Origin of the sequence: Plesiomonas sp. PI-19 (assembly GCF_021368255.1) — a bacterium.
GTDB classification, from domain to species: domain Bacteria; phylum Pseudomonadota; class Gammaproteobacteria; order Enterobacterales; family CAMTGL01; genus Plesiomonas; species Plesiomonas shigelloides.
The window spans coordinates 841,372-899,042 of record NZ_JAJNMQ010000001.1 but is presented as its reverse complement, the minus strand read 5'-3'; the positions used below and the strand labels follow the sequence as shown (position 1 = coordinate 899,042).

49 protein-coding genes (2 of these 49 only partly in view) are annotated in these 57,671 nt (G+C 51.8%); 22 read left to right on the top strand and 27 right to left on the bottom strand.

Annotation, left to right across the window (positions count from 1 at the left end):
- Positions 1-870, bottom strand: the 5' portion of a protein-coding gene (locus LQ901_RS04095; protein WP_064977967.1) for a LysR family transcriptional regulator. 9 nt of this gene lie to the left of the window's left edge; only the first 870 of its 879 coding nucleotides appear in the window; its start codon is at positions 868-870; its stop codon lies off the left edge, out of view.
- A 127-nt stretch (positions 871-997) separates the two neighbouring features.
- Between LQ901_RS04095 and LQ901_RS04090 the strand changes: the two genes are divergently transcribed.
- Positions 998-1,978, top strand: coding sequence for an MBL fold metallo-hydrolase (locus tag LQ901_RS04090; RefSeq protein ID WP_064977968.1), 981 nt, complete (start codon positions 998-1,000; stop codon positions 1,976-1,978).
- A 71-nt stretch (positions 1,979-2,049) separates the two neighbouring features.
- Here the strand turns inward: LQ901_RS04090 and LQ901_RS04085 are convergent, their stop codons facing one another.
- On the bottom strand, positions 2,050-2,517 hold the full coding sequence (locus LQ901_RS04085) for a GNAT family N-acetyltransferase (protein WP_197665194.1): 468 nt from the start codon (positions 2,515-2,517) through the stop codon (positions 2,050-2,052).
- A 96-nt stretch (positions 2,518-2,613) separates the two neighbouring features.
- Complete coding sequence (locus LQ901_RS04080; RefSeq protein WP_152136341.1) at positions 2,614-2,991, bottom strand: hypothetical protein; 378 nt, start codon at positions 2,989-2,991, stop codon at positions 2,614-2,616.
- A gap of 524 nt (positions 2,992-3,515) precedes the next feature.
- Between LQ901_RS04080 and LQ901_RS04075 the strand changes: the two genes are divergently transcribed.
- A complete protein-coding gene (locus LQ901_RS04075; protein ID WP_039045670.1) occupies positions 3,516-4,049 on the top strand; it encodes a cytochrome b in 534 nt (177 codons plus the stop codon).
- Between the two features lie 174 nt (positions 4,050-4,223).
- Here LQ901_RS04075 and yciH read toward each other — a convergent pair whose 3' ends face one another.
- The 9 genes from yciH to hisC form a co-directional block, all read right to left on the bottom strand.
- Entirely contained in the window at positions 4,224-4,547 is a 324-nt protein-coding gene (yciH, locus tag LQ901_RS04070) for a stress response translation initiation inhibitor YciH (protein ID WP_010864026.1), read from the bottom strand.
- Positions 4,548-4,588: 41 nt separating this feature from the next.
- Complete coding sequence (pyrF, locus tag LQ901_RS04065) at positions 4,589-5,296, bottom strand: orotidine-5'-phosphate decarboxylase (RefSeq protein WP_039045669.1); 708 nt, start codon at positions 5,294-5,296, stop codon at positions 4,589-4,591.
- A 154-nt stretch (positions 5,297-5,450) separates the two neighbouring features.
- A complete protein-coding gene (gene lapB / locus LQ901_RS04060) occupies positions 5,451-6,620 on the bottom strand; it encodes a lipopolysaccharide assembly protein LapB (RefSeq protein ID WP_233671983.1) in 1,170 nt (389 codons plus the stop codon).
- Positions 6,620-6,934, bottom strand: a complete 315-nt coding sequence (locus LQ901_RS04055; protein WP_010864029.1) for a LapA family protein — start codon at positions 6,932-6,934, stop codon at positions 6,620-6,622. Before LQ901_RS04055 ends, lapB begins: the two co-directional genes overlap by 1 nt.
- Positions 6,935-7,095: 161 nt before the next feature.
- Positions 7,096-7,383, bottom strand: a complete 288-nt coding sequence (gene ihfB / locus LQ901_RS04050; RefSeq protein ID WP_010864030.1) for an integration host factor subunit beta — start codon at positions 7,381-7,383, stop codon at positions 7,096-7,098.
- 67 nt (positions 7,384-7,450) lie between these two features.
- Positions 7,451-9,121 (bottom strand): 30S ribosomal protein S1, encoded by a 1,671-nt coding sequence (gene rpsA / locus LQ901_RS04045; protein ID WP_010864031.1) that lies wholly within the window; start codon positions 9,119-9,121, stop codon positions 7,451-7,453.
- A gap of 150 nt (positions 9,122-9,271) precedes the next feature.
- Positions 9,272-9,952 (bottom strand): (d)CMP kinase, encoded by a 681-nt coding sequence (gene cmk, locus LQ901_RS04040; RefSeq protein WP_039045667.1) that lies wholly within the window; start codon positions 9,950-9,952, stop codon positions 9,272-9,274.
- Between the two features lie 308 nt (positions 9,953-10,260).
- A complete protein-coding gene (gene aroA / locus LQ901_RS04035; RefSeq protein WP_152136342.1) occupies positions 10,261-11,562 on the bottom strand; it encodes a 3-phosphoshikimate 1-carboxyvinyltransferase in 1,302 nt (433 codons plus the stop codon).
- A 76-nt stretch (positions 11,563-11,638) separates the two neighbouring features.
- Positions 11,639-12,742: a histidinol-phosphate transaminase gene (gene hisC / locus LQ901_RS04030; RefSeq protein ID WP_152136343.1), complete on the bottom strand. Its 1,104-nt coding sequence runs from the start codon at positions 12,740-12,742 to the stop codon at positions 11,639-11,641.
- A gap of 350 nt (positions 12,743-13,092) precedes the next feature.
- On the opposite strand from hisC, the gene gndA reads away from it, so the two are divergent.
- Complete coding sequence (gene gndA, locus LQ901_RS04025; RefSeq protein ID WP_064977973.1) at positions 13,093-14,517, top strand: NADP-dependent phosphogluconate dehydrogenase; 1,425 nt, start codon at positions 13,093-13,095, stop codon at positions 14,515-14,517.
- 109 nt (positions 14,518-14,626) lie between these two features.
- Here gndA and serC read toward each other — a convergent pair whose 3' ends face one another.
- On the bottom strand, positions 14,627-15,715 hold the full coding sequence (gene serC, locus LQ901_RS04020) for a 3-phosphoserine/phosphohydroxythreonine transaminase (protein WP_064977974.1): 1,089 nt from the start codon (positions 15,713-15,715) through the stop codon (positions 14,627-14,629).
- A 290-nt stretch (positions 15,716-16,005) separates the two neighbouring features.
- Here serC and hdeA point away from each other — a divergent pair, with 290 nt between their 5' ends.
- On the top strand, positions 16,006-16,425 hold the full coding sequence (hdeA, locus tag LQ901_RS04015) for an acid-activated periplasmic chaperone HdeA (protein ID WP_010864037.1): 420 nt from the start codon (positions 16,006-16,008) through the stop codon (positions 16,423-16,425).
- A 154-nt stretch (positions 16,426-16,579) separates the two neighbouring features.
- Here hdeA and gyrA read toward each other — a convergent pair whose 3' ends face one another.
- On the bottom strand, positions 16,580-19,207 hold the full coding sequence (gene gyrA / locus LQ901_RS04010) for a DNA topoisomerase (ATP-hydrolyzing) subunit A (protein ID WP_064977975.1): 2,628 nt from the start codon (positions 19,205-19,207) through the stop codon (positions 16,580-16,582).
- A 262-nt stretch (positions 19,208-19,469) separates the two neighbouring features.
- Between gyrA and ubiG the strand changes: the two genes are divergently transcribed.
- The 5 genes from ubiG (at position 19,470) to yfaE (ending at position 25,234) form a co-directional block, all read left to right on the top strand.
- The gene (gene ubiG / locus LQ901_RS04005; protein WP_047707845.1) at positions 19,470-20,183 is read left to right on the top strand and encodes a bifunctional 2-polyprenyl-6-hydroxyphenol methylase/3-demethylubiquinol 3-O-methyltransferase UbiG; all 714 of its coding nucleotides are present in this window, start codon (positions 19,470-19,472) and stop codon (positions 20,181-20,183) included.
- Positions 20,183-20,845: a phosphoglycolate phosphatase gene (gene gph / locus LQ901_RS04000; protein WP_233671982.1), complete on the top strand. Its 663-nt coding sequence runs from the start codon at positions 20,183-20,185 to the stop codon at positions 20,843-20,845. Before ubiG ends, gph begins: the two co-directional genes overlap by 1 nt.
- Positions 20,846-21,352: 507 nt before the next feature.
- On the top strand, positions 21,353-23,638 hold the full coding sequence (nrdA, locus tag LQ901_RS03995; RefSeq protein WP_084976969.1) for a class 1a ribonucleoside-diphosphate reductase subunit alpha: 2,286 nt from the start codon (positions 21,353-21,355) through the stop codon (positions 23,636-23,638).
- Positions 23,639-23,706: 68 nt separating this feature from the next.
- The gene (gene nrdB, locus LQ901_RS03990) at positions 23,707-24,837 is read left to right on the top strand and encodes a class Ia ribonucleoside-diphosphate reductase subunit beta (protein WP_010864042.1); all 1,131 of its coding nucleotides are present in this window, start codon (positions 23,707-23,709) and stop codon (positions 24,835-24,837) included.
- 4 nt (positions 24,838-24,841) lie between these two features.
- The gene (gene yfaE / locus LQ901_RS03985) at positions 24,842-25,234 is read left to right on the top strand and encodes a class I ribonucleotide reductase maintenance protein YfaE (RefSeq protein WP_225624423.1); all 393 of its coding nucleotides are present in this window, start codon (positions 24,842-24,844) and stop codon (positions 25,232-25,234) included.
- A 59-nt stretch (positions 25,235-25,293) separates the two neighbouring features.
- On the opposite strand, the gene LQ901_RS03980 is transcribed toward yfaE, so the two are convergent.
- Positions 25,294-26,556, bottom strand: coding sequence for a CinA family nicotinamide mononucleotide deamidase-related protein (locus tag LQ901_RS03980; RefSeq protein WP_082935540.1), 1,263 nt, complete (start codon positions 26,554-26,556; stop codon positions 25,294-25,296).
- A 457-nt stretch (positions 26,557-27,013) separates the two neighbouring features.
- Between LQ901_RS03980 and tyrP (LQ901_RS03975) the strand changes: the two genes are divergently transcribed.
- Positions 27,014-28,225: a tyrosine transporter TyrP gene (tyrP, locus tag LQ901_RS03975; protein WP_039045657.1), complete on the top strand. Its 1,212-nt coding sequence runs from the start codon at positions 27,014-27,016 to the stop codon at positions 28,223-28,225.
- Positions 28,226-28,259: 34 nt separating this feature from the next.
- Positions 28,260-29,471 (top strand): tyrosine transporter TyrP, encoded by a 1,212-nt coding sequence (gene tyrP / locus LQ901_RS03970; protein WP_233671981.1) that lies wholly within the window; start codon positions 28,260-28,262, stop codon positions 29,469-29,471.
- 507 nt (positions 29,472-29,978) lie between these two features.
- Here the strand turns inward: tyrP (LQ901_RS03970) and LQ901_RS03965 are convergent.
- Entirely contained in the window at positions 29,979-31,274 is a 1,296-nt protein-coding gene (locus LQ901_RS03965) for a serine/threonine transporter (RefSeq protein WP_010864047.1), read from the bottom strand.
- Positions 31,275-31,945: 671 nt separating this feature from the next.
- Positions 31,946-32,437 carry a GNAT family N-acetyltransferase gene (locus tag LQ901_RS03960; protein ID WP_172534103.1) on the bottom strand — a complete coding sequence of 164 codons (492 nt, stop codon included), beginning with the start codon at positions 32,435-32,437 and terminating at the stop codon, positions 31,946-31,948.
- A gap of 322 nt (positions 32,438-32,759) precedes the next feature.
- On the opposite strand from LQ901_RS03960, the gene LQ901_RS03955 reads away from it, so the two are divergent.
- Positions 32,760-33,197 (top strand): GNAT family N-acetyltransferase, encoded by a 438-nt coding sequence (locus LQ901_RS03955; RefSeq protein ID WP_010864049.1) that lies wholly within the window; start codon positions 32,760-32,762, stop codon positions 33,195-33,197.
- A 115-nt stretch (positions 33,198-33,312) separates the two neighbouring features.
- On the opposite strand, the gene menE is transcribed toward LQ901_RS03955, so the two are convergent.
- The 6 genes from menE to menF form a co-directional block, all read right to left on the bottom strand.
- Positions 33,313-34,824 (bottom strand): o-succinylbenzoate--CoA ligase, encoded by a 1,512-nt coding sequence (gene menE, locus LQ901_RS03950; protein WP_233672384.1) that lies wholly within the window; start codon positions 34,822-34,824, stop codon positions 33,313-33,315.
- Between the two features lie 14 nt (positions 34,825-34,838).
- Positions 34,839-35,810 carry an o-succinylbenzoate synthase gene (gene menC / locus LQ901_RS03945; RefSeq protein WP_064977983.1) on the bottom strand — a complete coding sequence of 324 codons (972 nt, stop codon included), beginning with the start codon at positions 35,808-35,810 and terminating at the stop codon, positions 34,839-34,841.
- A 21-nt stretch (positions 35,811-35,831) separates the two neighbouring features.
- Positions 35,832-36,689 carry a 1,4-dihydroxy-2-naphthoyl-CoA synthase gene (gene menB, locus LQ901_RS03940; RefSeq protein ID WP_010864053.1) on the bottom strand — a complete coding sequence of 286 codons (858 nt, stop codon included), beginning with the start codon at positions 36,687-36,689 and terminating at the stop codon, positions 35,832-35,834.
- A 106-nt stretch (positions 36,690-36,795) separates the two neighbouring features.
- Positions 36,796-37,695 carry a 2-succinyl-6-hydroxy-2,4-cyclohexadiene-1-carboxylate synthase gene (menH, locus tag LQ901_RS03935; protein ID WP_064977984.1) on the bottom strand — a complete coding sequence of 300 codons (900 nt, stop codon included), beginning with the start codon at positions 37,693-37,695 and terminating at the stop codon, positions 36,796-36,798.
- A complete protein-coding gene (gene menD, locus LQ901_RS03930; protein WP_064977985.1) occupies positions 37,679-39,373 on the bottom strand; it encodes a 2-succinyl-5-enolpyruvyl-6-hydroxy-3-cyclohexene-1-carboxylic-acid synthase in 1,695 nt (564 codons plus the stop codon). Before menD ends, menH begins: the two co-directional genes overlap by 17 nt.
- Positions 39,354-40,715 (bottom strand): isochorismate synthase MenF, encoded by a 1,362-nt coding sequence (gene menF / locus LQ901_RS03925; protein WP_082935594.1) that lies wholly within the window; start codon positions 40,713-40,715, stop codon positions 39,354-39,356. The genes menD and menF overlap by 20 nt, the downstream gene beginning before the upstream one ends.
- 371 nt (positions 40,716-41,086) lie before the next feature.
- On the opposite strand from menF, the gene LQ901_RS03920 reads away from it, so the two are divergent.
- The 3 genes from LQ901_RS03920 (at position 41,087) to LQ901_RS03910 (ending at position 43,583) form a co-directional block, all read left to right on the top strand.
- Complete coding sequence (locus LQ901_RS03920) at positions 41,087-42,301, top strand: pyridoxal phosphate-dependent aminotransferase (RefSeq protein WP_010864057.1); 1,215 nt, start codon at positions 41,087-41,089, stop codon at positions 42,299-42,301.
- Between the two features lie 192 nt (positions 42,302-42,493).
- Positions 42,494-43,099 carry a 5'-deoxynucleotidase gene (yfbR, locus tag LQ901_RS03915; protein WP_010864058.1) on the top strand — a complete coding sequence of 202 codons (606 nt, stop codon included), beginning with the start codon at positions 42,494-42,496 and terminating at the stop codon, positions 43,097-43,099.
- A 46-nt stretch (positions 43,100-43,145) separates the two neighbouring features.
- Positions 43,146-43,583: a hypothetical protein gene (locus LQ901_RS03910; RefSeq protein WP_039045654.1), complete on the top strand. Its 438-nt coding sequence runs from the start codon at positions 43,146-43,148 to the stop codon at positions 43,581-43,583.
- A 79-nt stretch (positions 43,584-43,662) separates the two neighbouring features.
- Here LQ901_RS03910 and ansB read toward each other — a convergent pair whose 3' ends face one another.
- Complete coding sequence (ansB, locus tag LQ901_RS03905) at positions 43,663-44,739, bottom strand: L-asparaginase 2 (protein ID WP_197665196.1); 1,077 nt, start codon at positions 44,737-44,739, stop codon at positions 43,663-43,665.
- Positions 44,740-44,923: 184 nt separating this feature from the next.
- On the opposite strand from ansB, the gene LQ901_RS03900 reads away from it, so the two are divergent.
- The 5 genes from LQ901_RS03900 to pflA all read left to right on the top strand — a co-directional run bounded on the left by LQ901_RS03900 (position 44,924) and on the right by pflA (position 52,549).
- Positions 44,924-45,505, top strand: a complete 582-nt coding sequence (locus tag LQ901_RS03900) for a hypothetical protein (RefSeq protein ID WP_233671980.1) — start codon at positions 44,924-44,926, stop codon at positions 45,503-45,505.
- Positions 45,506-45,613: 108 nt separating this feature from the next.
- A complete protein-coding gene (gene ycaO / locus LQ901_RS03895; RefSeq protein ID WP_010864062.1) occupies positions 45,614-47,368 on the top strand; it encodes a 30S ribosomal protein S12 methylthiotransferase accessory factor YcaO in 1,755 nt (584 codons plus the stop codon).
- Positions 47,369-48,037: 669 nt separating this feature from the next.
- Positions 48,038-48,946: a formate transporter FocA gene (gene focA, locus LQ901_RS03890; protein WP_265847144.1), complete on the top strand. Its 909-nt coding sequence runs from the start codon at positions 48,038-48,040 to the stop codon at positions 48,944-48,946.
- A gap of 12 nt (positions 48,947-48,958) precedes the next feature.
- Positions 48,959-51,241, top strand: coding sequence for a formate C-acetyltransferase (gene pflB / locus LQ901_RS03885; RefSeq protein ID WP_010864064.1), 2,283 nt, complete (start codon positions 48,959-48,961; stop codon positions 51,239-51,241).
- A 567-nt stretch (positions 51,242-51,808) separates the two neighbouring features.
- Positions 51,809-52,549 (top strand): pyruvate formate lyase 1-activating protein, encoded by a 741-nt coding sequence (gene pflA / locus LQ901_RS03880; protein ID WP_010864065.1) that lies wholly within the window; start codon positions 51,809-51,811, stop codon positions 52,547-52,549.
- Positions 52,550-52,684: 135 nt separating this feature from the next.
- Here pflA and LQ901_RS03875 read toward each other — a convergent pair whose 3' ends face one another.
- The 3 genes from LQ901_RS03875 to yfbV form a co-directional block, all read right to left on the bottom strand.
- Entirely contained in the window at positions 52,685-53,179 is a 495-nt protein-coding gene (locus tag LQ901_RS03875; RefSeq protein WP_010864066.1) for a YfbU family protein, read from the bottom strand.
- Between the two features lie 386 nt (positions 53,180-53,565).
- Positions 53,566-53,808 (bottom strand): hypothetical protein, encoded by a 243-nt coding sequence (locus LQ901_RS03870; RefSeq protein WP_152136351.1) that lies wholly within the window; start codon positions 53,806-53,808, stop codon positions 53,566-53,568.
- 127 nt (positions 53,809-53,935) lie between these two features.
- Positions 53,936-54,391 (bottom strand): terminus macrodomain insulation protein YfbV, encoded by a 456-nt coding sequence (gene yfbV / locus LQ901_RS03865; RefSeq protein ID WP_010864067.1) that lies wholly within the window; start codon positions 54,389-54,391, stop codon positions 53,936-53,938.
- 318 nt (positions 54,392-54,709) lie between these two features.
- Here yfbV and ackA point away from each other — a divergent pair, with 318 nt between their 5' ends.
- Positions 54,710-55,912 (top strand): acetate kinase, encoded by a 1,203-nt coding sequence (gene ackA / locus LQ901_RS03860; RefSeq protein ID WP_010864068.1) that lies wholly within the window; start codon positions 54,710-54,712, stop codon positions 55,910-55,912.
- Between the two features lie 90 nt (positions 55,913-56,002).
- Positions 56,003-57,671 carry the 5' portion of a phosphate acetyltransferase gene (pta, locus tag LQ901_RS03855; RefSeq protein WP_201765072.1) on the top strand. It continues 455 nt past the right edge of the window, so only the first 1,669 of its 2,124 coding nucleotides appear in the window; the start codon lies at positions 56,003-56,005; its stop codon lies beyond the right edge, outside the window.

The window sequence follows — 57,671 nt, the reverse complement described above, 5'->3', positions numbered from 1 at the left end:
ACACGTTTGTAGATATTCACCAAGTGCGCGAACTTTAGGCACACCACGTCGCTCGACAGGATAAAGAAAGCACAATGTCTTCGACGGAATAACAAACTCTGACAGCAAACAACGCAGCGTTCCTCTCGCCAAATCTTGCTTTACCGATGATAGTGGCTGCAAACTGATCCCCGCCCCATGTAGTGTAGCTTCTTTTAATGCAGGCCAGCTATTTACCGTCAGACGGCTACGCGGATAATGCTGAAACTGTGCAGTCCCTTTTTGAAAATGCCAGCACTCAATACCAGACCAATTGCCATGCAAACACGCATGGGCTTTAAGATTATCAGGATGAAGCGGCGTGCCATAGTGGTCAAGATAAGACGGTGCAGCACACAAGCAAAACTGCTGCTCCACAAGAGGAAGAGAAATCAGGTGCGAGTCTGATTCAGTCGGAACACGAATAACAACGTCAAAACCTTCTTCCACCGCATCAATCTGACGATTAGACAAATATAGCTCTACACTGATATCGCGATATTGCTCTAAAAATGCGGTAAGCAAAGGCATTAACTGGTGCTGACCAAAACTCAACGGCGCGGCCAAGCGCAATTTTCCTCTCGGGGTTGCCATCAATGCCTGAGTCAGATTTTTAGTGCCTTCCACTTCCGCTAATAGCACCTTGCATCGCTCATAAAAAATCAGTCCCGCTTCGGTCATACTCTGCTGGCGCGTCGTCTTGCTCACTAAACGCGCCCCAATCCACGCCTCTAGCATACGAATATGGCGACCAACCATCTGCGCACTCATACCGAGTCTGTCCGCCGCTGCCGCATAAGAGCCTTCATCCATGGCCAAAAGAAAAACTTCCATACTCCGTAATTTATCCATCTCTCCGCTCAATCCAATTCGAAACCATAAGGTTTTAATATACAAACCAAAGACACATTTATCACATTATATTTTTGAGTGACACTTCAGCTTTCTATTGCGGAGAGAGAAATAGCAGGAACACGTCATGAAGAAATATTGGTGCAAAATCGTCGTCGGAACCGCCTTATCCTGTATAGCGACGATGGCTTGGGCAGAGCAACCACAGCCATCGGCAGACTCAACTTTCCGTGTTACCCTACTCGGTACAGGAACGCCGCAACCACAGGCTTACCGAGGCGGATATAGCACACTGGTTGAAGCCGGACAGCAAAAGCTCGTTTTCGATTTTGGACGCGATGCGGCGACACGACTGTGGCAAATGCATATCCCACTTGGTCAGGTGAATGCATTTTTTCTGACTCATTTTCATTCTGATCACACCGTTGGCCTTGCCGACTTGTGGTTAACCGGCTGGCTACAGCCCCCTTATGGTAGACGGACACAACCCATGGCGCTGTATGGTCCAAAGGGGATAGCGACTCTCGCCAGTGGGCTACAGCAGGCTTATGCCACAGACATCGGTATTCGTCATAAAGATGAAGGCACATCTTTAGACGGAGTGAAAATCGATGCCATAACCATTCAACCGGGTAAGGTATACGATAAAGATGGCGTTCAGGTGATCGCGTTTAATAATGACCATGGTGTGAATATCAAGCCGTCTTTTGGCTATAAGATCATCTATAAAGGCCATACGGTGGTCCTTTCTGGCGATACTCGGTATAGCCCTGAAGTCGTCAAACAAGCGCAGCATGCTGACCTGCTTGTCCATTGTGTGTCGCTCACATCCGCAGAAGCACTGCGTGAGCATCCCGCCTATAAAGCGGTTGCAGGCCATCTGTCATCACCACAAGATGCTGCGCGCGTATTTGCGGAGTCAAAGCCCAAATTGGCCGTCTTTAGTCATATTGGGCTCAACGGCAATGTCTCAGAAAAGGATATCGCCAATATTGTTGAGCAGCGCTATTCAGGCCCATTTGTAATTGGTGAAGACCTCATGCATTTTGATATTCCAACACAGTCCTCCAACGGATCCATTGCTATTTGGAAAACGGCAGCACATTAATAGGCTCAATATGGCAGCGTCTATTGCTGCCATATTCGGCAAGTCGTAATGACATGGCGTTGAGCACGCAATTACTCAACAGTGCGCTTTTCCATCAGAAAGTTGGTAAGCACTTGTCCGTTAATGGCGACCTGCTGCTCTTTGACGACGCGAAATCCAAAACGCTCAAAAAATAGCTTGGCTGTAATGCTGACATGCGAGTAAAAGCGAGTAATACCTCGCTGATGGCCAACTGCCAAAATATGTGCCATCAATGCCCGGCCAACACCTTGCCGTTGGTGCTGAGAATGGCAAAAGAAATGATCAATGTACCCATCGTCCTGTAGATCAGCAAAACCGACTGCTTTTCCCTCTAGCTCCACGATAAAAGGGTGCATTGCATCAATACGTGTTTGCCAAACCTCCCGATCCAAACTGGCCGGAGCCCACGCACACAGTTGAGCTTGTGTATAGTCGGCGCTATTTACCGCATTAATAGTGTCATACTTCAGTTGCCACAAACTCTCCGCATCACTTGGCGTATACATACGTATTTTCATGACGCTCACCGCTCTCAATAATTTCAGCGACATAAGCCTTGCGGCGTTGATTTACTCTGAACACTACCATTATCAAATTTTGATTATAAACTGATGCTAGCGGCACGTTGCGTTCCCTAACACCATCTCTACATGATGATGCCCATTGTACGCTGAAGTAAGTTCACCCACACAGGTCAGTGTTTTGCCCATCGATTGCTGTCTTAGCTTTTCATCATCGGAAAATTCAGCCAAGCTCAACTGAATACGTTGGATACCGTCAGCATCCGGTTGGTATTCCATCTCTTCATCCCCGCCAGAGACACACACCGCCTGCGGTAATTTAAGCAGCAATACCGTCTCACTCGACTCAGCATCTTCCAGCGCAAATGTTTGACTATATAGAGTACCGCTAAACTCTGGGTTCGCATAAGAGATGCACTGACTGGCCCAACATCCCTGAGAAAATGCCATTAACAATGCAATACGCTTCATGTACGCCCTTGTTGAATTTTATACTTTCATTGACTGCATGCCATGATTAAACCGCAGTCATTGCCCAAAGCAAATAACTCACTTTAGCTAACATACTAAAGACAACGACATCAGACTTAACGTCATAGCCAACAATTACTGCTCAGCGCCGAATTCCATGCCGTATTTATTATTATGCTGATTTATTATTGAGTCAGCCTAAATAAGTTGATGTTGGGATAATTTCAGCTCATCTCACCATCACGGAGCATCACATTTATTTACAATCTAGCGGGGTAAATCATTACATTGCTTAGTGAGTAACGCCCTGCTCTTCCGCTATAGTCTTAGAGCTATCGACATTTCTGTTGTATTTACTCTTCCTTTACTCCGCCAGCCTTTGGGCTGGTCTTTTTTTCGCACCAAGCATGCAGCAGAAAATGCGCAGAGTATAAACAGCAGCATTCATAGTCTTAATTCATATCAGCCGCTAGGTTACGATATGTTAATCTCAAAAATATCTTGGATAACACCGAACTGCCATTATGACTCGTTTTAGTAAATCTCAAATTGCGCTGCACTGGCTGACCTTACTGCTGATCTTACTTGCTTATCTCTCAATTGAGTTTCGTGGGGTGTTTGTAAAAAACTCACCGGCCTATTTACTGATGCGCGAAATCCACTATAACTGCGGCGTGCTAGTCTGGGCGCTAATGCTAGTACGCGTCGTATTGCGCCATTTACTGCCCGATCCTGCTATCATCCCCACCCCACCACGCTGGCAACATCTGGCTGCGAAGTTGATGTATCTGGCCCTTTACCTATGGTTTATCGCCCTGCCGGTCCTTGGTGTATTGCTGATGGCCTATGGGGATAAGAGCTGGTCTTTCCTCGGCTTTCCGATTACGCCGTGGGTCACGCCTGATCCGGCCACAAAATCATTGCTCAAGGAATGGCATGAAACATTGGCCAATATTGGCTATGCACTCATCGCGCTGCATGCTACGGCTGCGCTCTATCATCATTACATCATCAAAGATAATGCCTTACTGCTCATGATGCCGAAAAAGAAATCATAAGGTAGGGAAATGGCGGAGGGCTGCAATACACTCTGCGCACAATACCAGTCGACATACGCTAAAAACCTAAAACAAAGCCCGCCGATTGGCGGGCTTTACTCTTATTACTGCAATACACACTGAAATCGCGTTTCAGCCTCTTATCGCTGCATCACAATGGCATGCGGTTAAGCATCAGCCACCGGCCAATTTCACCTTCATGCCTTTGGCTTCCAGCAGCTGTTTGATCAGATCCCGCTTATCGCCTTGGATTTCAATCACTCCGTCTTTCAACGTACCGCCACAGCCGCACTTTTTCTTTAACTCAGCAACCAGTTTGGACAGCTCGGCATCCGGCAAATCAACTCCCGTAATCACGCATACGCCTTTACCTTTACGGCCACTGGTTTGGCGCTGAATACGTACCACCCCATCCCCTTTCGGGCGGCTAACCACGGGAGCCTCTTCTTTAATTCGCCCCGTTTCGGTCGAATACACCAGACGAGAATTATCATTCATACTTCAGTTGCTCCTGTCCGGATAGCAAAAACAAAGCGCTATTATGCCAGAGACAGACGGATATTCCGCAATGTCTGTGCCGGATCTGCAGATTGAGTAACCGGACGACCAATCACCATATAATCTACGCCAGCAGCCACCGCCTGTTTCGGAGTCATGATCCGGCGCTGATCGCCAACGTCACTGCCTTCCGGGCGGATCCCTGGGGTGATCAGTTTAAACTCTTGGCCACATGTGGCTTTAAGCAGACTGGCTTCATGTGCCGAGCACACCACCCCATCAAGACCGGCGCGCGCCGTCAATTGTGCCAAACGCTGCACGTGCTCTGCAGGCGACACTGAAATCCCAATACCCGCCAGATCCGAGGCTTCCATGCTCGTCAATACCGTGACAGCAATCAGCAGTGGCGCATCTTTGCCATAAGGCTGCAACGCTTCGCGCGCCGCCACCATCATGCGCTCGCCACCACTGGCGTGCACATTGACCATCCACACCCCCAGCTCTGCTGCCGCGGCAACGGCATGTGCACAGGTGTTCGGAATGTCATGAAACTTCAGGTCCAAGAACACATCAAAGCCACGCTGCTGCAGCGCACGCACGAAGTCCGGACCAAACAAGGTAAACATCTCTTTACCGACTTTCAGGCGGCAATCGTTCGGATCGATACGGTCGACAAATGCCAACGCTGCATTTTGATCCGCATAATCCAGAGCCACAATAATGTTTTTTTCAGTCACATCGGAGAGCATGTCTTATCCTTTTTCCCATCAATCACACTAGCAAGCCCTGCGTATACCGTGCTCAGTAGACGCAGATAAAAAAACAGCAGCCCATACAGGCTGCTGTAAATAAAAATAACGACCGGCCAGCATATGACCGGACATGCGATAAGCGTGAACGCACTTACTCACCATCCAACCCTCGGATTGGTTTCACAGTCGCCCAACTGCGACAAGATGGACAGTGCCAATACAGTGCATGCGAGGTAAAACCACACTTACGGCAACGGTAGCGCGGTTTAGTGCTAATTTGTTCGGCCACCATCCGCTGCAACGACGACAAGCTCTCTTTAGCTCGGCCATCTTCAGCCTCAGCCAAGTGATACTGCATCAGACGATGGAATAAACGCATCGTTGGATGGCGCATCAACTCACGGTTGATATAGGTTTGAGCAACCTCAAGGCCTTCTTTTTGCTCTAGCATGTCGGCCAACATCAACTCGGCCATCGCACCGGCATTGGCATCAGTACAGCACATTAAGAAACTTTGCAGCAGATCTGGTCGGTCAATGGCCTGATAACACTCTTTCAGCATGGGCAGCGCTTCGGGGATAAAATCGATATCCTGCTCCAAAATGCGCTCTAGCTCATTGGCTGCTTTTTGCCATTGCTCGCTCGACATCCACAACCGCCCCAGCATCAAAGAGACGCGGGCACAATTACGATCGGCTTGGCCGGCTTTTTTCAGCAGCGCAAAGGCTTTATCGCAATCATTGTCGGCCATCGCCTGCAGCGTCAGCTCACAATAAAAATGGGCAATATCGGTATTAAGGCGCGTTTTACCCAGCTTAATCAGTTTTTCGGCTACGGTAATGGCTTTCGCCCATTCACGGGTAGCCTGATAGATAGTCAGCAGCTGCTGCAGCGCTGACTCACGAAAATCCGGTTCGTCCACCAACTGACTGAACATATCTTCAGCGCGGTCATATAAGCCAGCCGCCAGATAGTCCTTACCCAACTGCTGCATCGCCAGCAAACGTTGGTCGAAAGTCAACGTGGCATTTTCCACCAAGGCTTGGTGAATACGAATAGCTCGGTCAACTTCACCGCGCGAGCGAAACAGATTACCGAGTGTGAGGTGTGCTTCTACCGTACCACTGTCTTCCTTGAGCATATCAAGAAACAGATCAACGGCTTTATCCTGCTGATTGGAAAGCAGGAAGTTAACGCCGGCAACATACTCGCGCGAAAGACGGTTAACTTCCTGTTGTTCATCTTGCCGAGCACTTCTGCGCCCCATATACCAGCCATAGGCAGCGGCTATTGGCAGCAACAGAAACAACAGCTCAAGCATTACTTGTCCTTATGTTCTGGCTCGGTCGTCGCCACAGTGGTGGAAGCAGCTTGCTGATCCAACTGTTGTTGCTGACGTTTAATCTGACGATGAGCACGGCTGAGGTTAAAACGTACACGGATATAAAACAGGCCGCAAATGATCCAGCCCAGAACAAAACCGGTGCCAAATAGCATAGCCAATAAGGAAGAAAGGCGGAACTGTCCTTCAGCCAATAAATAGTTAAAAGTCACCAGTTCTTCATTTTGGGCACCCAGTGTGACCCCTATGATGAAGACAACCAGCGCAGCTAAAAAACCTAAGAGATATTTCACATCAGTATCCTCTGTGCGGTCACAAATTCATGTGAATTATGCCAAAAAATAGGGTATCACAGCCACTGCGCGATATCGCGCATGATCTCAAAAATACACCTTTCGCACAAAAGAAAACGGCATCCCGAAGGATGCCGTTTATTATTTATCCGTATTGCGCCTTACTGAGCGTAAATATTAACCCGCTCACGTAATTCTTTGCCGGGTTTAAAGTGCGGAACCTGTTTACCTTCGAGTTCAACTTTCTCTCCGGTTTTCGGGTTACGCCCGACACGCGGCGCGCGATAGTGCAGCGAGAAACTGCCAAAGCCACGGATTTCGATACGTTCGCCGTTAGCGAGTGTATCACCCATATGATCCAACATCTCTTTGATCGCATCCTCAACCACTTTGGCAGAAAGATGAGATTGCTGAGTAGTAAGTCTTTCAATTAATTCAGACTTCGTCATAGGCCCTCCGAGGGTGGCTTATTCGCTTTACCATCAGGCGGTCAGCTGACCGCCTGAGTACGGTTAATTATTCGCCTTTAGCTGCTTTGAATGCTTCAGCCATAGCGTTACCGAACGCAGCATCATCTTGCTTGTTCAGAGTAGCCATTGCTTCGCTTTCTTCAGCCTGGTCTTTAGCGCGAACAGACAGGTTTACAACGCGGTTCTTACGGTCAACACCGGTGAACTTCGCTTCAACTTCGTCGCCAACGCTCAGAACCAGAGTAGCGTCTTCTACGCGGTCACGAGATGCTTCAGAAGCACGCAGGTAGCCTTCAACGCCGTCAGTCAGTTCAACAGTAGCGCCTTTTGCATCAACTGCAGTTACTTTACCAGTAACGATAGCACCTTTCTTGTAAACAGACATGAAGTTGTTGAACGGATCTTCTTCCAGTTGCTTAACGCCCAGAGAGATACGCTCGCGCTCTGCATCAACTTGCAGAACTACTGCTGCGATTTCGTCGCCTTTCTTGAATTCACGAACTGCTTCTTCGCCTGCTACGTTCCAGGAGATGTCAGACAGGTGAACCAGGCCGTCGATGCCGCCTTCCAGACCGATGAAGATACCGAAGTCAGTGATTGACTTGATCTTACCTTCTACGCGATCGCCCTTAGCGTGGGTTTCTGCGAACAGCTGCCATGGGTTAGATTTGCACTGCTTCAGACCCAGGGAGATACGACGACGCTCTTCGTCGATGTCCAGAACCATAACTTCAACAACATCACCCACGTTAACAACTTTAGATGGGTGGATGTTCTTGTTGGTCCAATCCATTTCGGATACGTGTACCAGACCTTCAACGCCTTCTTCGATTTCTACGAAGCAGCCGTAATCAGTCAGGTTGGTCACACGACCAGTCAGGCGAGTACCTTCTGGGTAACGCTTAGCGATAGCTACCCATGGATCTTCACCCAGCTGCTTCAGGCCCAGAGAAACACGAGTACGCTCGCGGTCGAACTTCAGCACTTTAACAGTGATTTCGTCGCCAACGTTCACGATTTCGCTTGGATGCTTAACGCGCTTCCACGCCATATCAGTGATGTGCAGCAGGCCGTCAACACCGCCCAGATCAACGAATGCACCGTAGTCAGTCAGGTTCTTAACGATACCCTTAACTTCCATGCCTTCTTGCAGGTTTTCCAGCAGCTGATCGCGCTCTTGGCTGTTTTCAGATTCGATAACGGCACGGCGAGAAACAACAACGTTGTTACGCTTCTGGTCCAGCTTGATTACTTTGAACTCAAGCTCTTTGTATTCCAGGTGAGTAGTGTCACGAACTGGACGAACGTCTACCAGAGAACCTGGCAGGAACGCACGGATACCGTTCAGTTCTACAGTGAAACCACCTTTCACCTTGCCGTTGATCACACCGATAACGGTAGCAGCTTCTTCGTATGCTTTTTCCAGCATCAGCCAAGCTTCGTGGCGCTTAGCTTTCTCACGAGACAGCTGAGTTTCACCGAAGCCGTCTTCTACTGCGTCCAGTGCTACGTCAACTTCGTCACCGACGTTGATTTCCAGCTCACCCTGGGCGTTCTTGAACTGTTCTGCTGGAATAGCAGATTCTGACTTCAGGCCAGCATCAACCAGAACGATGCCGTTCTGAATAGCGATAACAGTACCACGAACGATAGAACCTGGACGAGTTTCCAGTTCTTTCAGGGACTCTTCAAAGAGTTGAGCAAAAGATTCAGTCATGTTTATTAATCTTCACTAATGAAAGATAACTACCATCTAGCATCCGGCTAAATGGGGTTGCTTCAAAATAGCTCGCCGCATCCATGCAGTTTGCTTCTGTATCTAGCCAATAATAACAAAAAAATGCGGCGCGATGCCAAAGATTCTGCCTTAAAAGTGCAAGGTTTCTTTGATATGGTGCATCGCGGCGGCAATCACTTGCTCAATTGGCATTTCAGTCGAATCCAGTACCAGTGCGTCTGGTGCCGCTTTCAGCGGTGCGACAGCGCGGTTGCGATCACGATAGTCACGTTCGCGGATCTCGGCCAAAAGGTGTTCAAAGTTAACATCAAACCCTTTGCCCTGCAACTGCAACATACGGCGGTTAGCACGCTCTTCAGCACTGGCGTCAAGAAATATTTTCACCGGCGCATCTGGGAAGACCACGGTTCCCATGTCACGACCATCGGCAATCAGGCCTGGCGCGGCGCGAAACGCACGCTGACGGCGCAGTAACGCTTCGCGCACACGTGGAAAGGCCGCAGCACGGGAGGCGGTATTGCCCACAGTTTCAGTGCGGATATCGTTCGAGACATCCTCACCTTCTAAGATCACGCGGATCTGGCCATCAACCGATTTGAACTGCACATCTAAGTGCGCCGCCAATGGAACTAGCGCCTCTTCAGACTCAATATCCACATGATGATGCAGTGCGGCCATCGCCAGCACGCGATAAATTGCGCCGGAATCGAGCAGATGCCAGCCCAGTTGCTCAGCCAGTGCCTTACACAGCGTGCCTTTACCTGCACCGCTTGGCCCGTCGACTGTGATCACCGGGGTTGTGTCTGACATAGCATCCTCCGTTAAGTATAAGTGGGGTAGCACAGAGCAGGAAGTTCTGCTCTGTCTGACTCTGCGCGCAATTATACGGGAAAAGCGCCGTCAACCGAATGCTTTCTCTGTACCGAATGTAAATAACACGCCATGCCACATTACAGGACGCGGTTGCCCCTATGGCAACAAAACATCAAACCCTACAAACGACCACAGAAAAAAGAAAACCGCGTCAGTGCGCTGCCTAAGTCAGTAGGCAAGCACCAGCGCGGTCAGTGGTAGGCTCGTGATGTTACAGCGCTGAATAAGCCACTGGCGAAATGCAATTAATCCGCTTGCACCAACGTTTGTAGCCGAGTGAAGTAGTCAGGGAAGGTTTTCGAGGTACAACCTGGGTCTAAAATCGTGACTGGTGTATCCGACAACGCCACCAGCGAAAAACACATCGCCATACGGTGATCGTTATAAGTTGCAATCTCGGCATGCTGCAAATGCGCCGGAGGAACAATACGAATGTAGTCGTGCCCCTCTTCCACTTCGGCCCCCACTTTACGCAGCTCTGCGGCCATCGCAGCCAGTCGATCGGTTTCTTTTACCCGCCAGTTGTAAACATTACGGATACAGGTTTCCCCATCGGCAAACAGCGCCGCGGTGGCAATAGTCATCGCCGCATCCGGAATATGGTTCAAATCCAGATCCACGCCGTTTAAGCTGCCACGCTCACATTCGACATAATCATCGGCCCAGCGAATATGTGCGCCCATTTTTTCCAGCACATCGGCAAAACGCACATCGCCTTGCACGCTGCGTCGGCCAATACCGGTCACCCGCACAGTGCCGCCGCGAATGGCTGCCGCCGCCAGAAAATAGGAAGCCGACGAGGCATCACCTTCGACCAGATAATCCCCCGGCGATACATACTGCTGCTGACCACGGATATGGAATACTTGATAATTTTCGTGGCGCACCTGCACACCGAAAACCGCCATGATATGCAGCGTGATATCGATATACGGCTTAGACACCAGCTCACCGCGAATATGCAGTTCGGTATCACCGCTAAAAAGTGGTGCAGCCATTAAAAAGGCGGTCAGGAACTGACTAGAGACCGAGCCATCAATCTCTACGCGTCCACCTTGCAAGGTATTGCCTTGGATCAGTAGCGGTGGATAGTGCTCTTGCTCCAGATAAGTGATGTTAGCGCCAGCTTGGCGCAGCGCATCCACCAGATGGCCAATAGGGCGCTCTTTCATGCGTGGCTCACCGGTTAGGATCACTTCACCGCGCCCAGCGCACAGGGCTGCGGTCAACGGGCGCATAGCGGTGCCTGCGTTACCCAAAAACAGTGTCAGTGGGCTGTTATCTGGCGATGTAGGAACAGTAAACGCCTGCCCTAATCCATCCACTTCACACACAGTGCGATCAGCGGAGAGACGATAAGAAACACCCAGCGCGCTGAGGGCATTGAGCATATGCCGCACATCATCGCTATCGAGCAAATTGGTCAATCGGGTGGTGCCGCGAGCCAGTGCGGCTAGTAATAAGGCGCGGTTAGATACGCTTTTTGAACCGGGCAAATTGACCGTGCCGTTTACACGTTGAATCGGTTGTAACGTCAGCGATTCCATAGCAATTACTCTGCTCTCCTGCGGTTATTTTTCTGGCTACGTAGGCCTAATACATAGTAAGCCGGATACATGAAAATTAGCGAAATAAGACTTCATCTAAGGCATCCATAAAACGCTGGTTTTCCTGCGCCAGACCGATGCTGACCCGCAGGTGATCAGGCATACCGTAACCAGCAATTGGACGGACAATCACGCCGCGTGCTAGCAATTGCTGGTATACCGGCCCAGCCGGACGCCCCATATCAATGGTGAGGAAGTTACCGGAAGACGGAATGTACGCCAAGCCGCGCGCCTGACAGTACTCCGTTAGCTGCGCCATACCTCGGCGATTAGTCTCAACGGCTGCGGCCAGATACTCGGCATCATCCAATACCGTTTGTGCGGCCAACAAGGCTAAGGTATTGCAGTTAAACGGCTGACGCAGGCGATTCATTAAACCAGCCACCCGTGGATCGGACACCGAATACCCAACGCGCAACCCAGCCAAGCCGTACGCCTTAGAGAAGGTGCGGCAAACGACCAGATTCGGGAAGCGGTTCACCCATGCAAAAGAGGGTGAGCGCAGGCTCGGCTCAACATACTCGGTATAGGCCTCATCCAGCACCACCATGACATGCGCAGGCACTTGCTGTAAGAAGGCGTCTAACGCTTCAGCGCTTAAAAACGTACCGGTTGGATTATTGGGGTTGGCAATAAAAATAAGCTTAGTACGCTCAGTGATTGCCGCAGCCATCGCGGTTAAATCGTGTCCCCACTCGGAGGCTGGAACCACCACGGCTTTGGCATTCAGTGCCTGCACCACGAGAGGATAAACGATAAAGGCATGCTCGGCATAAATGACTTCGTCTTGCTCGCTGACAAACACGCGCGCAATCAACTCCAGCAAATCATTGGAGCCATTACCCAGTGTCAGCTGCGCTTCATCCACGTCAAAACGCTCCGCCAGTGCTTGCTTGAGATAAAAACCGTTAGCATCGGGATAGCGGGTCAGTCCGGACAATTCGGCGGTTAATGCCTGCTGTACGCTGGCGGCTAATCCGAGCGGGTTTTCATTCGAGGCCAGCTTCACGATGTTGCTGATCCCAAGCTCCCGCTCCAGCTCTTCCACCGGCTTGCCCGCCTGATACGGCGACAATGCGCGAATCCCAAGATTTGCCAGTGCGGTAAAATCACATCCCATTACGTCTCTCCTTGTGTCCGGACTCTCAATCCTGCCTGTGCTTATCACTTTGTTATATCGGGTTCTCCGCAAGCTGGCGAGCATAATTGTGTCTATCCAGTTACACGTCCGGCCACTGCCTGCTGTTGCTGACGCTGCGTCTTAGTTGCTGGTGACTAGTCATACAAGAGGATTGATAGGTTATCTATATGATTGTTATAGGCAAAACCGATTTGTCTCATTTATTAACTTATTGAGAATAGATAGCAATTACATTTTGTGATATTGATCAATTATCGACGGTTGCGTGTGCATAGGCATGCAGACCTGTTAGGTACAGGATAGGTACGGAATACGAGGCAAACGATAAAATGAATCAACAACAAGTAGGCGTGATCGGCATGGCCGTCATGGGCAGTAATCTGGCACGTAATCTGGCCAGCCGCGGCTTTTCCGTCGCCGTGTTCAATCGCTCTTATCAGAAAACCCAAGAAGTCGTCACCTCACATCCGGAAGCGGGGCTGGTGCCTTATGCTTCACTGGCCGACTTTGTCGCGGCGCTAGAGCGCCCACGCAAAATCATTTTGATGGTAAAAGCAGGCGAAGCGACCGATGACACCATCGCCGGTTTGCTGCCTTTACTGACCGCTGGCGATATCCTGATTGACGGCGGTAATACCTATTTTAAAGATACCGAACGCCGTGCGGCGGAGCTCGCTGAGCACGGGATCAATTTCATTGGTACCGGCATTTCCGGCGGTGAAGAAGGCGCGCTGCGCGGCCCATCTATCATGCCAAGTGGCGATAAAGAGGCCTACCAGCACGTTGCGCCAATCTTAGGCAAAATTGCCGCCCAATATGAAGACGAGCCATGCGTGACATACATCGGCACCGGTGGCTCAGGGCACTATGTGAAGATGGTGCATAATGGCATCGAATACGGCGACATGCAGCTGATCGCCGAAGCTTACGCGCTGCTCAAATACGGCGTGGGGCTTAATAATGAGCAGATGGCCGATATTTTCACTGAGTGGAATAAGGGTGAGCTTAACAGCTATCTGATTGAGATCACGGCGGATATTCTACGCAAGAAAGACAGCCTGACCGGCGAGTATCTGATTGATGTCATTTTGGATGCGGCAGGCAACAAAGGCACCGGTAAGTGGACCAGCCAAAGTGCGCTGGATTTAGGTACGCCGCTGAGCCTGATCACCGAATCGGTTTTTGCCCGTTATATTTCTGCGCTGAAAGAAGAGCGCGTGAAAGCCAGCCGCATTCTGACCGGTCCTGTCGCGCCACAGTTAAGCGGGAAAACTGACGATCTGATTGAGCAAATCCGTCAAGGTTTGTATCTGAGTAAGATCATCTCCTACGCACAAGGCTTTGCGCAGTTGGATGCTGCTTCCCGTGAATATGGCTGGGATCTGCAACTGGGTGAGATCGCCAAAATCTTCCGCGCGGGCTGTATTATCCGCGCACAGTTCCTACAAAAAATCAGCGAAGCCTATGAGGGCAACCTGAAGCCGGAAAACCTGCTGTTAGCGCCATACTTCCAGCAAGCAGCTGAACGCTATCAAGCGTCATTGCGCAATATCACTGCGCAGGCGATTTTGCACGGCGTACCGGTTCCCACTTTCTCGGCGGCGATTGCGTACTATGATAGCTACCGCAGCGCGGTGTTACCGGCCAACCTGATTCAGGCCCAGCGTGATTACTTTGGCGCGCACACTTATAAGCGTTTAGATCGTGAAGGGATTTACCACACTTCCGATTGGAACGTGGCCGACGCAGAGTAAAGGTCACAACTAAGCTCGTGAACTTTCTTGAGTTTGAAAACAAAAAAAGCGCTGTTAAACAGCGCTTTTTTATTATCGGTTATACTCGCTAGCAAGTAACGGCGAGCTATTAACCACGATGGCGCTTAGCAAAGTCATCCATAAAGGCGACTAATGCCTGTACACCTTCAACAGGCATGGCATTGTAGATAGAAGCCCGCATACCACCAACGATGCGGTGACCTTTCAGCGCATGCAGACCAGCAGCAAATGACTCTTCCAAGAACACTTTATCCAGCTCGGCAGATGGCAACGTGAACGGCACGTTCATCCATGAGCGGTTATCAGGGTGTACGTCATTGTGGTAAAAGTCGGACTGGTCGATATAGCCGTACAGCAATTCAGCTTTGGCCTGATTGCGTTTAGCCATCGCAGACAAACCGCCCTGCTCTTTGAGCCAGCGGAACACCAAACCAGACAGATACCATGCGAATGTTGGCGGTGTGTTGTACATCGAATCGTTATCGGCCAGCACTTTGTAGCCCAGCACTGATGGCAGCATGTCGCGCGCGCGATCCAGTAAATCATCACGCACAATCACCAAGGTCAAACCGGATGGCCCGATGTTCTTCTGCGCGCCAGCGTAAATCACGCCGTAACGGCTCACATCAATCGGACGTGATAAAATCGTAGATGACATGTCGGCCACCACAATTTTGTCGCCAAAATCCGGCTCTTCATGAATTTCCAGACCATCGATGGTTTCGTTCGGACAGTAATGCACAAACGCGGCATCATCCGACAGTGTCCATTCACGCATCGGCTTCACCGCGCGTAAACCGTCACGACGCTCGGTGATATCAATCACATTCGGTTGGCAATATTTACCGGCTTCTTTGATGGCACTGTGCGCCCAGTAACCACCATCCAGATAATCGGCGCGGGTCTTATCCCCCAGCAGATTCAATGGCACCGCCGCAAACTGAGCGCGCGCGCCACCTTGGCAGAACAGCACCTTGTAGTTATCTGGAATTGCCAACAAATCACGCAGATCTTGCTCCGCCTGCGCCGCAACCGCCATAAACTGCTTACTGCGGTGACTGATTTCCATCACCGAGGTTCCCAGATCATGCCAATTCAGCAGCTCTTTCTGAGCAATCTGCAATACGTCGGCGGGCAGCATGGCCGGGCCGGCACTGAAATTAAACACCTGTTGCATATTACGCGCATTCCCCGTGTTAGTTTCAACGTTCCCTATACGATTGAGCGGTTGTATCACTCAGCCAATCTTCATGCAAATGGTTTAAAGGTGCGCAGAGCTGGGCTTAGCCGCATGACTGCGCAGATAACGCACGAGCATGCTAACTATGACGATAGGTCAGTTCTACTTTCGCGCATCGCCGATGTAGAGATTTCTACTATAGTGTTAGAGGTTACACAGGCCTCGTCACTGAGAATGTTGTCCAGCGAGGTGGTTATCGTCATTACCGCTTGCTTTGAGGATACAATATGAAACGTACTGTGTTATTCACCCTGCTGGCTCTGACTCTTTCCGCCGGTGCATCTGCGTCTGATACCTTGTCTGATGCGGCCAGCAGCGCCGCCGGCACGGTGGAAAATGCGGCCAACTCTGTGGCTGATGCAGCCAAATCCATGAAAGCGAAACTGTCGCCATCAATGCCTGCTAAACCTATCGCCGAATGGACCTGCGCAGAATTTTTAGCTGTCGATGAATCGTTCCGTCCGAGCGCGGTGTATTTTGCCGAAGGCTTTAATCAAAAAGATAAGCCAGAAGGAGCGATGATTGATATCGCTGGGGTAGAAAAAGCCATTCCCTTCCTGATTGAAGATTGCAGCAAAAATCCGCAAGAAAAATTGCTGAAACAAGCCGAGAAAACCCGCGCCGCGCACGCTGCCGCTGGCCATTAACGATCCCAGCATGCTATGCCTCAAAACCGAAAGTAGAAAACTGCAAATCCAGAAAAACAAAAGGCATCCGTAAAGGATGCCTTTTTTCACTCGAAACAGCGATAGTACTGGGCGAGCGGCAACAGGTTACCGCCACACCCATTACGAGTATTGATTACTCTTCGCCTGGCTCGTCTTGTGCAGACTCGCTAGCAGCTTGCTCGTCACCCTGTTCTGACAGTTCAACACCCTCTTCGGTGCTTTCCTCATCATCATCGGCATCCAAGATACGCTGCAAACCAACCACTTGCTCTTCTTCGCTGGTGCGAATCAAGGTCACGCCTTGGGTGTTACGACCCACCACGCTCACTTCTTTCACTCGTGTGCGAACCAGCGTACCGGCATTGGTGATGATCATGATCTGATCATTTTCCTCAACCTGCACCGCGCCCACAACCAGACCGTTACGCTCGCTGACCTTGATGGAGATAACCCCTTGGGTCGCACGGGACTTCGTCGGGTACTCCGCAGATGCCGTACGCTTACCGTAACCGTTGGCGGTGACAGTCAGGATCTCACCCTCGCCTTTTGGCACGATCAGAGAAACGACTTTGTCTTGCTCGCTCAGCTTGATGCCGCGCACACCGGTCGCGGTACGGCCCATTGGACGCACTTGATCTTCGGCGAAACGCACCACTTTACCTTCGGCGGAGAACAGCATCACTTCGTCATTACCGTGAGTCAGATCCACACCAATCAGGGTGTCGTCATCATTCAGGTTAACAGCGATGATACCGGCGCTACGCGGACGGCTAAAGTCAGTCAGTGGCGTCTTCTTCACTGTACCGTTGGCTGTGGCCATGAAGATGTACTGATCATTCGCATACTCACGAACCGGCAGGATCGCGGTAATACGCTCGTTTTCTTCCAGCGGCAGCAAGTTCACAATCGGACGGCCACGAGCACCGCGGCTGGCCAATGGCAGCTGATATACCTTCAGCCAGTACAAGCGACCACGAGACGAGAAGCACAAAATGGTGTCGTGGGTGTTAGCCACCAGCAGACGTTCAATGAAGTCTTCTTCCTTCATCTTAGTCGCAGACTTGCCTTTACCACCACGGCGCTGCGCTTCATACTCAGTCAGCGGCTGATACTTCACATAACCTTCGTGCGACAGTGTAACCACCACATCTTCCTGATTAATCAGGTCTTCGATGTTGATGTCAGCACTGTTAGCAGTGATTTCAGTACGACGCTGATCGCCAAACTGCGCGCGAATGCTAGTCAGCTCTTCGCAGATCACTTCCATCAGACGCTCTGGGCTTTGCAGGATATGCAACAGCTCAGCGATTTGTGCCAGCAGCTCTTTGTACTCGTCCAGCAGCTTCTCGTGCTCCAGACCTGTCAGCTTGTGCAGACGCAAATCCAAAATAGCCTGCGCTTGTTGCTCAGTCAGGAAGTACTGGTTTTCACGGATACCAAACTCAGCCTCCAGCCAGTCAGGACGGGCAGCATCAACACCGGCCGCTTCCAACATGACGGACACATGGCCCAGATCCCAACCACGCGCGACCAAACCGGCTTTCGCTTCAGATGGTGTCGGTGCACGGCGGATCAGCTCGATGATTTCATCGATGTTCGCCAGCGCTACAGCCAGACCTTCCAAGATATGAGCACGATCACGGGCTTTACGCAGTTCATACACGGTACGACGTGTCACCACTTCACGGCGGTGCAGCACGAACGCTTCCAGCATGTCTTTCAGGTTCAACAGCTTCGGTTGACCTTGGCTCAAGGCTACCATGTTGATACCAAACGTGGTTTGCAGCTGGGTTTGTGAGTACAGATTGTTCAGTACCACTTCACCGACCGCATCACGTTTGATCTCAATCACAATGCGCATGCCGTCTTTGTCAGACTCATCACGCAGGGCGCTGATCCCTTCAACTTTCTTGTCTTTTACCAGCTCGGCGATCTTTTCGATCAGGCGCGCTTTGTTCACCTGATACGGGATCTCGTGCACGATGATGGATTCGCGGCCGTTTTTCTCGTCCACTTCCACTTCAGCGCGAGCGCGCAGGTACACTTTACCGCGACCGGTACGATAAGCATCTTCAATCCCACGACGGCCATTGATGATTGCTGCCGTCGGGAAATCCGGACCCGGAATATGGGTCATCAGCTCATCAATGGTGATCTCTGGGTTTTCGATGTAGGCCAAACAGCCGTCGATCACTTCGCCCAAGTTGTGCGGTGGGATGTTGGTTGCCATACCTACGGCGATACCGGAGGAGCCGTTTACCAGCAGGTTCGGGATCTTGGTCGGCAATACTGCCGGGATCTGCTCACTGCCGTCGTAGTTAGGCACATAATCAACGGTTTCTTTGTCCAGATCGGCCAGCAGTTCGTGGGCGATCTTGGCCATGCGCACTTCGGTGTAACGCATCGCTGCGGCGGAGTCGCCGTCGATGGAACCGAAGTTCCCCTGTCCGTCGACCAGCATATAACGCAGTGAGAAAGGCTGCGCCATACGTACGATGGTGTCGTAAACCGCGCTATCACCGTGTGGGTGATATTTACCGATTACGTCACCGACCACACGGGCCGATTTCTTATATGGTTTGTTCCAGTCATTACCGAGTACGCTCATGGCGTACAAGACACGGCGGTGAACCGGCTTAAGGCCGTCACGCACATCTGGTAAGGCGCGTCCGACAATCACGGACATTGCATAGTCCAGATAGGAGCTTTTCAGCTCTTCTTCGATATTGACCGGCGTGATTTCTTTGGCTAGGTCGCTCATGGCGCCACATTCCCTCAGCTAATTGTCGTCTGACCGGATGAAAAAGGTGTAAGACTATACCATAAAAGCAAAGTTTACGCCCAGCGTATCAAAAACAAGACGCCGAACCGGATCGCACAACGCATTTTCAGCGCCGATAAAAAACGCCTATCCAACCTTCAACACAGCCTGCAACGAACCAAGGTCAGCAAAGATACAGCTTGTCGTCTGAATTAGGTATAATCAGCGCAATTATTGTCGTATGAATGGATGCTGTGTAGCCATGCAAAAAACGCTGAACGTCGATCATCAGGAAATTGCTAAATTTGAAGCTGTTGCCTCAACCTGGTGGGATCTGGAAGGGGAATTCAAACCCTTACACCGTATTAATCCGTTGCGCCTTGAGTACATTCTCGACCGCGCCGGTGGTGTATTTGGCAAGCAAGTGCTGGATGTCGGCTGTGGCGGCGGTATTTTGTCGGAAAGTTTGGCCCGCGAAGGCGCTAACGTCACCGGTTTAGACATGGGCAGTGAGCCGCTGCAAGTGGCACGTCTGCATGCACTGGAAAGTGGCGTGCAAGTCAACTATCTGCAGCAAACCGTGGAAGAGCATGCCGAGGCGCACAGCGGCCAGTATGATGTGGTCACCTGCATGGAAATGCTGGAGCATGTGCCCGATCCAGAATCTATCATTCAAGCCTGTGCGCGCTTGGTCAAACCCGGCGGCCATGTCTTTTTCTCGACCTTAAACCGGAACCCGAAATCCTTCTTGCTGGCGATTGTCGGCGCAGAATATCTGCTGCGCATGGTGCCAAAAGGTACGCATGACTTTAATAAGTTCATTCGCCCGTCTGAACTGCTGGGTTGGATTGATAATACCGGCCTGCGCGAACAAGACCTGATGGGGATCACCTTCAACCCGCTGCTGAATCAGTTTTCGTTACGCCCAGATATCGATGTGAACTACATGGTACACACCATTCGCGAGGATCTGTGATGCATTGGGATGCGGTACTCTTTGATCTCGACGGCACCTTATTAGATACCGCCGCGGACATGGCGGCCGCAGCCAATCATGTCTTGCAACACTATGGCTATAGCCCGCTGAACGCAGCGCAAATTCAAGCCAATACCAGCCAAGGCGTGCACGGATTGCTGCACGCAGGCTTTGCTGGGGCATTGCCCGATGATATGACGGTATTGCGCGCGCGCTTTTTGGCGTACTACCACGCCAATGTCTGCCGTGATACCCGCTTATATCCTGGCGTCACGGCGCTGTTACAGCAGATCGCGCAAAGCGGTTGCCCATGGGGAATTGTCACCAATAAGCCTACGGCACTGACGCAAGCGCTGCTGCCTTTCTTCCCTGTATTGGCGCAGCCTGCCGTATTAGTGTGCGCAGATACCTTAGCGCAGCGTAAACCGCACCCCGCGCCAATGCATCATGCCTGCGCGCAGTTAGGGTTATCGGAGTCACGCACTCTGTATCTGGGTGATGCCCGTACCGATATTCAAGCGGCGCAAGCCGCTGGTATGCCGAGTGCCGTGGCAGGATGGGGTTACATCAGCCCAGACATTGATACCCGCGATTGGGGCGCCGATGGCGTTTTTGCTTCCGTTACCGAGTTTATGCACTGGTTGGCAACGCATCGCGTCTAACAAAACCAACACCTTATAACAAACCGATAAAATTTGATCTGGCTCATGTTTCGCCCGTTTGCATAATTCCTGTGCGAACAGCACCAGATCAAAAAATTTTTTCTCTGTTGCTTTTTTCACCGGCAAAAATGCTTGCATTTTCGAGAGGCGCAATAGGTGTATTGCACGCAAGTTAGTAAACACTAACATTACCTCTTTCCGCACTGGGTTATCCACAACTCAGAGGCATTTTGTGCACTTGCATCTACGGCCATACCTCACTATCTTGTTATCCATTCCAAGCGAACACCCAATATGTTGTGGCACATGTCAGACTCACACACTACAGTGTAATGAGCGATGACGAGTGCCATTTATCCATATTTGCCTGTCCGGCCTCCTGTTTCCAACGCCCTGATGGTTAACGGTTCGGTGGTAAACAGGCGCGCTGCTCTGACGCAGGACGCGCAGACAGACGTTGGTGTTCGACTATTACCTTTTCTACTACATTGGCTGAACTGAAGAACTATGAATCAATCTCTGCTGGTAACGAAACGCGACGGACGTAAAGAGCGCATCGATCTGGATAAAATCCACCGGGTCATCACATGGGCTGCGGAAGGTCTTCACAATGTGTCAGTATCGCAGGTTGAATTACGTTCCCACATTCAGTTTTATGACGGGATCCGCACCTCTGATATCCACGAAACCATCATCAAGGCCGCCGCTGACCTGATCTCCCGTGAATCACCGGATTATCAGTATCTGGCCGCGCGTCTGGCTATTTTCCACCTGCGCAAAAAAGCCTATGGCCAGTTTGAGCCACCAAAGCTGCTGGATCATGTACGCAAGATGGTTGAACTCGGCAAATACGATGCTCATCTGCTGCAAGACTACAGCGAAGAAGAATTTGCGCAGATGGACGAATTCCTCGATCACTGGCGTGATATGAACTTCTCCTACGCAGCCGTGAAGCAGCTGGAAGGCAAATATCTGGTTCAAAACCGCGTGACCGGTGAGATCTACGAAAGCGCGCAGTTCCTGTACATTCTGGTGGCTGCCTGCCTGTTTGCCGGTTATCCGCGTGAGACACGTTTAGATTACGTGCGCCGTTTTTATGATGCGATTTCGACTTTCAAGATTTCGCTGCCAACCCCCATTATGTCGGGTGTGCGTACCCCTACTCGTCAGTTCAGCTCTTGTGTGCTGATCGAATGTGGTGACAGCTTAGATTCCATCAACGCCACCTCCAGTGCGATTGTGAAATACGTCTCTCAGCGCGCCGGTATCGGCATCAACGCCGGTCGTATCCGTGCGCTGGGTAGCGAAATCCGTGGTGGCGAAGCGTTCCACACCGGCTGTATTCCGTTCTACAAGCATTTCCAGACGGCAGTGAAGTCCTGCTCACAAGGCGGCGTGCGCGGTGGTGCGGCTACGCTGTTCTATCCGCTGTGGCATCTGGAAGTCGAAGATCTGCTGGTGCTGAAAAACAACCGCGGCGTGGAAGAAAACCGCGTGCGTCATATGGATTACGGCGTGCAGATCAACAAACTGATGTATCAGCGCCTGATCAAAGGCGAGAACATCACGCTGTTCAGCCCATCCGATGTTCCGGGTCTGTACGATGCGTTTTTCATGGATCAGGCCAAGTTTGAAGAGCTGTACGTTAAGTACGAACAAGATCCGTCTATCCGTAAGAAAGCAATTAAAGCGCTGGAGCTGTTCTCGCTGATGATGCAAGAGCGCGCTTCAACGGGCCGTATCTACATTCAGAACGTGGATCACTGCAACACTCACAGCCCGTTTGACCCAATGGTAGCGCCGGTGCGCCAGTCAAACCTGTGCTTGGAAATCGCGCTGCCAACTCGCCCACTGGATGAAGTGAACGATGCCAACGGCGAGATTGCGCTCTGTACCCTGTCAGCCTTCAACTTAGGTGCGATCGAGCACTTAGATGAGCTGGAAGAGCTGGCTGAGCTGGCCATCCGCGCACTGGATTCCCTGCTCGATTATCAGGATTACCCAATCCCCGCCGCGCAGCGTGGCGCAATGGGGCGTCGTACTCTGGGGATTGGCGTGATCAACTTTGCCTACTATCTGGCGAAGCACGGTGTGCGTTACTCCGATGGCAGCGCAAACAACCTGACGCACCGCACGTTTGAAGCGATGCAGTATTATCTGCTGAAAGCGTCTAACAAGCTGGCACAAGAGCAAGGTGCTTGCCCGTGGTTCAATGAAACCACCTATGCACAGGGTATTTTGCCTATTGATACCTATAAAAAGGATCTGGATCAGCTGACCCAAGAGCCGCTGCATTACGATTGGGAAACTCTGCGTCGTGATATCCAACAGCACGGTCTGCGTAACTCAACCGTTTCGGCACTGATGCCATCAGAGACCTCATCCCAGATCTCTAACGCCACCAACGGTATTGAGCCACCGCGCGGCCATATCAGCGTGAAAGCATCGAAAGACGGGATCCTCAAGCAGGTGGTACCGGAGTACGAACAACTGAAAGATGCCTACGAGCTGCTGTGGGATATCCCGAATAACGACGGTTACCTGCATATCGTGGGGATCATCCAGAAGTTTATCGATCAGTCGATTTCGGCCAATACCAACTACGATCCGGCGCGCTTCCCTGGCCAGAAGGTGCCAATGAAGCAATTGCTCAAAGATCTGCTGACTGCCTATAAATACGGTGTCAAAACCCTGTATTATCAGAACACCCGTGACGGTGCCGACGATTTACAGGATGATCTGTCCGTAGCCGCCGCTGATGATGGCTGCGAAAGCGGCGCCTGCAAGATTTAATTGCGCTCTCTGCCGCCGGTGCGAGTAATAAGCATCGGCGGTTGTTTCCGTACAAAGGTATTTTTCTCATGGCTTACACCACTTTCAGTCAACACAAAAACAATCAGCTGCTGGAACCGATGTTTTTCGGTCAGCCGGTTAACGTGGCCCGCTACGATCAGCAAAAGCACGAGATTTTCGAGCGTCTGATTGAAAAGCAGCTGTCGTTCTTCTGGCGTCCGGAAGAAGTGGATGTGTCCCGTGACCGCATCGATTATCAGGCTCTGCCCGATCACGAAAAACATATCTTCATCAGCAACCTGAAATATCAGACGCTGCTGGACTCCATTCAAGGCCGCAGCCCGAACGTGGCGCTGTTGCCGCTGGTTTCTATCCCTGAGCTGGAAACCTGGATCGAGACATGGTCATTCTCTGAGACCATTCACTCTCGCTCCTACACCCACATCATTCGTAATATCGTGAATGACCCGTCAGTGGTGTTTGACGATATCGTGGTTAACGAAGAGATTTTGAAGCGCGCCACCGATATTTCATCGTTCTACGACAAGCTGATCCACGACAGCAACCTGTACCATTTGCTGGGTGAAGGTACCCACACCATTAATGGCGTGACCCATACCGTCAGCCTGCGCGCGCTGAAAAAGACCCTGTATTTGTGCCTGATGAGCGTGAACGCGCTGGAAGCGATCCGCTTCTATGTCAGCTTTGCCTGCTCGTTTGCGTTCGCGGAGCGCGAGCTGATGGAAGGTAATGCCAAGATCATCAAGATGATTGCCCGTGATGAAGCGCTGCACCTGACCGGCACCCAGCACATCATTAACCTGATGCGCAGTGGCCGTGATGATCCTGAGATGGCGGAGATTGCTGCCGAATGTGAAGCGGAGTGCTTTAACCTGTTCTTGGAAGCCGCGGAGCAAGAAAAACGTTGGGCCGAGTACCTGTTCAAAGACGGCTCGATGATTGGCCTGAACAAAGACATTCTGTGCCAGTACGTTGAGTACATCACCAACATCCGTATGCAAGCGGTTGGTTTGATCATGCCATTCCCTGCGCGTTCAAACCCGATCCCGTGGATCAATAGCTGGTTAGTATCCGACAACGTGCAAGTAGCGCCACAAGAAGTGGAAGTCAGCTCGTACTTAGTTGGTCAGATTGACTCCGAAGTCAGCGATGAAGACTTAGGTGGCTTCGAGCTGTGATCGCATGCTGAAACTGCACATTGTCCTGCGCCCACGGGCGCAGGACTCTCACCCATCTGAACTCTCTGCAAACCAGTCTGCACATCCGGCAGGTCATGCCCTCTTCTCGATCCCGCATCTAGGTAATATGACCTTACTGGAAACCTTGGAATTGCACCGTCAGCCGGTGGAATCGCAGTGCCGCGCAGGCTTTTGCGGCGCATGTCGAACTCGGTTATATCAAGGCCAAGTGCGCTATCTCACAACGCCGCTGGCGTTCATCGGCGAAGATGAAATTCTGCCTTGCTGCTGCGTACCACAAACCGACCTTCACATCGGCCTTTACGCGGATGCCGGAAGCACCGCGGACAGCGAACTGCCAGCCACTGAGCTCAACACATTATCCGTGCACGGTTAGAGCCGTTCATCGCCAGATTTGAGTACAGTGAGTCACGGCTAGCATCCAGCCATTTGATGTTAAGCCGGAACATCCCCTTTGGGGATCGTCAGCACTTCTTGCGGCTCAATCCATTCATAGGTGCCGAAAATTTCGCGCGCTTCCAAATAGCGACGCAGCATGTCCAGCAACAAGGTAGTCACCACGACACGTTGCTCTGACGCATGACGTACCCGCAGCCGGACGCGCTGTCCGTACTCGTTGCGCTTATCAGCCAGCGCGACCGCCACTTCGATATGGTTATCCACCACCAAAATGCGTGAGGTTGCCAGCCCGACATCTGCGCCAGTGCGTTCACGGCACGCTTCGGCCATCGCTATCGCATGCCCCAGCAGTTTCTGGTTATCCGGCAGACGTTGATCGGTTTGCCCAATCACCCAGCCCTGCCGTAAAGCCAGTGCCGTGCGTTTATCATCTTGCAACGTGGCAGCGACCACGCCACCAGTAAAGGTTTCTGACAACGATAGAGTGATCTTGCTTAAAGCGAGGAAATCCCCTAACTGCTCGGGTAACGAGCCTTCACCAGAAAAGACAATGTTGTCATCCAGAATGTCGGAAATTTGGTTCATCAAACGCAGCATATGGTTATGCCGCGTGGCAGGACCGGAGACTTTGATTTCGATAAATGGCATCGCCGAGCGATAACCGAGCATCACATCGGGCGGAACATCCAAGTGTTGCAGGCGATCGGCGATCCCACTTTCACTGAGGCCAAATGAGGTGACACGCAGGCAAATCGGCGCAGGCGGCAGATTAAAGCGTTGCTGAATAATCGGCAGAATTTGCTGCTCGACCATCACTTTAAATTCTTGCGGAACACCGGGAGTAAAGAACATGACGCATTGCGGCAACGTCAGCATAAAGCCACAGGCCGTGCCCACCGGATTATCCACCAACAGCGCATGTTGCGGTAACAATGCCTGCTTGCGGTTGGAATCAGGCATCGGACGGCCCGATTTTTCGTAGCGCTGACGCAAACGCTCCAGCCAAGGGTGATTGAGCACCAAGGGTTGATTAAAGGCACGTGCTGCCGCTTCAGCACTGAGATCGTCGCACGTCGGCCCTAAACCGCCGTTGACAATCACAATATCAGCTTCATGGCTACGCGCTAAAAAACAACTTACCAGCGCATTGATATCATCACCCACTGTACTGCGGTAAGCCAAAGGCAAACCGGCTTGGTACAGCGTTTGCGCCAGCCACGCCGCGTTACTGTCTATAATTTCGCCGTGCAACACTTCGTTGCCGGTACTGATCATTTCAACTCTCAACGGCGTGCTCATGCTTTGCTCGCTTCCCTTAGACTAGGCATCCTGACATGTTTCAGCCCATTTTTGTCAGAGTTCTATCTTAACCGCCTAATAAAAAACAAAAAATTCACTTTAGTTCTGTTAACTCGGCTAAATAATAGCGTATTTATCTAACTAAGCATGGCTTTATGGCTTTTCATTAGCAACAGCCAAATTTGTATTGTTTTATTTACACTGAAATTTTTTACTGCACGAAAATTTTCCTCAAATCCTGCCTGAAAACACCAAGGTGTAAACATATAATTACGCCGCAAACCAGATTTGACAGCGGCGCGCTTCTTATTTAATCTGCAGAACATTAGTTTGCCATTAATCCAGACAGGCAGATTAAATTTAGCCTTAATGTTAAATAGCAGTTAAAACACATATACAAAAACATTTTGTCTGTTTTTTAACCTACCGTTCAATTGACATCCATACGGAGTTGCCAGTGAAAAGCCGGGTTTTAGGTAGCGTTCTTATTGTCGCAGGGATTACGATTGGGGCTGGCATGCTGGCCATGCCGTTAGCTTCCGCCGGGATCGGCTTTATCCCTACTCTGTTTATGATGTTCGCTCTGTGGGCATTGATGTGCTATAGCGCCTTGATGTTGGTGGAGGTGCATTTGTCAGCGCCGGACATTCCTGCGCTGAGTGTGTTAGCCGAACGTTATCTGGGTAAGCCAGGGCGCTGGTTAATCAGTTTCAGCATGTTGTTTTTAATGTATGCCCTGACCGCAGCCTATGTGACTGGCGGTGGTGGCCAGTTGATGCACAACTTAGAGCGCTGGTTTGGCCTGCAATTAACACCGGTGCAAGGCGCACTGCTGTTTACCCTGCTGTTAGGCGGCGCGGTGTGTATAAGCACCCGTTTGGTCGACTCGTTCAACCGCATCTTGTTCAGCATCAAATTGGTGGCGCTGGCGCTGGTGCTGCTGCTACTGATCCCGCACGTGGAAGGCCAAAACCTGACGGCGATGCCGGTACAAAATCTGCTTCTGCTGTCAGCTTTACCGGTCTTTTTCACCTCGTTCGGTTTTCATATCTGCACCACTACCTTGGTGCGCTACTTAGACGGTGATGCTGCGAAACTGCGGTTTGTGTTTATTACTGGTAGCGCCATTCCGCTGGTGATTTATATTCTGTGGCAACTGGCTACACACGGCGCCATCAGCCAAGAAGCGTTCACCCACATCCTTGAGGTTAATCCGACGCTGAGCGGTTTGATGCAAACCGTCGACTCGGTGGTGCAAAACCGCAGTGTGGATATGGCGGTACGCATTTTTGCCGATATGGCACTGGCGACCTCATTCCTTGGCGTGTCACTGGCACTGTTTGATTTTCTGGCCGATGCCACCCGCCGCAACAACCGTCCTTCCGGTCGGATGCAAACCGGGTTGCTAACCTTTATTCCACCGGTGCTGTTTGCCCTGTTTTATCCGCAAGGCTTCATTATGGCGCTGGGTTATGCGGCAATTCCGCTGGCCATTCTGGCGCTGCTGCTGCCGGCAGCAATGGTTTGGAAAGCGCGTCGCGCGGGCAACAGTACCTACCGTGTGATGGGGGGTACCGCCGGTCTGATTTTAGTCGCTACGCTGGGTGTCTTTGTGATTGTGGTACAGCTTGCTACCGCCAGCGGATGGCTACCGGCAGTCGCCGGTTAAATATGAAAACGAGAATAACTAACGGAGTTTTACAGTGAAAAGTCGCTTGTTAGGCAGCATTTTGATTGTTGCCGGAACAACCATCGGCGCCGGTATGTTGGCTATGCCGCTGGCGTCCGCGGGGATTGGATTTGGAGCCACCTTTATTATGATGGTGGCCCTGTGGGCATTGATGTGTTACAGCGCGTTGATGTTGCTGGAAGTGCATCAATATTCCGCGGCCAATGCCGGTCTGGGATCGCTGGCGGAGCAGTGTTTTGGCGCTGCTGGTCGCTGGATTGCCAGTGGCAGCATGGCCTTTCTGATGTATGCGTTGATTGCGGCTTATATCACCGGTGGCGGCGGTCAGCTGTCACACAACCTGCAGCGTTGGGCGAGCCTTGAGATCAGCCCACTGCAAGGAACTTTGCTGTTTACACTGCTGCTCGGTGGCGCAGTCTGCATCAGCACACGCGCAGTCGATGCGCTGAACCGCGTGCTGTTCTCGATTAAAGTGCTGGCGCTGATCCTGATGCTGGCGCTGATGCTGCCACATGTGGAAGGCCCAAACCTGCTAGCCATGCCATTGCAACAAGGGCTGGTGCTCTCCGCCATTCCAGTGATTTTCACCTCGTTTGGTTTCCACGGTAGCATTCCAAGTCTGGTGCGTTATTTAGATGGCGATACACGCAAACTGCGTGTGGTGCTGATTATCGGCAGTGCGATCCCGCTGTTTGCCTATGTTCTGTGGCAACTGGCGACTCACGGCTCCATCAGCCAATCCGCGATGGGCAGCATTTTGGCGGAAAATCCAAATCTGACCGGTCTGATGCAAGCCGTCGATCGAGTGGTGGCGAATCCGAAAGTGGATGTCGCGGTACGCGTTTTTGCCGACATGGCGCTGGCGACCTCATTCTTGGGCGTGACGCTGGGGATGTTTGATTTTCTGGCCGATGCGTTCCGCCGTACTGATTCCGTCGGTGGCCGTTTACAAACGGGGGTTCTGACCTTTACTCCGCCACTGATTTTTGCCCTGTTCTATCCACAAGGCTTTGTCATGGCGCTGGGTTACGCGGCAATTGCACTGGCGGTACTGGCACTGTTGTTACCGGCGGCGATGGCATGGAAGACTCGTCGTCAGTATGCGCATGGTTACCGTGTGGTAGGCGGCGTAGCGGGTCTGGTGGTGGTGTTTACTACCGGTATCGTGATTATCGCCGTTCAGCTGGCATCTACCTTCGGTTGGTTGCCTCCGGTGGCGGGCTAATTCAGCGGATAGCGTAAACTCGCATCACGCAGCATGGCTGCATTGCGGCCCAAAAATCTATCTTTATAAGCACTGAATCCGGTCATCGGAACCATAATGCATAATGATGCACAGAGGTCGATGGCCGGATTTTCTTTTGCTGTGCGGCATCTCATCCCTCTCTTATCGTGCGCTTTGGTCTCTCCCTTTTATTGTTACTTGCCCACAAAATGCCGCGACCACTGGCGATGTGGGTGCCTACGGAACCTTCCCTATCCCTGCCAGTATTATCTTGCTGTGTGCTCTGGCTGTTTGTTCTCTTACTCTTTGATCTTTGTTTCTCATGTTCTTGGCTGCCTTGTTTTTAGTGAGCTTGGCACTGCTCTCTCTTACTTGCTAAATAGCAGCAGAGTGCCGAGACGAGATCATAAGCAAAAAAAACGGCACCCCGTAGGATGCCGTTGTTCACACTGTTCAACTTGCTGACTGCCGAGCCACTTTCAGTGCAGTGGCGGCAGCCAAAATGCATTAATGGAACAGGGTGTAGAAGATTGCGGAGATAGCCACACAACCGATAAAGGTCACGAAGATGTTGCTTGGCGCGCCAGCATATTTCTTCATGGCTGGTACTTTGCGTACTGCATACATTGGCATGATGAACAGCAGCAGAGCGATTACCGGGCCACCCAGCATTTCAATGATGTGCAGGATGCTTGGGTTCCACGTTGCAACAGCCCAAGTGGTCAGCAGAATGAACACTGCGGTGATGCGGTTCAGGGTATTGATACCTACAGTTTTACCCTTACGACGCGCCGCTTTCAGGATCAGACCGTTCAGACCTTCGCGGGTGCCCAAGTAGTGACCCAGGAAAGATTTGGTGATAGCAACAAAGGCAATCATTGGTGCCAGATACGCGATCAGCGGGTTCTGGAACTTGTTCGCCAAGTAAGACAGGATAGAGATGTTATCCGCCTTCGCTTGTGCCAGCTCAGCTGGTGACAGGCTCAGCACACAGCTGAATACGAAGAACATTACAGTGATCACCATCATGATGTGGCTCATCATCAGAATGCGTGAGCTCTTGGCATCAGCCATGTCACCGTACTGCTGCTTTTGTTCTACGGCAAAAGAAGAGATGATTGGTGAGTGGTTGAAAGAGAACACCATTACTGGGATCACCAGCCACAGAGTTTTCAGCACGTTGCCGATACCGTTACCGCCCGCAGGCACATAATGGAAAATGGCAGTGTTCCACTCTGGGATCAGGAACAGAGACATCAGCACCAGTACTGCCACAAATGGGAATACCAGTACGCTCATGGCTTTGACGATCAGCTTTTCACCACAGGCCACAATCGCCATCAGGCCCACGATCAGCACCAGAGACAGGATCGCACGCGGAGGTGGGGTCATGTGCAGCTGGTTCAGCATGAAGCTTTCAACGGTGTTAGTGATCGCCACGCTGTATACCAACAGGATCGGGTAGATCGCGAAGAAATACAGGAAGGTGATCAGGTAACCGGCAGTTGAGCCGAAGTGCTCTTCTACCACTTCAGTGATGTCGTCGCCCTGGCGGCCAGAGCCAGACAGTACGAAGCGGCACAGTGCACGGTGTGCAAAGAAGGTCATTGGCAGAGCCAGAATCGCCATCACCAGCAGAGGCCAGATACCACCGATACCGGCTTCGATAGGCAGGAACAATGTACCCGCACCTACCGCTGTACCGTACAGGCCCAGCATCCAAGTGATGTCACTTTTATTCCACTTCATGGTCGCCGCATTGGCGCCTTGAGTCGTTGCTTGTTTCGCTACTGTGTGATCCATAGGTTTATCTTCAAAGTATTTATAAAAAAACGTTATCAGTAGGTTGAAACGATTCAAGCTACAACGTGAGCCAGAGTGCGATAAAAAACACATACAGTTGTGCCCTGCCAAAGCAAGGGGCAGCAAAATAACCATCCATTGGAAAATTGCTCAGAGATGAGCCTGATATTGTCTGCAACCGCTGTTCCAGCAGCTGTTATCGCCGTGTTTCAACCTCTGCGAAAAAGGTTCTTGGTTTCAGCGCTGACTGTCTGATTGATTTTTGATATGGGCTGTCAGACGCTGGAATTACTTTTGTTCACTCTGTCTGGTAGCGCAGCGTTACCGCTGGTTATCTGCATGCACCCGAAGGAATACAAACAACGAGATGTGCAATAAGTTGCCCTACCAATAAGAGGGCGCCATTATAGCGACTGGCAGCCATTGGTCGAGTCCTAAATCACACTTTTTATAGGGGATAGGGAGATTTATAACGCAATAAAGAGAGATCGATCACATAAATTTATTTTCCCTGCGCACGGGATGCGTAAACTTTCAACAGTGAAGTTGCTCACAAAATAGCTGTTGGTTTAATTTTCATCACCGACAAACGCGTCATCACCTTAGAGCGCAACGCCGGATAAGCTGAGTTCTACTGATGCCGGTGATAAAAAACGAAGCGATTGTCTAGCTTAGTGCCCTAATCGGTTCATGCCGATATGCGGAATACCGTCTTCTAGATACCCTTCCCCGCATGCCTCAAACCCGTGCTGACCGTAATAGCCTTGCAGGTGAGCTTGCGCACTCAGGTGGATAGACGCGCTCGGCCAGTGCTGTTCACACAACATGATGCCTTGCTGGATCAAATCATGACCAATGCCTTTGCCACGGTATGGCGCGCGGGTAATCACACGACCTATCACCGGCATGGATGAATCCAACTCACCATGGCCTACCGTACCCGGCGCCATAATGCGCAAGTAAGCGGCCAGTGTTTCACCGTCATAACCCAGCACATGGTAAGTCTGCGGCAGCAAATCCAACCCATCAATATCTTGATAAGCACAGGCTTGCTCCACCACGAAGACTTCCGCTCGTAACTGTAACAACTGGTAGAGTTCAGTGGAGGAGAGCTCGGCAAAGGTACAGGCTTTCCATTGCAGCGAAGGTGAACACGACGACATTCCACGTTTCCTTATGTTCTGATCAACCATACAGTTTTTCCTGTTTTTAACGGTTTTCTCTGCCGTAGACGAGCGGAGAAATGTAACTTTTCCCTCTGAATATTAAAATTTTCATGCAAGGAAAATGCATAATAGCGCATAAATCGTGCGCCGCAACCGGAAAAACATCACGCTCCGTCATGCAGTGATGTTCATATAATCAGCTGAATTCCCTGTAATATTTTGCGATACAGATAAACAAATTTACCCCCTATCCCCCTGTATATCTGCGGCAATTAAGATATGCTCACTCTATAGGCGAACCAGCCCACGGAGTATGAGCATGCAAGAGATACACATTTCCGATCAGCGTAAAGATGTGGATGATGAGCTGGTCTATCAATTTTTGTCTGGCCAAAGTGGTTGGGCGCGCCGTATTCCACGGGAAACCCTGCTGCGCGGATTGGATCACTCGCTATGTTTTACGGCACTAAAAGGTGATGAGCAGGTTGGTTTTTGCCGCGTCATTTCTGACTACGCCACCTTTGCATATCTGTGTGATGTGTTTGTGGTAGAGAGTTGCCGCGGACAAGGTATTGCCGGTTCGATGCTAGAAGCGGTGATGGAGCACCCTGATTTGCAAGGATTACGTCGGTTTGTGCTGACCACCAGCGATGCGCACGCGCTGTACAACAAGTACGGCTTTGAGCCACTGGCGCGGCCACAAAGTTTTATGGAAATTCATGACCCGAATATCTATAAACGGGCAGATGACGAATAATAAAAAACGGCAGGAATTCCTGCCGTTTTTTATCAGTTGTTATCGGTATTGTACGCCACAGTTGCAGCAATACTCAGCTCTCTGTTCTAGCCGGTCTGGCCGGATACACCACGCATTACAGCGGCGGTGGACCACTTGCTAGCCAATCGGCAACCGCTTTACGCGCAATTTTAATGCCGCCGCCGCCAAAGCCGTCGGGTAAGCAAAAATAGTGCAGCGGACGCTGAAATCCCGCCAGATGCATTTTCGCCCACGACCGTAGCTCATCTGCCACCGCGCTGGCATCAAACGCCGTATCCGACGAAGAGTTGAATTGCAACACCGCCACCGGTCGCTGCCCAAACTCCGCATCAGTAACCGGCAGAACAAACGCCTGCAACACCTGCGGATGCAGCGCCAGCCCTCGTTCGATTTGCTCTGGCTGGATATTTTCGCCGCCACTGATAAACAAGTTATCAAGGCGACCTAAAATCACCAACTCGCCGCCGCGCATGAAGCCACGATCGCGAGTGGCAAACCAGCCTTCGTCATTCGTCAGTGGCTGCAAAGCCCCATCGCGCCAGTACCCTAGCGCCAGTGGTGCGCCGCGCACCCACACTTCTTCGTCGCGCAAACACAGCTCACGGCGGGGCAGGCATAGCCCCACGCCAGAGCGACTGTCTGCTGCTTTCGCCGTCACCGTGGAGGCCATTTCGGTCATGCCGTAGCCGCACCAGCAATGGATCCCCGCCGCTTGCGCTTGCTGCGTTAATGCTACGGGGATCACCGCACCGCCCAGCAATACTTGCCGCAGCGATGGCAGCGACTGCGGTTGCTGCAACAAGCGGTACAGTTGGGTCGGCACTAAAGAGGCATGGCTACAACCTTGCAGCGCCTGCGCTAAATCACGCAGTGGACGACACACTAAGGTCGCGCCACGCAGCAACCAGCGCCAGACTATCCCCTGCCCAGAGACATGGAACAGCGGCAAACTGAGCAACCAGCTGTCGTGCGCAGTGAACGGCAACATCTGCAGCAGCCCATCGGCACTGGCCAAATGGCACGCCGCCGAATGCACCACGCCTTTCGGTAGGCCGCCAGAGCCGGAGGTCAAGGTCACGGTCGCCGGACGCGACGCGTCCCACGCCACTGGGGCAGCGGCGACAACAGGGCTAACGTCCAACGCGGCGTTAGCTGCTGACGAAGCGCTGTGCGCCGCATCAACGCTAAACAGCATCACGCTAAAGAGCAGCGGAGCCGTCAACATCGCCACGCCGGCAGAGTCAAAAGCATCGACGACTGCCGGCTCAGCGTTCATCTCACCATCGATTGCGGGCATTGCGATGCCAAAACGGACATCCAGCGCCGCGCACAGCGCCACTTGTCGCTCACGCGGCAGCTGTGGATTCACCGGCACCACACGCGCACCGCATTCAATCACGGCCAGATAGTTGAGCAGCAGCGCCGGACTATTCCGCCCAATCAGCGCCACCGCACAGCCTTCTGACACGCCGCATTCAGCCAAATAGGCCGCACGCTGCACCACACAGTTCGCCAGCTGTTGCCAGCTTAAGGTGTCAGACTCAGTGCGCAGTGCCACCGCCTGTGGCGAGTGTGTTGCCCAGTAGCGCCACGGACACACGTCCATCACCGGCAGATCGCTTAACACGGCCAGACTTTTTCCAGCTGACTCACTGACCACAGCGGTAGCGCGCTGTCTGGCCACGGACGCAGCACTTGTGCTTGCATCATCGACAGCGTATCCAAGCCCGGCATGGTGTCCGGCGTCAGCCAAGCGGCCACCCGCGCCAACTGCGTTAAGCCTAAGCTCGACTCAATCGATGAGCTGATGACAGCAATCAGACCGGCCGCATGCGCTTGTTCAACCAACATCTGGCAACGTTGCAGGCTACCCACCAGCGTAGGCTTGATCACTATCGCCGACACGCCGTCTTGTGCTTGCACCTCAAAGCCTTCATCACGCACGGTTTCATCCCACGCGATATTGATGCCGGTGTACTGCGCATAATCGAGACTTTCTTGCGGGGTTTTGCATGGCTCTTCCAAGAACTGAATGCGCGGACGGTAATCCGGATTCACATACTTAGCAAAGCCTTCGGCTTTAGCACGAGTCCACGCACGATTGGCATCTAAGCGCAGTTTCAGATCTGGCAGCGCTTCGAGCAGCATATTCACAATCATGCCGTCGCGCACCGATTCATACAGTCCGACCTTGACCTTCGCGATCTTCTCACCCGGCATCGCGTTTAATGCGGCAAACAGATCGTCTGGATCGCCCGAGCACAATGGCACGGTGCGGTAATCACCGGCCTGTGGCAGCGAGCCATCCAGCTCGGCCAGCGCACAGCTGGTACCAAAGGCGACCGATGGCCACTGTGGCTCAGCCGGTGTTTCACCCGCTAACCACGCGCTCAGCCACGCTTGAGTCTCTTCTTGCGCTTGTGCCAGCGTTTCGGTGCTGAAATACGGTAGCGGGGCGATTTCGCCCCAGCCTTCGCGCTCATCCTGCTGCACATGCAAAATCAAGCCTTCGCGCGTCTTAAGTGGACGGTTGCGAAGGCCGATGCCTGCCTCCATCGGCAGGCTGTAACGGTACAGAGTCGCGGTTCTCATAATAGGAATAATTATTCTAAATTACGGATTACGTTTGAATTTGCTGAAATCTGGCTGACGCTTCTCATTGAAAGCGTTGCGTCCTTCCTGACCTTCTTCGGTCATGTAGAACAGCATAGTGGCATTACCTGCCAGCTCTTGCAGACCCGCTTGGCCATCACAGTCAGCGTTCAGCGCCGCTTTCAGGCAACGCAGAGCCATCGGGCTGTTGCGCAGCATTTCACGACACCAGCGCACGGTTTCGCGCTCCAGCTGCTCCAGTGGAACAACGGTGTTCACCAGACCCATGTCTAGCGCTTGCTGCGCATCGTACATGCGGCACAGGAACCAAATTTCGCGCGCTTTTTTCTGGCCGACGATGCGAGCCATGTAAGACGCACCCCAGCCGCCGTCGAAGGAGCCGACTTTCGGGCCAGTTTGACCAAATTGGGCATTTTCAGCCGCAATCGTCAGGTCACACATCATATGCAGCACGTGACCGCCACCCACTGCGTAACCGGCTACCATCGCCACCACCGGCTTTGGACAGGTACGGATCTGACGCTGGAAATCCAGCACGTTCAGGTGATGCACGCCGGAATCATCACGGTAGCCACCGTAGTCGCCACGGATCTTCTGGTCGCCGCCAGCGCAGAACGCTTTGTCGCCCTGACCGGTCAGCACAATCACACCGACGTTGTCGTCATAACGCGCATCAGCCAGTGCTTGCAGCATCTCTTTCACAGTCTGTGGACGGAACGCGTTACGCACTTCTGGGCGGTTGATAGTGATCTTAGCGATCCCGTCAGCAGATTTTTGGTACAGGATGTCAGTGTAGTCTGCGCTGCAGTCCTGCCATTCAATCGGGGCGTACAGTTCTTCTTCGCTCGGATAAAGCATCGGGCTATGTCCTGTAAGTAATGAAAAAATAAGTGGATAAAAGCATAAAAAACCGCACCGTCAGCGTTCAGAAACGAACAGCTAAAACGGTGCGTGAAATTTCAGTTCAACGGGCGTCAGCAGTTTCTGCTGACGGCGGCGTTGATGCACGTTCTGTCGCAGACGCTTGCGCTAAAATCGCGCGGATCTGCGCCGCATAAGCGGTTGGATTGCCGTAATGAGCATTGTGTCCAGCCTGTGGGATCAGCGCGAGCGGATAACCGTGCTGACGCGCCAAGGTGACGAACTTCAAATCAGTCTCACCACACAGATAGTGGAATGGCAACGGCAGATCGCGCAGCGGCTGGCCCATTTGTGGCTGACGCCCTAAGGAAGAGCCTTCCAGCATCATGGCTAACGCTCGGCCATCGTTGGCCGCACGGCGTTGTTGCAACTCACTGCGTTGCGTTGGATTCAAATCGGCAAACACCGGTTGGCGATACCAGTCGCGCAGCACATCGGCCAGCGCCTCACGACGAAAACGCTCTGCCCAACGCCGGTCGTGGTACCAACGGCCCAGACACTGCTCTTCTTGCGGCAGGCCCGGATGCGCGCCTTCCAAAATCAACCCACGCAGACCTTGCGGCGGCTGGCCATTGGCCGTTTGCGTCGCATGGTAGGCCGCAATGCGCCCGCCCATGGAGTAGCCTATCAGCCAATAATCGTGAATGCCTTGCGCTGCCAGTGTCGCCGTCAGCAGGCGATTCACTTCGGCCATCGAACGCACGCTAAATCCAGTTGAACCGCCGTGTCCCGGCAGGTCAACAGTCAGCAGCGGATAGTCGGCCAATTGACCTGTCACCGCTTGCCAATCATCACCATTGCCGAGAAAACCATGCAGCCAAACCAGCCACGGTTTGCCTTGTTCACTCAGCGCCGTGTCACCACGGCGGACACAGTGCAAGGTTGATGAATTCTGAGGTGACACTTGCGCTTCAACTGATTGAGTTTTAACTGATAACGGCATCTCGCACCTGTTGCAGTAATGTCCGCAGGGTTTCAGCGCCCTCGCTGTCGGCAACTTTCAGCTCCATCAGCATGGCACCATTTTTCACATACGCCTGACGCAGCGCGGTTCCCACATCAGCCCAGGTGTACGGGCGGGCATACGCCATCCCAAACATGGCGGCAGCATGGGAAAAATCTAGCCCATGCGGCATGCGGTAGAAACGTTCACGCTCTGCTTCCGGCGCAGGTAATAGATCAAAGATAGCCCCACCGTTGTTATTAATCACGATCAGCACAAACGGCACACCGAGATTACGCAGCAGCGCCATCGAGTTCAGATCGTACAACGCCGAGGTATCACCGACGATCGCCAGTGTTGGCTTACCACCGGCCTTGGCAACGCCTGCCGCGGTTGAGATCAAGCCATCAATGCCACTGGCACCGCGATTGCTGTAAGTTGGGTAATTTTCAGGCAAGGTGCCCAGCGCATCAATCAAACGCACAATCAGGCTGTTACCTAAGAAAACTTGGCCATCTGGCGGCAGAATTTTATTCAAGTGGTGCGCGATCGAGGCTTCACAGAGCTTGGAACCCAAGTGTTTTTGCACTTGCGTATGGGCAAAACGCGCCAACGCCGGCAACTCAATCGCCCACGGCTTACGTTGCCCTTCAGCGGGATGGGCACGAACCCAATCGGCAATACCGGCGCAAATCCGGCGGCTACGATGATGATACGGGTCTAAACGCTCACTATGCGGCGCTACCACCCAATACTCTTGTACACACAGGCTTTCCAGCCACTGGCACACCCGTTTGGAGATAAAGCGGCCACCCAGTTGGATGACAATCTCTGCCTCAGCCAAACGCTCTAGCGCATGCGGGTTACTCAGCCACAAATCGGCATACGGCAGCATCGGCGATACGCCGGATTGCACGTCAGTGATCAACGGCCAGCCCAAACGCTGTGCCCACGCCGCGACGGCGGCCCCTTCTTCGGGCGCCATTTGACCGGCGACAATCACCCCTTTGCGCTTGCACAGGGTATCCCAATGCGGATCAGTTTCGACTGACGCTTGCGGATGACGGAAAGTTAGCCATGGGGCATCACCACCCAGCCAATCGGCCACCGGCTGCATCCACTCTTGATACAAGCTGGTGTCATTGCCGTACAGCGGCTCCGCAAACGGGCAGTTCACATGCACTGCGCCGCCCTCTTGCGCCTGACGGTGCATCGCGGTATCCAACTCGGATAGCAGCCAACGCACCGGAATATCCGGCGTAGGGCGCGGTAAATTCAGACTGACACACGGATGGTCGGCAAACATACCCGGCTGACGAATCGCTTGATTCGCGCCACAATCCACCAGCTCTGGCGGACGGTCTGCCGTCAGCAACACCAGTTTTTCTTTGGTCAAACCGGCTTCAATCAGAGCCGGATACAAATTGGCCACCGCCGTTCCGGAGGTCACGATAACCGCAACCGGCTGATTTAACGCCTTTGCCATACCGAGCGCCATATGTCCTAAACCACGCTCATCAAAATGGGTGTGGCAGGTCAATTTGGCATGCGCGGCCGCTTCCAGCGTCAGCGGTGTTGAGCGGGAACCGGGGGCAATACAGACATGGCGAACCCCGTGACGGGTAATCGCTTCCAGCACTACCCCCGCCCAGCGACGATTAAAGGCACTTGTTGACATAGTCGGGCTCCAGCAAAGTGCGCAGGCCGGCGGCTTTGCGCTCAATCTCCTGCCACTCAGCTTCTGGGTCAGAGCCGGGGACAATTCCAGCCCCGGCAAATAAATGAACTTGGTTTTGTTGGATCAACGCCGAACGGATAGCCACGGTAAACTCCGCGCGCTCACGGGAAATGTGCCCAACAGAGCCGGCATACCAGCCGCGCTCAAAAGGCTCATGTTCGTGAATAAAGCGCCGCGCCGGCTCACGCGGTAATCCCGCGACCGCGGCGGTTGGATGCAACCAAGTCAAACACTGGGCATCATCGGCTTGCCGTAATTGGGCGGTGATCCGTCGCCGCAGATGCTGCACTTTACGCAGTGCCAACACCTCTGCAGGCAAAACATCTAGATTATCCACATGTCCGCTTAAACGTGAACAGATATCTTCCACTACCAGTAGATTTTCGTGCTGATTTTTCTTATCAGAAAGCAGCCACTGAGCCAGCTGATGATCCTGAATATCATCCCCAGTACGCGACACCGTCCCAGCCAGCGCTTCGGTGTACAGCGTCTGACCACTGCGGCGGAACAAACGCTCGGGGCTGGAGCCAACAAAACCGTGGCTATCATCCAGCGCCAACATAAAATGGAAACAGCGGTGATTCACACGGCGACTGGCGGCCAGCAATTCAGCCGGCGCCACTGGCTTATCCAGCGTCAGCGTGGTTTTACGCGCTAACACCACTTTATCAAATTCACGCGCCTCAATAGCCGCCAGAGATTTGCGGATCAGCGCAAACCAGCCCGCTTTATCGGGCGCATGGCGCGCTTGCTCCACCGTCACATCCGGCAAATTCAGCGCACTTGACGCCACCAGCTGACACAGCTGTTGCCACGCTTGCAGGCCATCTTCTCGCAGCGAAGTGTGGCTATGCAGGTTAATGGTTAACCACGCCCCTTTGGTGGTCTGGCGCAGTTCAAAGCGCGGCAAGAAAAACCAGCCGCTCAAACAGCCGTGGCTACGCGCTTGCAAGCCATCAAATGCTGTACCGCCCCACACGCGCAGCGGTTCGTTCTGCGCCTGTAAGAACTCACTGACCGCATCAGGGCGATTAAACACGCGAACTTGCCCCAGCGCGGCGACCTCTTCAGAGCCATCACGGTGCAACCAGTAAAATTTGGGAAACAGCGGCTGAGCTGACAACCAGTCAAGTAATTTGCCAGCATCTCGGCGTAGCATGGAGAACGTAAATTGCCGGATACCGGGAGAATCCGGTAACGCCGCAGAGGAAGAATCGGAATGGGTGACATCCGGTACGGCGTTATCCGCCGGGCCACAAAACAGCTGACGCAGTCTGGGCATCAGTTCATCAAGCAGGTTCAAAGTAACCTCACGCGTAAGCAATCCACTTACTCTGGTTATTTTCGCTCTCCTGATTTTCATTTTGATCCATGGAGAGTCATCACAAAACAGCCATATTGTAACGCCAAACGGCCAGTTTCAACGACCGTGGTCACACAGACTTATTCAAAGTCATAATTTTAATCTATTTTATTGCCATTTAGCACAATAAAATACCAATTAGTAACGCTTAATAGTTATCTATGCGCCGCTAGCGGAGCCACATACAGAGCGTTGCTCTGAAATCAACCAGTTAGCTTTCGCCGCTGCCGCCCACAGAGTAAAGTGCTGGAGTATCTCTCTTTATATTTAAAACAGTGGCGCGCCTTACTATGCATACTCTCAATAAGTCTACAAAACTCGATAACGTTTGCTATGACATCCGCGGCCCGGTATTAAAAGAAGCCAAACGCTTAGAAGAAGAAGGCAACAAAATTCTCAAGCTGAATATCGGCAACCCCGCGCCTTTTGGTTTTGAAGCGCCCGATGAAATTTTGGTCGATGTGATTCGCAATCTGCCTACCGCGCAAGGCTACTCAGACTCCAAAGGATTATATTCCGCTCGTAAAGCCATTATGCAGCACTATCAAAAGCGCAACATGATGGACGCCACCGTGGAAGACATCTATATCGGTAACGGGGTTTCCGAGCTGATTGTGATGGCGATGCAGGCCTTGCTGAATAATGGCGACGAAATTCTGGTGCCAGCGCCTGATTATCCGCTGTGGACAGCGGCAGTTTCCCTGTCCGGCGGCTCTGCCGTGCACTACATGTGCGATGAAGAAGCCGGCTGGTTCCCTGATTTAGACGATATCAAACGTAAAATCACCCCGCGCACCAAGGGGATTGTGATCATCAACCCCAATAACCCTACCGGTGCGGTTTACAGCAAAGAATTGCTGCTCGAGGTCGTGGAAATTGCGCGCCAACATAACCTCGTGATCTTTGCCGATGAAATTTACGACAAGATCCTGTACGACCACGCGGTGCACCACTCGATCGCAGCCTTAGCGCCGGATCTGCTGACCGTTACCTTTAACGGATTGTCCAAAACCTACCGCGTGGCCGGTTTTCGCCAAGGTTGGATGGTACTGCACGGCCCGAAAAAGCACGCTAAGAGCTATATCGAAGGCTTAGAGATGCTGGCCTCGATGCGCTTGTGTGCGAACGTGCCGATGCAACACGCTATTCAAACCGCTATTGGTGGTTATCAGAGCATCAACGAATTTATCCATCCGGGTGGTCGCCTGTACGAGCAACGTAACCGCGCGTGGGAGCTGATCAACGAGATCCCAGGGATCTCCTGCGTCAAGCCGATGGGCGCGCTGTATATGTTCCCGAAACTGGATCAGAAGAAATTCAATATCCGTAACGATCAAAAAATGGTGCTCGACCTGCTGCTACAAGAAAAAGTGCTGCTGGTTCAGGGAACCGGCTTTAATTGGCCGCATCCCGATCATTTCCGGATCGTCACGCTGCCACGTGTGGATGAGTTGGAGATGGCAATCGGTAAACTGGGGCGTTTCTTCTCCACGTACCACCAATAAGTACCATTAATAAGCGGCACCGTTAATTTTCCCCTGTCACACTCATCCGGCATACATGCCTGCCCAAGCACTCCCTCACCGGAGTGCTTTTTCTTGGCCTTTTTACAGCTGAATCTGATACCAGCGCCGCTTTTGCTTCTTCGCGCCCTTTGCCGCACAATATTGTTCTGGCATCGGTTAAGGAGTAATGGAATGAACCACAGCCACTTTTTCGCCTACCTGTCGCGGATGAAACTGATCAACCGCTGGCCGTTAATGCGCAATGTGCAAACGGAAAATATCTCCGAGCACAGCTTGCAAGTCGCCTTTGTGGCTCACGCATTGGCACTGATTAAAAACAAAAAATTCGCAGGGAATGTTAACCCTGAGCGCATCGCCCTGATTGCCATGTTCCACGATGCTGGCGAAGTGTTAACCGGTGATTTGCCCACCCCTATCAAGTACTACAACCCAGAAATTGCCCGCGAATACAAAAAAATTGAAAAAATCGCCGAGCAAAAACTGGTCGGTATGTTGCCTCCCGAGTTTCAAGACGACTACCGAATGCTGATTGACTCCGATGCGCTGCAACCTGAGGAGCAACACATCGTCAAACAAGCCGACGCCCTGTGTGCCTATCTCAAGTGCATCGAAGAGCTCTCGGCAGGGAATAACGAATTTAAACTGGCCAAAAAACGGCTGAAGAAAACCTTGCGTGACCGCCACAGTGAAGAGATGGATTACTTCATGAACGTGTTTGTACCGAGCTTTCATCTTTCTTTAGATGAAATCAGTCACGATGAACAAGGCACGCTGTAATCACGCCGAGTGAAGGCAAAAAATACAAAAAAGAACAGGAATCACCATGAAACCAATCGCTGCCCTGATGCTGTTACTGGCCCTGACCGGCTGTAAAGAGAAAGAAAAAGTGCTGAAAGTGACGTTGGATCAACCCACCCTCACCGAAACACAAATGCAAAACGTGGTCAGTGCGTGGCGCAAACTCAAAGAGATGTGCCCCGCGTTAGCCAGTAAAGACATTGTGCATGTTACCGGCGTCTTAGAAGACGAAACCACCATGCCCGGTTGGGGCGCGATGTACCCGCAGTTCAAACAATACCAGTGGGTGGGCGATATTCTGTTTCAAGCCGAAGACGGCACGCGCAAGCAGACCTATAACCTGATGTTCGGTTACGGTCAGCAGCCGGCCATTTTATATAAAGAGACCCAACTTACTGAGCTGTGTCAGTGGCAAGGGAAAGTCGAGCGGTTGAACGACCAATACTGGATTTACAAGCAGTAAACGGTGTTTATCACCACACGCTAACAACAAAAAATCCGGCGCAGTGGCCGGATTTTTTATGTCTCAGGCATCAAGGCCATTAGTAAGTCAGGAAGATTTCCTGAATCTTAGCTGGGTCTTGCGTTTGCGTCAGCGCCAGCTGCAGCAGAACACGCGCTTTTTGCGGGTTCAACGGGCCAGCTGCCACAAAGCCGTACTTGGCATCATCGATTTCCGCATCCAGCGTTGTGGAGCCTGTAGGCACACGGGATGAACGCACAACTGCGGTACCGTTTTTAGCCGCTTTTTCCAGCACATCAAAGGTGGTGTTGTACAGGTTACCGTTACCCACACCAGCAGTCACGATACCGTCATACTTCGCATCCACCAGCGCTTTCACTGGCTCTACCGCCATGTTGGAGTAACCGTACACGATACCCACTTTCGGCAGCTTATCCAGCTTGCTCACATCGAACTGGCTTTCGCTGGTGTGCTTACGAGTAGGGGTACGCTGGTAATCAATCTTACCGTTATGGATGTAACCCAGTGGGCCATAGTTTGGCGCTTGGAAGGTGTTCACTTCGGTGGTGTTCATCTTCACCACGTCACGGGCACCCAGTACGGTGTCGTTCATGGCAACCATCACGCCACGGCCTTTCGAGTTGGCATCAGCTGCCGTTACCACCGCGTTATACAGGTTGAATGGACCGTCTGCGCTCATCGCAGTAGAAGGACGCATCGCGCCTACCAGTACCACAGGCTTGTCGCTCTTCACGACCAAGTCCAGGAAATACGCGGTCTCTTCCATGGTATCCGTACCGTGAGTAATCACGATGCCATCCACGTCGTCCTTCGCCAGCAGCTCATTGACACGCTTGGCCAGCTTCAGCCAGACTTCGTCATTCATATCCTGAGAGCCGATTTTCACTACCTGCTCACCGGACACATCAGCGACCGATTTCATCTCTGGCACCGCAGCAATCAGAGCATCCACCCCGACTTTACCGGCGGTATAGCTGGAGTCAGTCGCAGAATTGGTGGTACTGGCACCGGCAATGGTTCCGCCTGTAGCCAGAATCGTGATATTAGGTAAATCAGCAGCAAATGCAGCACCGGAAAACCACAAAGCGACAACAGAAGCACTCAGTGTTTTTTGAAAAGTTTTACTGATAGTCATCGTGTTACATCCATTTAGTTATCGACCGCCGCTCATTATGCCGAGCACGGCCGATAAAAATGTGATTAATCGTGAAAAAAGAGGGACGAATGCAGCATAAAAATCTGAGAGTGTTACTTGCCGCACATAAAAATAACCGTCAACAGTGGTTAGCTTAGCGCCTTATCAGAAGGAAGATGTGTGTATGCGTAAAACGATCCTGACCTGTGCAGTACTGGTCAGCTGTTGGGCGGGCACGGCGCTAGCCAATACCGGCCTGCAGCAAGTTGCGGATGACACGGTCAACACCAAACAACGCGCGCAAGCCTTTGCTGCGCTCGAACCGAGCTTACCCCCAGATCCGGGGATGGCGGGCACGGTTTCTTTAGTTGGAGTCGATCTCGATGGCGATGGCGTTCGTGATGACGTTCAGCGTAAAATTGCCGCCCGATATCCGAATGCGCCCAGCAAGCGAGCAGCGCTGTTGCAACTGACAAATGCCATCACCACCAGCATGCTGACCTACCATCAGGAGCTGATGGATAAAAAAGATATTAGCGTCACCGGCGAAGAGATCTCACGCGCTGCTGCGTGTGCCACATTCCAGAATGTGACGCCGGGATTTTCGCTCAAAGAACTGGAACAATGGATTGCCAACACCCCAGAGCGTCAACTGGCCTACTCAGCGCTGAATGACTATCTAGCGGTAAACGGTGATTTTTATAACTATGCTGTGGAAGGTGCCGCCAACTGCGATAGCAGTTATTACCAGCAGTTGGTACGCTGACCAAGTAAGACGTGCGTTCAACCTGCCACTGGCAGTGCGAATGCATGACAATAACGACCGGCGCTGTGATGACCGGTGTACTGACTAAACTAAACGGACTCTGTGCACATGCAAACTTTCATTCCGGGCAAAGACGCAGCCCTAGAAGATTCTATCGAGCGTTTCCAGTCCAAACTGAAAGCATTGGGATTTAATATCGAGGAAGCCTCATGGCTGAACCCTGTGCCTAACGTCTGGTCCGTTCACATTCGTGACAAAGACTGTCCGCAATGTTTCACCAACGGTAAAGGTGCCACCAAAAAAGCGGCACTGGCTTCCGCGCTGGGTGAATATTTTGAACGTCTGTCCACCAACTATTTCTTTGCCGACTTCTATCTGGGCCAAGACATCGCCGACGGCGATTTTGTCCATTACCCTGATGAAAAATGGTTCCCGCTGCCTGATGACGACAGCCTGCCGGAAGGCGTGCTGGATGAAGGCCTGCGTGATTTCTACGATCCCGAAGGCGACCTGTGCGCATCTGGCCTGATTGATCTGCAATCGGGCAATGAAGAGCGTGGGATCTGCGCCCTGCCGTTTACCCGTCAGTCTGATGGCGAAGTGGTGTACATCCCAATGAACATCATCGCCAACCTGTACGTGTCAAACGGCATGTCCGCCGGTAACACCCGCTATGAAGCGCGCGTACAAGGCTTGTCTGAAGTGTTCGAGCGCTACATCAAAAACCGTATCATCTCTGAAGCCATCAGCCTACCGCTGATCCCAGAAGATGTAATGGCGCGCTACCCGCACGTACAAGAAGCGATCGCTACGCTGGAAACCGCCGGCTACCCAATTTTCGCTTACGATGCCTCACTGGGCGGTCAGTATCCAGTGATTTGCGTGGTGCTGTTTAACCCAGAAAATGGATCTTGCTTCGCCTCTTTCGGTGCCCACCCAATGTTTGGTGTGGCGCTGGAGCGTACCGTAACCGAGCTGCTGCAAGGCCGCAGCCTGAAAGATTTGGATGTGTTCTTACCGCCGTCATTCGACAACGACGAAGTGGCCGAGCACGCCAACTTAGAAACTCACTTCATTGATTCGAGCGGTTTGATCTCGTGGGATCTGTTCAAGACCGAAGCTGACTACGAGTTCGCGGACTGGAACTTCGGTGATGATACCGAGCAAGAGTTCGCCGGCTTGATGAGCATCTTTGCCGATGAAGGCGCGGAAGTGTACATCGCCGATTACGAGCACTTAGGCGTGTACGCCTGCCGTATTCTGGTACCGGGCATGTCTGAAATCTATCCGGTTGACGATCTGCTGCTGGCCAACAACAACATGGGCATGCACCTGCGTGACATTATCCTGAGCCTGCCCGATTCCGAGTGGGAAAAAGAAGACTACATGGCCTTCTATAACCAGCTGGATGATGAAGGGATGGATGATTTCACCCGCGTACGCGAACTGCTGGGCTTTGTGCCGGGCTCTAACAGCCCGTGGCATACCCTGCGTGTGGGCGAGCTGAAGTCGATGCTGGCGATGGCCGCAGGTGAATTGGATGTGGCTCTGGAGTGGGTAGATTGGACGATGGAGTTCAACGCGTCGGTGTTCCCATCTGAGCGCGCTAACTACTATCGCTGCCTGAAAGCCTCGTTAGAGCTGTTCTTAGATGAAGAGCGCCACCCTGAGCAGTATCGTCCGGCCTTCGAGCGCATGTACGGCGCCGAAACCGTTGAAGCCGCGTGGCAAGGCGTGCGTGGTGAACAGCGTTTCTACGGTCTAAATGCCGCCGACAGCACTCTGGAAGCCTTCCCGGCGCACCAAGCACTGTTGGAAGCGTATCAGAAGCTGCAAACGGCTAAGCGCACCTTCTGGAGCTAATTGAGTTAACTGCCGCTTCAGTAAACATGTAGCGCAACGCAAATAAAGCAATCATGCCACATCGGCACCGTGGAACGCCTCAAGGCCAGCCTGCGGTGCCGATTTTCGTTACCACTTACAGTATTGGCTAACGATTTTGTTCTCGGCCCTCTCAGCGCCATCTGTCTTTCCTGCTTTTCTAAACTTGCTATTTTTCGGCTTTCCCTGTTTTTCCGTTTTCTATCCACCCACAATGAGCCTGCCAGTGCCCGTTCCGCTATTTCGACTGTATTTGTGCCAATATTTGCCACAATGCCATGCAGGAATGTTACCAAAGTGCTAAAATAAGCTATGCTGCACTGCCACCAGTATGCTTTATTTGCCAATCAGCGAATAATGGCGCGGATTATGTCTCATAAATGCGGCAACAGTCTGATTGGAAAACACTTTTTATGACGCTCAGTTATTAAGCATATTGTTGTTTAATTTCGTAATTTAGTTACATTCAATTTTTAGAATAAACTTTCAAAAATATTTTCTCTATATTTTTCATACAGATAAACAAAAACCCATGTTAATAACCCTGTAAATTGTGTTATATAATTTCACCATTATGATCTAGATCAAGTTTAGCTATCGCTTAATTTGCTAGTATGCTTTCGCCAATTTCATGTCACTGAGTAACCGTGTGTGAAAACAGAAAACTCATCTCATGTTGATGCTTTGCCACCTGCAACGATGGCTAAAACAGCCGAAAACGTTGGTGTCTATAAAGCGACGAAAAATCAAAACCAATCTTTCCTGCTCGCAATCATGGCAGGCGTTTTCATCTCCATCGCATTTGTCTTCTACACTACCGTCATGACCGGCACCGGCTCTGTTGCTTGGGGTCTGGCCAAAATGGTGGGTGGTTTAGCCTTTGCTCTGGGGCTGATTCTGGTCGTACTGTGTGGCGGTGAGTTGTTCACCTCGACGGTGCTGACCCTTGTCGCCAAAGCCAGTAACCGCATTACCTGGAAACAGATGTTCCGTAACTGGGTCGTGGTGTATGTCGGCAACTTCGTTGGCGCTATCTTCTTTGTCGGCCTGATTTGGCTGGCGGGTCAGCACATGGCGGCTGACGGCCAGTGGGGTCTGACCGTACTCAAAACAGCCCAGCATAAGCTGCATCACTCCTTCACTCAGGCCATTGCGCTGGGTGTGCTGGCGAACCTGATGGTTTGTCTGGCCGTATGGATGACCTATGCAGGTCGCTCGGTTACCGATAAGATTCTGGCTATGCTGTTGCCGGTTGCCATGTTCGTGGCTAGCGGTTTTGAACACAGCATCGCTAACATGTTTATGATCCCAATGGGTATCGTGATTCACTCTTTTGCCAGCCCAGAATTCTGGACTGCAATGAACGTGGATCCCGCTCAGTTTGCGGATCTGACCGTATCTCACTTTGTCTTCAATAATCTGATCCCTGTCACTATCGGTAACATCATCGGTGGTGCCCTGCTGGTCGGAATGATGAACTGGGTTATTTTTCTGCGCGGTGAGAAGGTTTTACCGGCATCGCTGCGTACTGCGCTTTCGCAAGAAACACCACAGAATTAAGGTAGGTGCATAATGGCCGAATTAAATCCAAACTTCGCTAACGCTTGGGAAGGCTTTGCCTCCGGCGAATGGCAACACGCTGTCGACGTTCGTGACTTCATCCAGAAGAACTACACTCCGTATGAAGGTGACGAAGCGTTCCTGGCTGGTGCAACTGAAGCTACCACCAAGCTGTGGGATTCCGTCATGGAAGGCATCAAAGAAGAAAACCGCACTCACGCGCCGGTTGACTTTGATACTGACCTGCCGTCTACCATTACTTCTCACGATGCCGGTTATATCGACCAGTCTCTGGAAACTATCGTTGGTCTGCAGACTGACGCGCCTCTGAAGCGTGCGCTGATCCCATTCGGTGGCATCAAGATGGTTGAGGGTTCCTGCAAAGTTTACGGTCGTGAACTGGACCCAATGGTTAAGAAGATCTTCACCGAATACCGTAAGACTCACAACCAAGGCGTGTTCGACGTTTATACTCCGGACATCCTGCGTTGCCGTAAGTCTGGCGTTCTGACTGGTCTGCCTGATGCCTACGGCCGTGGCCGTATCATCGGTGACTACCGTCGTATCGCGCTGTACGGTATCGACTTCCTGATGGCGGACAAGTTCGCACAGTTCGGTTCCCTGCAATCTCGTCTGGAAAACGGCGAAGATCTGGAAATGACCATCCAGCTGCGTGAAGAAATCGCAGAACAACACCGCGCTCTGGGCCAGATCAAAGAGATGGCTGCTAAGTACGGTTTCGACATCTCCGGTCCTGCTAAGAACGCTAAAGAAGCGATTCAGTGGACTTACTTCGGCTACCTGGCTGCAGTTAAGTCTCAGAACGGCGCGGCAATGTCTCTGGGTCGTACCTCTACTTTCCTGGACATCTTCATTGAGCGTGACCTGAAAGCCGGTCTGATCACTGAACAAGAAGCGCAGGAAATGGTTGACCATTTCGTTATGAAACTGCGTATGGTACGTTTCCTGCGTACTCCAGAATACGATACCCTGTTCTCTGGCGACCCAATCTGGGCAACCGAATCTCTGGCCGGTATGGGTCTGGACGGTCGTACCCTGGTTACCAAGAACAGCTTCCGTTTCCTGAACACCCTGTACACCATGGGTCCATCTCCAGAGCCAAACATGACCATCCTGTGGTCTGAAGCTCTGCCAGAAGGCTTCAAGCGTTATGCAGCGAAAGTATCTATCGATACTTCTTCCCTGCAGTACGAAAACGACGACCTGATGCGTCCAGACTTCAACTCCGACGACTACGCGATCGCATGCTGCGTATCTCCAATGATCGTTGGTAAGCAAATGCAGTTCTTCGGTGCCCGTGCGAACCTGGCTAAGACCATGCTGTACGCAATCAACGGCGGTGTGGACGAAAAACTGAAGATGCAAGTGGGTCCAAAAGAAGCGCCAATGACTGACGCCGTTCTGGATTACGACAAAGTTATGGATCGTCTGGACCACTTCATGGACTGGCTGGCTAAGCAGTACGTGACCGCTCTGAACGTGATCCACTACATGCACGACAAGTACAGCTACGAAGCCTCTCTGATGGCGCTGCACGACCGTGACGTAGTACGTACCATGGCGTGTGGTATCGCAGGTCTGTCTGTAGCTGCTGACTCCCTGTCTGCTATCAAGTACGCTAAAGTTAAGCCAGTACGTGACGAAGACGGTATCGCTATCGACTTCGAAATCGAAGGCGACTATCCGAAGTTCGGTAACAACGATGCGCGTGTAGATGACATCGCTTGTGACCTGGTTGAACGTTTCATGAACAAGATCCGCGCACTGCGTACTTACCGCAACGCGATCCCAACTCAGTCCGTTCTGACCATCACTTCTAACGTAGTTTACGGTAAGAAGACTGGTAACACTCCAGACGGCCGTCGTGCTGGCGCTCCGTTCGGTCCAGGTGCTAACCCAATGCACGGCCGTGACGAGAAAGGTGCTGTTGCATCCCTGACCTCGGTTGCCAAACTGCCATTTGCTCACGCGAAAGACGGTATCTCTTATACCTTCTCTATCGTGCCAAATGCACTGGGTAAAGACATGGAAGCGCAGAAGCGTAACCTGGTTGGTCTGATGGATGGTTACTTCCACCACGAAGCGTCCATCGAAGGTGGTCAGCACCTGAACGTGAACGTAATGAACCGCGAAATGCTGCTGGACGCGATGGAAAATCCTGAGAAATATCCTCAGCTGACCATCCGTGTATCTGGTTACGCAGTGCGTTTCAACTCACTGACCAAAGAACAACAGCAAGACGTTATCACCCGTACTTTCACTCAGTCTCTGTAATCCAGACACTGACGAAAACGAGTAACGCGTTAAGCGAATAAATTAAAGGCCCCGTAAGGGGCCTTTTTTTGTTTCTGGTGCAATAGGTAGCCGGCTTACTTTTGTCGCAACTGACTGCGGCAGCAACTTACGACAGCAGTAAAAAGACACTACCGCGAAGCAAACCGCTATACTGAGCCTGTCGACAGTGCGAAACAGAAACAAACGCATAAAATCCGCACATTTTGTACCAGATTATCCACGATTAGGCGGTTCAATTTCGCTGCCGAAATGGGATAATGAGAAAATCTAATGATGAGCTGAATCCGGCCAGCATCCACCGGAAATGGTAACGCTGTTGCGGCCTGTTACAGTAACAATCGCATCAGCACCGGTTACCCCAGCAGACACTTTGCGGTTCCCTATTAGGTTTCGCAGTGTGAGACAACGCGAAGCAATACAACGAATTGTTTTATCTAAGTTTGTGTTGCAACGGCTTAGACCCGCGCGCTTTGTGTCACGGCGGCGCAAACCTTTTTTACAGTACAGGCTGCTATTGATCAGCCTAACACGGAGTATATCCTGTCTATGTCAGTTAAAGGACGTATCCACTCTTTCGAATCCTGCGGCACCGTTGACGGTCCGGGTATCCGTTTTATCGTGTTCATGCAAGGCTGCCTGATGCGCTGCCTGTATTGCCACAACCGCGATACCTGGGATACCCACGGCGGCAAGGAAGTGACCGTAGAAGAAATCATGAATGATTTACGCTCCTACCGGCATTTCATGAAAGCTTCCGGCGGTGGTATCACGGCGTCCGGCGGTGAAGCCATTTTGCAGGCTGAGTTCGTGCGCGATCTGTTCCGTGCCTGTCAGGCAGAAGGGATCCACACCTGCCTCGATACCAATGGTTTTGTGCGCAAGATGGAGCCGGTGATCGATGAGCTGCTGGATGCCAGCAATCTGGTGATGCTGGATCTCAAGCAGATGAATGACGATGTACACCAGAATCTGGTTGGTGTCTCCAACAAGCGCGTGTTGGACTTTGCCCGCTATCTGGCCAAGCGCAATCAGCCAACGTGGATCCGTTATGTGATTGTACCGGGTTACACCGATGATGACGCCTCCGCCCATCAGTTAGGCGAGTTCACTAAAGATATGCACAATATCGAGAAGATTGAACTGCTGCCATACCACGAGCTGGGCAAGCACAAGTGGGAAGCCATGGGTGAAGAGTACAAGCTCGATGGCGTAAAACCACCGAAGAAAGAAGTGATGGAGCGCATCAAAGGCATTCTGGAAAGCTACGGTCACAAGGTTGCCTACTAACCCGCTGCGTTAACCGAATCAAACACACGAGCGCTACCCTACTACACCGCGGCGCGAGCGTGTAACGGTGACAAAAAAGCCGGTATCAAACGATACCGGCTTTTTTATACACATCGATTACTTACTGAGTATCACTTACGCATTCACAATCTGCGTAATCTCCGCCGCACTTAAGTGATACTGACGTGGGCACGCATGCCAAACTTGCAACATGCGCTGGTACTTCGCCCACATTGGCATCTGGGCATTAAAGCAATGCTCGCAGGCATCAAACTGCGGATAACGCCCTTCGGTCTCGGTCAGGAAACGTACATAGCCCAGCAGATGTGACTCGGAAGCTGCGTCAAACCCTAAGAAATTGAGGCGACGGCGGTCGATGGTACTGGCATCCGCCAGATTGTTAAACGACACCTGCAGCGCATGGTACATCTCCATCACATCGATGATGGTACGGCAATCATCTTCACTGATCTCACCGAAGTGACGATCCAGCTCTCGCAACTGTAAACCGTAGCCACATTCAACAATGGTCTGCAGACGACGATAACGATCGGCCTGTGCCGGATCCAGCATCGCCATCAAGTGATATTGGTTGGAGATAATAAGACGCTGCGCGTTGGTCATTTCCATCGTGTGATTCTCCGCACGTTCCGCAATTTATTTCGCGATTAAAAGAGATTTCCTAATAGCTGTATCGATTCAACAAAACAGCAGTGAAGAAATATCTTTGAAATAAAAAGTAACACGCTAGCGAAAATATTTTTTTGATTTAAACCATCTTTTTATTCTCTGCGCGAAAATAACATTCCCTCGCGCAGATCAATATGTCAGATAAGTCATTCTGTTCTGACAAAGTCGTAATAAAAATAATGATGAAAATAGAAACAACTCGTTTATTTTCGCAACGCAGTTCTTGAAGGTAAGGTCATTTATCGGGCATTTCGGTGCAATAAATAACAGCTGACACGTTACAGCTATTAATCATAAACAACACAACAGAAAACACCAACGTGTATTCATACCGTAAAAAGACCTACAGGGACGCGAAGAAACAAGGGACATGCAGCGCGAAGCGCATAAGTATGCAGCACATTTTGTCTAAAAACATAAAACAGACAGAAAATAAACACAAAACAGAACCAAACTGCATAAAGCAACAAAGTTGCCGTGCTGAACGCCACGACATCTACATAATCCGCATTTAAGTAATCAGCTAAGCCAGCAGCTAAGTCACCAATCCAGCAGCCCAATACTCGCACGTACTCCCCCTACGGATTAGTACGTGCTTATTTGCCGCTTATCAATGACTTAGTAAGATTATTCAGCACGCCGTTTGCTCATGTTTGGCTCATGTTTGGCTCATGTCTGGGCTCACATCCGGCAAGGTTACAGCTCATCGAGCAGAATTTGCCACTCCGGCTTTTTAAAGGCGCGGTTTAAGAGATCGGCCAGCTCTTGGTAGCGCGGCTTAGCCACTGCTGGCATCAAGGCCATACCGCCCGAGCGCATCTTGTCATAGATGTCGCGATACCAACTGGTTAACGCTGGCGGCAACGGTGTATGCGCGCGTTTTCCCAGCCACCATAGCCCTTGAATCGGCAGGCTCAGTGCAAAAAGCCCCACAATCACGGCCATCGCCATGTTGTTTCCGCCGCCTAACGACATCTGCCACGCCACACTGAATACCGCCAGCGCCGGCATAGCACGCTGAGCAAAGCGCGTGGTTTTGATGATGCGTGGCTCAGGGAAAATCAGCCCCAATCGCTTCTCAGCTGGCCACAATTTCATGTACGTTTGCCCGTCCCGGAGCAGCTGCATCCAACCTGGATTCACCTCGTTCATAAGCCCTCCGATTCAACAAAAGTCACAAGCATTAAAATTTTTAAATAAAAATTGATTAAAATTAAGCTTCTTTATTCAATTTATTTTGTGATCTGAGCCAACACTCGGTATCCTATGCGCTCACACAAGCAGGAACAGATCAACTCAACCATAGTCGTATATAAAGAAAGTGTCATCTACTTTCTGTTGCTGAATTTATCGGTAAAAATGTTGTTTGTTTAAGCATACACATTCCTTCCGATATTACACGACGATTACGCACATATGCCTGATCTGTTTATGTAATGATAATCCGTTTAGACGTATAGGTACTTTCTCATGTCGAGCAAGCTGGTTCTGGTTTTAAACTGCGGTAGTTCCTCACTGAAGTTCGCCATCATTGATGCAGCAACAGGTGACGAATATCTGTCCGGTCTGGCCGAGTGTTTTAACCTGCCGGAAGCCCGTATCAAGTGGAAAATGGATGGTGCTAAGCACGAAGCCGAATTGGGCGCCGGTGCTGCACACGCTGAAGCTCTGAGCTACATCGTAAACACCATTCTGCCGCAAAAGCCGGAGCTGTCTGCGAACCTGACCGCCATCGGTCACCGTATCGTTCACGGTGGCGAAAGCTTCACCTCTTCTGCAGTTATCACTCCAGAAGTTATCGAAGGTATCAAGGCTGCGATCCCATTCGCACCTCTGCACAACCCTGCGCACCTGATCGGTATCGAAGAAGCGCTGAAAGAATTCCCTCAACTGGCGGACAAAAACGTAGCGGTATTCGACACTGCGTTCCACCAGACTATGCCACAAGAAGCATACCTGTATGCGCTGCCATATAACCTGTATAAAGAGCAGCACATCCGTCGTTACGGTGCCCACGGTACCAGCCACTTCTACGTAAGCCGTGAAGCAGCGAAGATGCTGAACAAGCCAGTAGAAGAGCTGAACGTGATCACTTGCCACCTGGGTAACGGTGCTTCTGTTGCAGCCATCCGTAACGGTGAGTGCGTAGACACCTCTATGGGTCTGACTCCACTGGAAGGTCTGGTAATGGGTACCCGTTCCGGTGACCTGGATCCAGCAGTGATCTTCCACCTGCACGACGCAATGGGCATGTCTGTTGCTGAAATCAACGAACTGCTGACCAAGAAGTCTGGCCTGCTGGGCCTGACCGAAGTGACCAACGACTGCCGTTACGTTGAAGACAACTACGCGACCGCTGAAAACGCGAAGCGTGCAATGGACGTATTCTGCTACCGTCTGGCGAAGTATGTTTCTTCTTACGCTGCAGCGATGGATGGCCGTCTGGACGCTATCGTATTCACCGGTGGTATCGGTGAGAACTCTGCACTGGTTCGTGAACTGACCATGAAGAAGCTGGCTGTTCTGGGCTTCGAAATGGATGCAGAAGGTAACCTGAAAGCACGCTTCGGTAAGTCCGGTAACATCGCGACTGCCAACAGCCGTCCTGCGCTGGTTATCCCAACCAACGAAGAGCTGGTGATTGCACAAGACGCTGCACGTCTGACTGCCTAATCAACAACTCCCGCACCGTCAGCCTCGCTGGCGGTGCTTTTTTGTATTCAAGCATAACCGAAAGAGGTTTAGCCCGTGTCCCGTACCATCATGTTAGTTCCAATCGGCACCGGTGTCGGCCTGACAAGCGTCAGTCTGGGTGTTGTACGTGCGATGGAGCGCAAAGGCGTTAACGTCAACTTCTTCAAACCAATCTGCCAGCCACGCCACGGCGGCAACGGTCCTGATCTGACTACCAGCAGCATCCGTGCTAACAGCTCTGTGAAAACGCTGGAGCCGTTCACCCTGAGCTTTGCTGAGAACCTGATCGGTAGCGGCCAGACTGATGTTCTGCTGGAGCAAATCGTTGCTCGTTTCGCGGAAGAAACCAAAGATGCAGACACCGTTCTGATCGAAGGTCTGGTACCAACCCGCAAGCAGTCTTTCGCTAACAATGTGAACTTTGACATTGCTAAAGCGCTGGACGCAGAAATCGTCTTCGTTGTAGCACCAGGTACTGATACCCCAGAAGAGCTGAAAGAGCGTCTGGAAGTAGCCTGCTCCAACTTTGGTGGTCTGAAGAACAAATCCATCGCCGGCGTGATTGTTAACAAGCTGAATGCACCGGTTGACGAGATGGGCCGTACCCGTCCGGATCTGTCTGAAATCTTTGATGACAGCAACAAAGCGAAGTCTGTTAACGTAGAAGTGCTGCAGCTGTTCTCCAACAGCCCACTGCGCATTCTGGGTTGCGTGCCTTGGAACTTTGATCTGATCGCAACACGTGCTATCGACATGGCGAAGCACCTGAATGCAGAAATCATCAACGAAGGTGACATCAACACCCGTCGCATCAAGAATGTGACTTTCTGTGCGCGTAGCATCCCGCACATGGTTGAGCACTTCCGTCCAGGCTCTCTGCTGGTGACCTCTGCTGACCGTCCAGACGTTATGGTTGCTGCCTCTCTGGCTGCCATGAACGGTGTGGAAATCGGTGCCCTGCTGCTGACTGGCGGCTACGCTATCGAACCACAAGTTCGCGAACTGTGTGCCCGCGCTTTCGAAACTGGTATGCCAGTATTCGGCGTGAACACCAACACCTGGCAGACTTCCCTGAACCTGCAAAGCTTCAGCCTGGAAGTGCCAGTAGACGACAAAGCACGTATCGAAAAAGTACAGGACTTCGTTGCCTCTCACATCGACAGCCAGTGGATCGAATCCATGACTGCCGCGTCGACTCGCTCACGTCGTCTGTCTCCACCAGCATTCCGTTACCAGCTGACCGAGCTGGCACGTAAAGCCGGCAAGCGCATCGTGCTGCCAGAAGGTGATGAGCCACGTACTATCAAAGCCGCAGCACTGTGTGCTGAGCGCGGTATCGCAGAATGTATCCTGCTGGGTAACCCAGAAGACATTCAACGCGTTGCAGCTTCTCAGGGCGTTGTTCTGGGCAAAGGTATCCAGATCATCAACCCAGCTGACGTGATTGAAACTTACGTTCCACGTCTGGTTGAGCTGCGTAAGAACAAGGGCATGACTGAAGTGGTTGCGCGTGAGCAACTGCAAGACACCGTTGTTCTGGGCACCATGATGCTGGAAGCAAACGAAGTTGACGGTCTGGTATCTGGCGCAGTTCACACTACCGCCAACACCATTCGTCCACCGTTGCAGCTGATCAAAACTGCACCGAATGCCTCTCTGGTATCTTCCGTGTTCTTCATGCTGCTGCCGGATCAGGTTCTGGTTTACGGTGACTGTGCGATCAACCCGGATCCAACTG

Coding starts and splice junctions, on each gene's coding strand:
- LQ901_RS04090 (WP_064977968.1), top strand. CDS start 998: ATGAAGAAATATTGGTGCAAAATCGTCGTCGGAACCGCCTTATCCTGT.
- LQ901_RS04085 (WP_197665194.1), bottom strand. CDS start 2,517: ATGAAAATACGTATGTATACGCCAAGTGATGCGGAGAGTTTGTGGCAA.
- LQ901_RS04080 (WP_152136341.1), bottom strand. CDS start 2,991: ATGAAGCGTATTGCATTGTTAATGGCATTTTCTCAGGGATGTTGGGCC.
- LQ901_RS04075 (WP_039045670.1), top strand. CDS start 3,516: ATGACTCGTTTTAGTAAATCTCAAATTGCGCTGCACTGGCTGACCTTA.
- yciH (WP_010864026.1), bottom strand. CDS start 4,547: ATGAATGATAATTCTCGTCTGGTGTATTCGACCGAAACGGGGCGAATT.
- pyrF (WP_039045669.1), bottom strand. CDS start 5,296: ATGCTCTCCGATGTGACTGAAAAAAACATTATTGTGGCTCTGGATTAT.
- lapB (WP_233671983.1), bottom strand. CDS start 6,620: ATGCTTGAGCTGTTGTTTCTGTTGCTGCCAATAGCCGCTGCCTATGGC.
- ihfB (WP_010864030.1), bottom strand. CDS start 7,383: ATGACGAAGTCTGAATTAATTGAAAGACTTACTACTCAGCAATCTCAT.
- rpsA (WP_010864031.1), bottom strand. CDS start 9,121: ATGACTGAATCTTTTGCTCAACTCTTTGAAGAGTCCCTGAAAGAACTG.
- cmk (WP_039045667.1), bottom strand. CDS start 9,952: ATGTCAGACACAACCCCGGTGATCACAGTCGACGGGCCAAGCGGTGCA.
- aroA (WP_152136342.1), bottom strand. CDS start 11,562: ATGGAATCGCTGACGTTACAACCGATTCAACGTGTAAACGGCACGGTC.
- hisC (WP_152136343.1), bottom strand. CDS start 12,742: ATGGGATGTGATTTTACCGCACTGGCAAATCTTGGGATTCGCGCATTG.
- gndA (WP_064977973.1), top strand. CDS start 13,093: ATGAATCAACAACAAGTAGGCGTGATCGGCATGGCCGTCATGGGCAGT.
- serC (WP_064977974.1), bottom strand. CDS start 15,715: ATGCAACAGGTGTTTAATTTCAGTGCCGGCCCGGCCATGCTGCCCGCC.
- hdeA (WP_010864037.1), top strand. CDS start 16,006: ATGAAACGTACTGTGTTATTCACCCTGCTGGCTCTGACTCTTTCCGCC.
- gyrA (WP_064977975.1), bottom strand. CDS start 19,207: ATGAGCGACCTAGCCAAAGAAATCACGCCGGTCAATATCGAAGAAGAG.
- ubiG (WP_047707845.1), top strand. CDS start 19,470: ATGCAAAAAACGCTGAACGTCGATCATCAGGAAATTGCTAAATTTGAA.
- gph (WP_233671982.1), top strand. CDS start 20,183: ATGCATTGGGATGCGGTACTCTTTGATCTCGACGGCACCTTATTAGAT.
- nrdA (WP_084976969.1), top strand. CDS start 21,353: ATGAATCAATCTCTGCTGGTAACGAAACGCGACGGACGTAAAGAGCGC.
- nrdB (WP_010864042.1), top strand. CDS start 23,707: ATGGCTTACACCACTTTCAGTCAACACAAAAACAATCAGCTGCTGGAA.
- yfaE (WP_225624423.1), top strand. CDS start 24,842: ATGCTGAAACTGCACATTGTCCTGCGCCCACGGGCGCAGGACTCTCAC.
- LQ901_RS03980 (WP_082935540.1), bottom strand. CDS start 26,556: ATGAGCACGCCGTTGAGAGTTGAAATGATCAGTACCGGCAACGAAGTG.
- LQ901_RS03965 (WP_010864047.1), bottom strand. CDS start 31,274: ATGGATCACACAGTAGCGAAACAAGCAACGACTCAAGGCGCCAATGCG.
- LQ901_RS03960 (WP_172534103.1), bottom strand. CDS start 32,437: ATGTCGTCGTGTTCACCTTCGCTGCAATGGAAAGCCTGTACCTTTGCC.
- LQ901_RS03955 (WP_010864049.1), top strand. CDS start 32,760: ATGCAAGAGATACACATTTCCGATCAGCGTAAAGATGTGGATGATGAG.
- menE (WP_233672384.1), bottom strand. CDS start 34,824: ATGGACGTGTGTCCGTGGCGCTACTGGGCAACACACTCGCCACAGGCG.
- menC (WP_064977983.1), bottom strand. CDS start 35,810: ATGAGAACCGCGACTCTGTACCGTTACAGCCTGCCGATGGAGGCAGGC.
- menB (WP_010864053.1), bottom strand. CDS start 36,689: ATGCTTTATCCGAGCGAAGAAGAACTGTACGCCCCGATTGAATGGCAG.
- menH (WP_064977984.1), bottom strand. CDS start 37,695: ATGCCGTTATCAGTTAAAACTCAATCAGTTGAAGCGCAAGTGTCACCT.
- menD (WP_064977985.1), bottom strand. CDS start 39,373: ATGTCAACAAGTGCCTTTAATCGTCGCTGGGCGGGGGTAGTGCTGGAA.
- menF (WP_082935594.1), bottom strand. CDS start 40,715: ATGCCCAGACTGCGTCAGCTGTTTTGTGGCCCGGCGGATAACGCCGTA.
- LQ901_RS03920 (WP_010864057.1), top strand. CDS start 41,087: ATGCATACTCTCAATAAGTCTACAAAACTCGATAACGTTTGCTATGAC.
- yfbR (WP_010864058.1), top strand. CDS start 42,494: ATGAACCACAGCCACTTTTTCGCCTACCTGTCGCGGATGAAACTGATC.
- LQ901_RS03910 (WP_039045654.1), top strand. CDS start 43,146: ATGAAACCAATCGCTGCCCTGATGCTGTTACTGGCCCTGACCGGCTGT.
- ansB (WP_197665196.1), bottom strand. CDS start 44,739: ATGACTATCAGTAAAACTTTTCAAAAAACACTGAGTGCTTCTGTTGTC.
- LQ901_RS03900 (WP_233671980.1), top strand. CDS start 44,924: ATGCGTAAAACGATCCTGACCTGTGCAGTACTGGTCAGCTGTTGGGCG.
- ycaO (WP_010864062.1), top strand. CDS start 45,614: ATGCAAACTTTCATTCCGGGCAAAGACGCAGCCCTAGAAGATTCTATC.
- pflB (WP_010864064.1), top strand. CDS start 48,959: ATGGCCGAATTAAATCCAAACTTCGCTAACGCTTGGGAAGGCTTTGCC.
- pflA (WP_010864065.1), top strand. CDS start 51,809: ATGTCAGTTAAAGGACGTATCCACTCTTTCGAATCCTGCGGCACCGTT.
- LQ901_RS03875 (WP_010864066.1), bottom strand. CDS start 53,179: ATGGAAATGACCAACGCGCAGCGTCTTATTATCTCCAACCAATATCAC.
- yfbV (WP_010864067.1), bottom strand. CDS start 54,391: ATGAACGAGGTGAATCCAGGTTGGATGCAGCTGCTCCGGGACGGGCAA.
- ackA (WP_010864068.1), top strand. CDS start 54,710: ATGTCGAGCAAGCTGGTTCTGGTTTTAAACTGCGGTAGTTCCTCACTG.